The following is a 56,945-nucleotide window of genomic DNA, read 5'->3' as shown; positions in this document are numbered from 1 at the left end:
CTCGCCCTTGCTCTTCAGGAGCTCCAGGGCCTGCACGATGCCGTTGGCGACCGCGTCGCAGGCGGTGATGCCGCCGAAGACGTTGACGAACACCGACTTGACGTCGGGGTCGCCCAGGATGATCTCCAGGCCGTTCGCCATGACCTCGGCGGAGGCGCCGCCGCCGATGTCGAGGAAGTTGGCGGGCTTGACGCCGCCGTGGTTCTCACCGGCGTAGGCGACCACGTCGAGGGTGCTCATCACGAGGCCCGCGCCGTTGCCGATGATGCCGACCTGGCCGTCGAGCTTGACGTAGTTCAGGCCCTTGGCCTTGGCGGCGGCCTCCAGCGGGTTGGCCGCGGCCTTGTCCTCCAGGGCCTCGTGCTCGGGCTGGCGGAACTCGGCGTTCTCGTCCAGCGAGACCTTGCCGTCAAGCGCGATGATCTTGCCCTCGCCGGACTTGATCAGCGGGTTGACCTCGACGAGGAGGGCGTCCTCGGCGATGAAGACCTTCCACAGCTTCTGCAGGACGTCGGCGACCTGGTCGGCGATCTCGGCCGGGAACTTCGCCGCGGCGACGATCTCGGCGGCCTTCTCCGGGGTGCAGCCCTCGTTGGCGTCGACCGGGATCTTGGCGAGCGCGTCGGGGTTCTCCTCGGCGACGACCTCGATCTCCACGCCGCCCTCGACGCTGGCCATCGCCAGGAAGGTGCGGTTGGTGCGGTCCAGCAGGAACGAGACGTAGTACTCGTCCTTGATGTCCGCGGTCTGGGCCAGCATCACCTTGTGGACGGTGTGGCCCTTGATGTCCATGCCGAGGATCGCCTCGGCCTTGGCGACGGCGTCAGCCGGGTCGGAGGCGAGCTTCACGCCACCGGCCTTGCCTCGGCCACCCACCTTCACCTGAGCCTTGACGACGGCGCGGCCGCCGAAGCGCTCCGCGATGGCGGCAGCGTCTGCGGCGGTCTCGATCACATCACCGTCAAGCACGGGCACACCGTGCTTGGCGAAGAGGTCCCTCGCCTGGTACTCGAACAGGTCCACGTGTTTGTCCTTGTTCGTGGTCGCGGATTGTGTCTCTACGAGCGTGCCACGGCAGGATCTTCGCTGCGGGTCGTCGGGGCGGTGCGGGTACGCAGAGGTACGGCCTTGCGGCCCACACAGCCACGGGCGCACACGTCAATCAACACGCGCGTCACGTCCGTCTGGCAGGTTATCCCCGTACGACGGGACTGTTTCGCCCGGGGCCTGCCCGTCCGTGGTGAGAACCGTCACAGACAGCCTACGGGGGCGGTCGGCGCACCCCCCGTCCGCCGGTCGGCCGGTTCGCACGTCCGGGTGAATCCTCACACTCCCTGGTCAGGCACCGGCAGCGGGCGCTTCTCGATCGCCGCGGCCATGATCTCCGGAAAGGCGTCCGGGGTGCAGGCGAAGGCCGGGGCCCCCAGGGCGGCCAGGGCGGCGGCGTGGGCGTGGTCGTAGGCGGGCGCACCTTCGTCGGAGAGCGCCAGCAGGGCGATGAACTGGACGCCGGCCGCCTTCATCGCGGCGACGCGCTTGAGCATGCCGTCCCGGATGCCGCCCTCGTAGAGGTCGCTGATCAGCACGACCACGGTCTCGGACGGCCGGGTGATCCTCGACTGGCAGTAGGCGAGCGCGCGGTTGATGTCGGTGCCGCCGCCGAGCTGGGTGGCGAACAGGACGTCGACCGGGTCGGTGAGCTGTTCGGTGAGGTCGACCACCGAGGTGTCGAAGACAACCAGCCGGGTGTCCAGCGTGCGCATCGAGGCGAGCACCGCGCCGAACACCGCCGAGTGCACCACCGACGGGGCCATCGAGCCGGACTGGTCGATGCAGAGGATGACGTCCTTCTTCACCGCGCGCTGGGCGCGGGCGTAGCCGACCAGCCGCTCGGGCACGACGGTGCCGTGCTCGGGCAGGTAGTTCTTCAGGTTGGCCCGGATGGTGCGGTCCCAGTCGATGTCGCGGTGGCGGGGCCGGTTGACCTTGGCGCTGCGGTCGAGGGCGCCGCCCAGGGTGGCCCTGGTGCGGTCGGCGAGCCGGCGTTCCAGATCGGCGACCACCTTGCCGACCACGGCCCGGGCGGTCTCCCGGGTGGTCTCGGGCAGCGCGTGCTTGAGCGACAGCAGGGTGCCGACCAGGTGCACGTCCGGTTCGACGGCCTCCAGCATCTCGGGCTCCAGCAGCAGCCGCTCCAGACCGAGCCGGGCGATCGCGTCCTGCTGCATCAGCTGGACGACGGTGGACGGGAAGTACTCGCGGATGTCGCCCAGCCAGCGCGCCACCTGCGGGGCCGAGCCGCCCAGCCCGGCGCCGCGCCGGCCGCCGCGGGCCGCCCGGCCGCCCTCCTCGGGCGCGCCGCGGTAGAGCGCGGCCAGGGCGCCGTCCATCGCGGCGTCCCGGCCGCGCAGGGCGCAGCCGGTGCCGTCGGCCTCGCCGCCGAGCACCAGCCGCCAGCGGCGCAGCCGTTCGTCGGTCGTGGTCGCCATCAGGTCCTCCTTCACGGGTGTCAGGTGTTGCGGCCGGCGGCCTGCCGGGGGATCCGGGGGCGGGCGCCGAGCAGCAGGGCCACCACCGGGACGGCGGCGTCGGCCCGGGCCCGGTCGAGGGTGCCGCCCGGGGTCCGGGCCGCCGGGGCCTCGCCGAGCGGGCCGGCCGCGACCCGGCCGCCGATGGTGCTGCGGACGCCCGCCTCCAGCCCGGCGAAGGTGCGGCGCAGCAGCGGCAGGACGTCGGTGAAGACCTCGCCGGGCACGCCGGTCAGCCACTCGTCGAGCAGGGCGAGCAGACGCGGGTCGTGCAGCAGCAGGGCGCCGCCGCCGGTGAGGAAGCCCTCGATCCAGCCGGCCGCGTCCGCCGGGGCGTTGGCGGTGGACAGGACCAGCCGCAGCCGGCCGGCGGCCTCCTCGGAGTCGAGCCGGCCGTCGTCCAGCAGCAGCCGGACGGCGCGCCCGCGCAGCAGGCCGGGGGCTCCGGTGGCCGGGCCGTCGGCTGGCTCGCGGCGGGCCAGCGAACGCAGGGCGGCGGCCCAGCGGTCGGCTAGGCCCTCGGAACCGGCCAGGCCCTCTGAACCGTCCGGGCCCGGGGAGGCTGCCGGGGTGCCCGGGCCCGCTGATTCGTCCGGGGCGTCCGGGCCTTCCGGCTCCGGACGAGCGGCCGGGCCGAGCAGGCCGATCGCGCCGTGCACCTCGTCGAGCCGGCCGCGCATCGCCGCCGCCCCCTCGGCGTCCAACCCGACGCAGGCGGGCGGCAGCCCGACGCAGATCCGGTCGGCCAGGCCGGTGGCGACCTCGCCGAGCGCGCCGTGGTCGGTGCCGCGCACATCGCCGTAGCGCAGCGCCCGGACCAGCGCGGGCAGCGCCCCGGCCAGGTGCGCGACGTCGGTGTCCAGGGCAGCGCAGTCGGCGAGCACCCGCATCACGGCGGGCAGCGCGCCGGCCAGCCCGGCCAGCAGGCAGGTCTCCACCAGCCCGGTCAGCTCGGCGAGTTCGACGGCGGCGCGGGCGGTGCCGACGGCCTTGCCGGTCGCCGCCTCCTCCACCGTGGTGCCCCACTGGGCGGCCTCGGCGATCCGGACCGCGAACTCGGGCTGCCAGCACAGCCGCCAGCTCTCCCGGAACGTCCCGGTCGAGTTGACCGCCGAGCGGGCCGGCACGCCCCAGTCGACGCCCAGCAGCCGCAGCCGGTGCAGCAGCCGCGAGCGGGCCGCGTCGGTGTCCTTGCGCAGGTCGAGGTCGAGGTCCTTCGGCGCGGCCTCGGGCTTGAGCCGCAGCGTGCGCTGCCAGCGGGTGAGGTCCCGCTGGAGCGGCACCGCCGGTGCCGCGTCCGGGACTTCGCCGAGCGCGTCGCCGACCACCAGACGGTCCCGGACGAGCTCCAGGGCGATGTCCGAACCCTCGCAGAGCACCGCGCGGACGGCGTCCAGGGTCTCGGTCAGCCCGGCCAGCGGGCGGCCGCGCAGCACCGCCAGCGTGCGGGCGAGCCGGACCGCCTCGATGACGTGGGCGGAGGAGACCGGGTGGTCCTCGGCGCGCAGCAGTTCGGCGGCCCGGGCGAGCCAGCGCGGCACCGGATCGCCCTCGGTGCTGAACAGGTGGTGGTACCAGCCCGGTGACCGCACGCCCGCGCCGTAGCCGGTGGCCTGGGAGAGCCGGCGGTGCGTCCACGGCACCCAGGTGATGTCCGTCCTCACCTTCCGCGGCAGTCCGGCGAGCAGCGCCCGGTCGTGCGCGACCGTCGGCAGCACCGCCAGCGCGGGCACGTGGAAGGCCCCGCACACCACGGCGATCCGGCGGTGCCCGGCGCGGCGGGCGGCCCGGATCTGCTGGCGCATGTACGCCTCGCGCAGGTCGTCCCGCCGGGACTCGCCGAGGCCCTCCGCGCGCAGCGCCGCCATCGCCTCCGCCACGGCGGCGAACGGCGCCAGTCCGTCCGGGTCGTCCCCGCCGCCGTCCGCACCGGGCGCGGCGGGCGCGCGGTGCTCGACCACGTCCTCCCACCAGCGCTCCGGGTCGTCGTACCCGGCCGCCTCGGCGAGCAGCGCCAGCGGGTCGGCGACCGGCCCGGCGGGCTCCCCCGGCTCCCCCGGCTCCCCGGCCTCCGGGACGGGGCCGAGGCCGTACCCGGCGGGCAGGTCGATGAAGCGGACCGGCAGCTCCCGCTCGACGCCGTAGCGGATCGCCACCCACTCCGGGGAGAACTCGGCGTACGGCCAGAACGCGGCCCTCGCCGGGTCGTCCACCGCGTGGGCCAGCAGCGCGACCGGCGGCACCAGGCCGTTCCCGGCCGCGAGGTGGACGATGCCGTCGGCCTCCGGCGGGCCCTCGATCAGCACCGCGTCCGGCCGCCAGCGCTCCAGCGCGGCGGCCACCGCCCGGGCCGAGCCCGGGCCGTGGTGCCGGATGCCGAGCAGCGCGACGTCCTCGGTCATCGCACCTCCTCGCGGGCGGCCCGGTAGAAGTCCTTCCAACCGTCGCGCTCGCGCACCACCCCTTCGACGTACTCGCGCCACACCGCGTGGTCCGCCACCGGGTCCCGGACGACGGCACCGAGGATGCCGGCCGTCACGTCCCCGGCGCGCAGCACGCCGTCCCCGAAGTGGGTGGCCAGGGCGAGGCCGTTGGCCACCACCGAGATCGCCTCCGCCGTGGAGAGGGTGCCGCTCGGGCTCTTGACCTTCGTCCGCCCGTCCGTCGTGATCCCGGCCCGCAGCTCGCGGAACACGGTGACCACCCGCCTGATCTCCTCGGCGCCGCCGGGCAGTTCGGGCAGTTCCAGGGAGCGGCCGAGCTGGTTCACCCGGCGGGTGACGATGTCGACCTCCTCCTCCAGCGAGCCCGGCAGCGGCAGCACGACGGTGTTGAACCGCCGGCGCAGCGCGCTGGACAGCTCGTTGACGCCGCGGTCGCGGTCGTTCGCGGTGGCGATCACGTTGAAGCCGCGCACCGCCTGCGTCTCGCCGCCCAACTCCGGCACCGGCAGCGTCTTCTCGGACAGGATGGTGATCAGGCTGTCCTGCACGTCGGCCGGGATCCGGGTCAGCTCCTCGATCCGGGCGAGCTTGCCGTCCGCCATCGCCCGCATCAGCGGCGAGGGCACCAGGGCGTCCCGGCTCGGGCCGTCGGTGAGCAGCCGGGCGTAGTTCCAGCCGTACCGGACGGCCTCCTCCGGGGTGCCGGCGGTGCCCTGCACCAGCAGGGTGGAGTCGCCGCTGATCGCGGCGGCCAGGTGCTCGGACACCCAGGTCTTCGCGGTGCCGGGCACGCCGAGCAGCAGCAGCGCGCGGTCCGTCGCCAGGGTCGTGACGGCGACCTCCACCACCCGGCGCGGGCCGATGTACTTGGGGGTGATCGGGGTGCCGTCGGGCAGTTCGCCGCCGAGCAGGTACGTCGCCACGGCCCACGGCGAGAGCTTCCAGCGCTCCGGGCGCGGACGGTCGTCCTGCGCGGCCAGCGCGGCCAGTTCACCGGCGAAGGCGTCCTCGGCATGCTGCCGCAGAACGTCGGTCACGGGGGCTCCTTCGGGTCGGCCGCCGGGCACACGGGTGCCCCGGCGGCAGGGTGATCGGGGGGAGCTGGGGCCGGCGTCCCGGCCTGTGGGAACCACCCTGCACCCCGGCACTGACAAACCCCGGGGCGCTCCCGACGGGCAGTCAGCCGATGTCAGTGGCACCGCCTACCGTCGGTCGCATGGAGGAACGCTGGAGCACCGAACACGTCCTGTCCCTGGCACCTGACGCCGCGTCGCAGAAGGCGGCCGGCAAGCTCTCCTCGCCCGCGTCCTGGTCCGGGGCGGGCACCGACGGCACCGCGCTCTGGGGCGAGTGCAAGGGCAGCGGCAGCACGCCGTACCGCACCGTGATCGAACTCGCCACGCCCGCCTACCAGTGCAGCTGCCCCAGCCGGAAGTTCCCGTGCAAGCACGCGCTCGGGCTCCTCCTGCTGTGGAGCGGCGCCCCGGAGACCGTCCCCGCCGCCGAACCCGCCGCGTGGGCGGCCGACTGGCTCACGTCCCGCGAGGAGCGCGCCGAGAAGCGCGCCGCGCCCCCGGCCGACCCGGTCGCCGCCCGCCGCCGGGCCGAGCGGCGCGGCGCCCGGGTGGCGGCCGGCGCGGCCGAGCTGCGGCTGCGCCTGGCCGACCGGATCCGGCACGGCCTGGCCGACCAGTCCACCGCCGGGCCCTGGGAGGAGGTCGCCGCCCGGATGGTCGACGCCCAGGCCCCCGGCCTGGCCACCCGGGTCCGCGAACTCGACACCGCCCCGCAGGACCGGCTCCTGGAGGAGTACGCGATGCTGCACCTGCTCGCCACCGCCGCCACCCGCGTCGACGAGCTGCCGGCCGAACTGGCCGCCACCGTCCGCACCCGGGTCGGCTACCCCACCGACACCGCCGAGATCCTGGCCGGCCCCACCGTGCGCGACCGCTGGCAGGTGCTCGGCAGCCGCGACTCCGCCGACGAGCGGCTCACCACCCGCCGGGTCTGGCTGCGCGGCGCCAAGACCGGCCGCACCGCCCTGCTGCTCGCCTTCGGCCGCCCCGGCCAGGCCCCCGACCTCGCCCTGCCCACCGGCCACCTGCTGGAGGCCGACCTGGCCTTCCACCCCGGCGCCCGCCCGCTGCGCGCCGCCCTCGGCACCCGCTACGGCGCCCCCGGGCCCGGCCCGGCCGGCCCGCCCGACGGCCTCACCGTCGCCGAGGCGGTGGCCGGCTACGGCACCGCCGTCGCCGACGACCCGTGGCTGGACAGCTGGCCGACCGTCCTCGCCGGCGCCATGCCCGTCCGCACCCCGGACGGCTGGTACCTGACGGACGGCCACCACACCCTGCCCGTCCGCACCTCGGCCCTCCCGGAGGCGGCCCTGTGGCGGCTGGCCGCGGTCTCCACCGGCCGCCCGCTGACGGTCTTCGGCGAGTACGGCCACCAGGGCTTCGCCCCGGTCACGGCCTGGGCCGGCCACGACCGCCCGATCGGCCTCACCACCGTCTAGCGTCCAGCACACCTCAGGAGCATCGAAGATGACGATCACCCAGGACCCGTGGGAGACCCTGCACACCACCGCCCTGCTCGGCACCGACCGCCGCCCGCTCCCGGCCACCACCCTGCCGCTCGCCGACACCGTCGACCAGGCCGACCCGGCCACCGCGCTGCTGGAGCTGGCCGCCCTCGCCACCGTCCGCCGCCGGGCCGGCGCCCTGCCCGTCCCGGCCGCCGGACCGCCCGGCCCGCCCGCCCCCGAGGACGGGCGCCCCGAGCTGCCCGCGACGGCCGCCCGCCGGCTCGCCGTCCTGCTGGCCGGCCGGTCCGGCGGCAGCGGCGGCAGCGGCGGCGCCACCCTGGCCAACCTCGCCGAACTGCTCCCGCAGTGGCTCGCCACCGCCCGCGCCCGGGGCCTGCGCCCGCCCGGCGCACTGATACCCGGCCTGCTCGACGCCGCCCGCGCCCGCAGCGAACTGCGCTCCGACGCCGTCGCGCTGGCCGGACCGCTGGGCCGCTGGCTGGCCGAACAGAACCCCGACTGGCGCTTCGTGCTGCGCACCGCCGCCCCCGATCCGGCCGAGCAGCCCGGCGGGCCCACCGACCACCAGCTGTGGCACGAGGGCCTGTTCGCCGAGCGGGTCACCCACCTCACCCTGCTGCGCCGCCGCGATCCGGCCGCCGGCCTGGAGCTGCTGAGCGGCACCTGGTCCACCGAGCGCGCCGAGGACCGCCTGCTCTTCCTGGACTCCCTCCAGGACGGCCTCTCCGCCGCCGACGAGCCCTTCCTGGAGGCCGCCCTCGGCGACCGCAGCAAGAACGTCCGCGCCACCGCCGCCGAACTGCTCTCCACCCTGCCCGGCTCGGCCCTCGCCCGGCGGATGGCCGAGCGGGCGGGGGCCGCCGTCCGCCTCGCCGCGACCGGGACGCACCTGCTGGTCACCCCGCCCGCCGAGTGCGACGCGGCCATGCAGCGCGACGGCATACCGCTCAAGTCCCCCACCGGGCGCGGCGAACGGGCCTGGTGGTTCGGCGAGGTGATCGCCGCCGCGCCGCTGCGGCTCTGGCCCGAGAGCACCGGCCTGACACCCGAGCAGCTGCTCGCCCTGCGGGTCGGCGACAGCATCGACGAGACCAGCAGCAGCTGGGCCGACGACCTGCGCGAGGCCTGGGCGCGCGCCGCCGTCCGCCAGCACGACGCCGACTGGGCCCGGGCGCTGCTCGGCCCGGCACCCGCACCGCCCGCCCGCGGCGCCGGACGGGCCCGCGCGCCCCGTGTCACCGGCGCCCCCGCCAAGCTGCTGGCCGTCCTCCCACCCGAGGAGCGGGCCGCCCGGACGGCCGCGTTCATCGAGGTGCACGGCCTGGGCGAGGCCTTCCAACTGCTCGGCGCCTGCGGCACGCCGTGGACGCCGCCGCTGTCCACCGCCGTGGTGACGGCCCTGGCCCGCGCCGCCGGCTCCGGCGCGTACCCGTGGAGCCACAGCGGAGTGCTCGGGATGACGGAACGCGCGCTCGCCCCGGAGACGGCGTCCGCCGTGGAGGAGCTGGCCGCCGGGGCCGCGCCCGACTCCGCCTGGTCGGAGACCTTCGCCCGGCTGGCCGGGACGCTGCGCTTCCGGGCCGCGATGCTCGCCGAACTCGACGCCTGACGCCTGACGCCTGACGCCTAGCGAGTGTCCGGCGCCCGCTCCCGAAGCGGCAGAACGACAGGACGACAGGACGACAGGACGGGCCGGCCCCGCCGAAGCCTGGGGCCGGCCCGTCCCGCACCGTCAACCTCAGCCGGCCGCCCGCAGGTTGGCCGCGACCCAGGCCACGACGTCCCGGGTGGACGTGCCCGGGGTGAAGATGTCCGCGACGCCCATCGCCTTGAGCTCGGCGATGTCGTCGTCCGGGATGATCCCGCCGCAGAAGACCTTGATGTCCGCCGCGTCGCGCTCCTTCAACAGCTCCAGCACCCGCGCGCACAGCGTCATGTGGGCACCGGAGAGGATCGACAGCCCGATGCCGTCCGCGTCCTCCTGGATCGCGGTGTCGACGACCTGCTCGGGCGTCTGGTGCAGCCCGGTGTAGATGACCTCCATACCGGCGTCGCGCAGGGCACGCGCAATGACCTTGGCGCCACGGTCGTGACCGTCGAGCCCCGGCTTGGCGACCACCACACGGATCGGCCCCGACACACTCATGACTGCCTCCTGGACCTCGTCGTCCACCATCCGACCGGACCTCGCGGGCCACGGGTGCGGTTAACGGTCGATAACCAACCTGAGGGGAGGTTAGCGCCACCCGGCCCGGTTGGCCGCGCCACCTCCCAAGAGGAGGGCAAAGTCACAGCCCCCGGCCTTGCTACCAGTGGGTATGCCCGTCCACCCGTCCACCGCACAGACCCCCGGCCGACCTCTTGACAACCGGAGGTTTTTCCGGGGCGTCGGCCTTGCGGATACAGTCTCGGCTGTTTTCTCCCCGCTTCCCCGGTACCGCTTCTCCCCACCGCTTCTCCCCACCGCTTCTCCCTGTCGCTTTCCCCGCCGCTCCCCTGCCCGACGACGCGCCCCAGGCCCACCGAGGAGGCAGCCCCCGATGGCTCCCGACGCAGCCGCCCGCCCGACCCGCGCGGAGCTGCGCCTCGCCGCCCGCGAGCAGTCCCGCGCCCAGCGCCGCGGCGCCGCCAAGGCCGCCACCAGAACCGCACTGCTGCGGGTCGCGCTGCCGTCGGTGGCCGCGCTCGGGGTCGCCGCCGCGGCGGCCGTCACCGTGCGGGACGAGGCCGATCAGCACGCCCAGGCGGCCGGACGGACGGCACGGACGGCGGTCGACGCCCCGGGCGCCCAGGACAGCCCGAAGAGCCCGGACAACCCGGCCGACGGCGGCGCCGAAGCCGCCAGGACGGCCGCCCGGCAGGCGGTCGCGGCCGGCGACCCGGCCCAGGCCTCCCGCGGTGACGCCCGCCAGCCGCTGGCCGGCGCCCAGCCCGCCGACGCCCAGGGCACCCCGGACGCGCAGCCGAGCGCCGAGCCCGTCAAGCCCAAGGTGGTCATGCCGGTCGCCCGGCACGGCCTCGGCGAGCTGTTCGGCGAGGCCGGCACCCACTGGGCCAACCGCCACACCGGCATCGACTTCCCGGTGGACGGCGGCTCCGAGGTGATGGCCGTCACCGACGGCACGATCCGCACGCAGTGGAACCCGTCGTACGGCTACATGACGGTGCTGAAGATGTCCGACGGCACCGAGGCCTGGTACTGCCACCTGCGGGCGTACAAGGTCCGCAAGGGGCCGGTGAAGCAGGGCGACGTCATCGCCTTCGTCGGCAGCAGCGGCAACAGCACCGGGCCGCACCTGCACTTCGAGATCCGCCCGGCCGGCAGCGGGCCGGTCGACCCGCTGCCGTGGTTCCTCTCGAACGGGCTCGACCCCCGCTAGGGAAGGCTAGAGCTTCTCCACCGGCGCGTAGCGCAGCAGCAGTTGCTTGCGGCCCTCCGAACCGAAGTCGACCGTGGCCTGCGCCCGGTCGCCGACGCCGGTGACGCCCACCACCGTGCCCAGCCCGAAGGTGTCGTGGGTGACCCGGTCCCCGACCGCGAGCGAGACGGCGTCCCGCTCGACGACCTGGCCGCCGCGCCGCGCCGACTGCCCCCAGCCCGCCTTGGGCTTCGCCGAGGCCGACGAGCCCGAAGAGCCCGACGAGGAGCGCGAACCGCCGCCCCCCGACGAGGACTTGCCCCAGGACGACCCCGAGGAGAAGCCGCGCGCGGCCGGCGCCTGCGCCGCCCCCGTCCGCTTCCACTCCACCAGGTTCTCCGGGATCTCCTCCAGGAACCGCGAGGCCGGGTTGTACGCGGGCTGCCCCCAGGCGCTGCGCAGCACCGAGCGGGTCAGGTATAGCCGCTGCCGCGCCCGGGTGAGCCCCACGTAGGCGAGCCGCCGCTCCTCCTCCAGCTCCTTGACCTGGTTGAGCGCCCGCATGTGCGGGAAGATCCCGTCCTCCATGCCGGTCAGGAAGACCACCGGGAACTCCAGGCCCTTGGCGGTGTGCAGGGTCATCATCGTGATGACGCCCCGGCCCTCCTCGTCGTCCGGGATCTGGTCGGAGTCGGCGACGAGCGCGACCCGCTCCAGGAAGTCGGGGAGCGAGCCGACCGGCGGGGTGCCCTCCTCGTCGGCGTCGGGCCGTTCGCCCGGGTCCTGCTCGTACTCCAGGGCGACGGAGGCGAGTTCCTGGAGGTTCTCCACCCGGGTCTCGTCCTGCGGGTCGGTGGAGGCCTGGAGTTCGGCCAGGTAGCCGGTCTCCTCCAGGACGGCCTCCAGCACCGCGGCCGGGCCCGCGCCCGACTCGACGACCTGCCGCAGCCCGGCCATCAGGACGTTGAACTTCTTCACCGCGTTGGCCGAGCGCGCGGCCATCCCGTACGCCTCGTCGACGCGCAGCAGCGCCTGGGCGAAGGAGATCCGCTCCCGCGCGGCCAGCGCGTCGACCATCGCCTCGGCCCGCTCGCCGATGCCGCGCTTGGGCACGTTGAGGATCCGGCGCAGCGGCACGGTGTCCTCCGGGTTGGAGAGCACCCGCAGGTACGCCAGGACGTCCCGGACCTCCTTGCGCTCGTAGAAGCGCACCCCGCCGACCACCTTGTACGGCAGGCCGACCCGGATGAACACCTCCTCGAACACGCGGGACTGGGCGTTCGTCCGGTAGAAGATCGCGACGTCGCCGGGCTTGGCGTCGCCCGCGTCGGTGAGCCGGTCGATCTCGTCGGCGATGAACTGGGCCTCGCCGTGCTCGTCGTCCGCGACGTAGCCGACGACCTTCTCGCCGTGCTCGCCGGCCGTCCAGAGCTTCTTCTCGCGCCGGTTGGCGTTGCGCTCGATGACGGCGTTGGCGGCGCTCAGGATGGTCTGCGTGGAACGGTAGTTCTGCTCCAGCAGGATCGTGGTCGCGTTCGGGTAGTCCTCCTCGAACTGGAGGATGTTGCGGATCGTCGCGCCGCGGAAGGCGTAGATCGACTGGTCCGCGTCACCGACGACGCACAGCTCGGCCGGCGGCACCTCGGACAGGCGCCCGGCGGCCGGGTTCACGAACTCCCCGTCCACGGTGCGCTTCGGCGCGGCCGCGACGGATCCGCCGCTCAGCTCGCGGACGAGCATGTACTGGGCGTGGTTGGTGTCCTGGTACTCGTCGACCAGGATGTGCCGGAACCGGCGCCGGTAGTGCTCCGCGACGTCGGGGAAGGCCTGGAGCAGGTTCACCGTCGTCATGATGATGTCGTCGAAGTCCAGCGCGTTGGCCTCGCGCAGGCGCCGCTGGTAGAGCGTGTACGCCTCGGCGAGCTTCTTCTCCATCGGGTTGGCGGCCTGGTCGGCGAAGGTCTCCTCGTCGATCAGCTCGTTCTTCAGGTTGCTGATCTTCGCGGTGAAGGACTTCGGCGGGAACTGCTTCGGGTCCAGGTCGAGGTCGCGGCAGACCAGCGACATCAGCCGCTGCGAGTCGGCCGAGTCGTAGATCGAGAAGCTGGAGGTGAAGCCCAGCACCTTGGACTCGCGGCGCAGGATCCGCACGCACGCGCTGTGGAAAGTGGACACCCACATCGCCCGGGCCCGCGGGCCGACCAGCGCCTCGACGCGCTCGCGCATCTCGCCGGCGGCCTTGTTGGTGAAGGTGATCGCCAGGATCTCGCCCGGCTGCACGCCGCGGGCGCCCAGCAGGTGGGCGATCCGGTGGGTCAGCACCCGGGTCTTGCCGGAACCGGCGCCGGCCACGATGAGCAGCGGCGAGCCCGCGTGCAGCACCGCCTCGCGCTGCGGGTCGTTCATGCCCTCCAGCAGCTGCACCGGATCCACCACCGTACGGGCGGCGCCGTTGCGGTACCAGGCGTCCCGCGCGGTCTCGGCGGCGTGGTCGGTCTGGAACAGCCCCTCCGGGATGGCCTCCTCGTAGGCCTCGTACGGGGCGTCGTCCTCGTACGGCGGGGGCTCCTCGTCGAGGGGCACGGCGGGCTGCTTCGACCCGGCGGCGGGTGCCTCGAAACCGGGGAGCGGGAGGTCGTCAAAGAGGCTACTCATGGCACTCCGAGTCTATGGCCACCCACCGACAAGCCCGCCCGGCCCGGAGGAACCGGACCGGGCGGGCTCGCGACCGGGGCTCAGCGGCACGTGGGCTCAGCGAGGCACCGGCTCAGCGGCGCACCGGCTCGGCCGCCCAGGCCGGGGCTCAGACCAGACGGCGGGCGGTGGCCCAGCGGGTCAGTTCGTGCCGGTTGCTCAGCTGGAGCTTGCGCAGGACGGCGGAGACGTGGCTCTCGACCGTCTTCACCGAGATGAAGAGCTGCTTGGCGATCTCCTTGTACGCGTAGCCGCGCGCGATCAGGCGGAGCACCTCGCGCTCGCGCTGGGTGAGGCGGTCCAGGTCCTCGTCGACCGGCGGGGTGTCGGTGGCGGCGAAGGCGTCCAGGACGAAGCCGGCCAGCCGGGGCGAGAACACCGCGTCGCCGTCGGCGATCCGGAAGATCGCGTTGACCAGGTCGGTGCCGGTGATGGTCTTGGTGACGTAGCCGCGCGCGCCGCCGCGGATGACGCCGATCACGTCGTCGGCGGCGTCCGACACCGACAGGGCGAGGAACTTGACCCCGCCCTGCTCGCCCATCACCCCGGCCGAGCGGCGCAGCACCTCGACACCGCCGCCGCCGGGCAGGTGGACGTCCAGCAGCACCACGTCCGGCCGGGTCTCGGCGACGACCCGGACCGCCGACTCGACGTCGTCGGCCTCGCCGACCACGTCGATGCCGGTCGCCTCGGTGCGGCCGATCTCGGCCCGAACCCCGGTGCGGAACATCCGGTGGTCGTCCACCAGGACGACTCTCGCGGTGCGCTCCGGCGCTGCCTCAGTCATTCGTTCTCTCCATCTCCAGCTCGACCTCGGTCCCGCCGTCCGGCGCGGGCCGCACCCGTGCGGTGCCGCCGTTGCGCTTCATGCGGCCGATGATCGACTCCCGTACGCCCATCCGGTCCTCGGGCACCGTGTCGGGGTCGAAGCCGGGACCGTGGTCGCGGACGAACACCGACACCGTCTTCCCCTCCACCTCGGCGTAGACCTGGACCGGTCCCCCGCCACCGTACTTGGCCGCGTTGACGGTCGCCTCCCTCGCGGCCTGCATCTGGGCCGCGATCCGCTCGTCCATCGGGCAGTCGCCGACGATCACCACCTCGACCGGGACGCCGTGCCGGTCCTCGACCTCGGCGACGACGGCGCGCAGGCTCTCCGCCATGGTGTCGGGCGCGGCCTCGGCGGCGGCCTCCGGGCGGTACAGCCACAGCCGCAGCTCGCGCTCCTGGGCACGGGCCAGCCGCAGCACCTCCTTGGGGTCCTCGGCCCGGCGCTGGATCAGGGTCAGGGTGTGCAGCACCGAGTCGTGGACGTGCGCGGCGATCTCGGCGCGCTCCTGGGCGCGGATGCGCGCGGTGCGCTCGGCACCGAGGTCCTGCCACAGGCGCAGCCCGTACGGGCCGAGCAGCACCAGCACCCCCGCGAGTACCGCGAGCGAGGCCTCGACCACCGAGCCGAGCGTCGAGCCGCTGCCCTGCATGGCGAGGAAGGCGATGGTGCCGGCCACCACGAGCAGCACGCCGGCACCGACCCGGGTGTAGGCGCCGCGCCGCTTGTCGCCCTCCTCCAGGCCGAACCAGCGCTGCCAGCGCGAGTCGTCGGCCTGCCGCCAGACCAGCGCGACGCCGACGCCGATCGCCAGCAGCGGCCAGGTGTACGGCTTGGCGGTCTGCAGGCCGAGCGCGTTGAGCAGGGCGGTGATGCCGATCACCATCATCACCAGGGCCGCGAGCTGGCCGAGGCCGCCCTGCCCGGTCTTGCCGCCCGCGCCGTCCTCCCCCTCCGCGGGGGCCGCGGCCGGCTCGCCCTGGAGGGCGTGCTGGAGCAGTTCGCGCAGCCGGCCGAGCCAGCCGCCGCGGCCCTTGCTCAGCGCGCCGCCCGGCTGCTGCCCCGAACCGGTCGGGACGAAGGCGCCGTTGACGTACACCCAGTGGGCGGCGCCGCGCTGCGCGGGCTCGCCGATGCCGATCGGCACCACGAACCAGAACGCCGCGTACAGCAGGGTGCCGATCCCCTGCGCGAAGAACAGCAGCACGAACGCGAGCCGCACCCACCGCACCGGGAGCCCGAGGTGCACCGCGAGCCCCTGCGCGACGCCGCCGAGCATCCGCCGCTGCGGGCTGCGGTAGAGCCGGCGGTACGGCGGCCGTCCGCCGTCGGGCGCGGTCGGGTCGGTGCCGCCCGCCGGCACGGCGTCGGGGGCGAGGGATCGGGGGTCGGAACCGGGTGCTGCCACGCCACCGATGGTTCCACGCCCGCGCACACGGACGCATCAGGGTGTGCCCCTGACCCCTTCTCAGGGACAAGTCAGGGTCCGGGCAGGGCTCGCACCGGTTGGGCCGGACCGGGGCAGCCGGGAGGATGGTGCCCATGACCGACGACCACCGCATCCAGGAGACCGGGCCCGCCGCCCCGCCGGAACCGGACCGCCCCCCGCTGACCAGGACCGAGCACCACCGCGTGGTGGCCGGCGTCTGCGGCGGCCTCGGGCGGCACCTGGACATCGACCCGGTGGTCTTCCGGGTGGTCACCGTGGTGCTCTGCCTCTCCGGCGGCCTCGGGCTGTTCCTGTACGGCCTGGCCTGGCTGATCGTCCCCACCGAGCCGGTGCCGGACGGCCGGGGCGGCACCCGGCACGGGCGCACCGAACTCCAGCGGGTGCTCACCGGCCGGGTGGACGGCCAGTCGGTCGGCGCGGTGCTGCTGGCCGTGATCGGTACCGGGGTGTTCTTCTCCTCGATGGGCCAGGACGACCAGCTGTTCCCGCTGCTGCTGCTCGCCGGCCTGGTCTTCCTGGCGGTGCGCTACGACCCGGACCGCCGCCGCGGCCGGGTGCGCCGGCGCCGCCGCGGCGGCCCGTACGACCGCCACTACCCCGACGGGGACCAGTACGGCCCGTACCCGTGGTCCGGGCCGGAGGACGACGAGGCCGCCCGCGCCCGGCACGCGGCCGAGCGCGCCGCCGGAACGGTGCCCGCCGACTCCCCGGCCCCCGGCCCGACCGGCTACCTGTGGGACCCGCGCCACCCCGAGCGCAACCCGTACGGCGCCGGCCCCACCCCGCCGTTCGGCACCCCGGTGCCGCCGGCGGGCGGCCCGGCCCAGCCCTGGTGGCAGCGCGTCGACCTGCCCGCGGGCGACCCTCTGCGCAAGGACGGCCCGCCCGGCCGGCCCCGGCCCGCCGCCGTCCGGCAACGCCGGGAGCGGTCCGCACTCGGCTTCTTCGGCCTGCTGCTGGCGATCGGCGCGGGTGCCGCGGTCTGGTCCGCCTCGGCCGGCCACACCGACGTCACCGTGCTGAGCGCGACCGTGCTGGCCACCGCGCTGCTGGTGATCGGCCTGACGCTGCTGCTCGGCGCGAAGTTCGGCCGGGCCCGCAAGCTCGCGGTGACGGGCCTGCTGCTCACCCTGGCGCTGGTCTTCGTCGGCCACTCCCCGGACTCCATGCGCAACGCCGTCGGCCGGCGCGACTTCACCGTCGTCGCCTCGGCCGAACTCCAGCCCCGGTACTCCCTGGGGGCCGGCCGGCTCCAGCTGGACCTGAGCGGGCTCGACCCGGCCGGGGCCACCCTCACCAGCAAGGTCGAACTCGGCGCCGGCGAGCTGACCGTCGTCCTGCCGCCGGACGTGACGGTGAACCTGGTGGCCCGGGTGGGCCTCGGCGACGTCTCCACCCCCGGTGAGCGCAACAACGGCACCGGCCGCCACACCTACCTGCTGCCACCCGGCAGCGGCCATCCGTCCAAGGGCACATTCGACCTCGAACTCGCGGTCGGGATCGGCAACATCAAGGTGGTCCAGCAGTGAGGAAGCACCGGCTCGACCTGTTCTCGCTGATCGCGGGGGCGCTGTTCAGCACGATCGCGGTGGTCTACCTGGTCGCGGCGCTCAACGACCAGGCGGTGAACGGCCGGATCGTCATCCCGGTCACCTTCATCGTGCTCGGCCTCGGCGGCCTGGCCGGCGCGGTCGCGGCGGTCGCCCGGCGCGGTCGCACCGACCGCCGGGACTGAACCCGCCCGATCAGGCTCAGCCCTGCAGCGGCCCGAGGTTCAGCTTGTCGCCGTCCTGGGTGACGGTGTACTTCGGCAGCGGCTTGACCGCCGGCCCGTTGACCACCGCGCCGGTCGCGGCGTCGAACCGGGAACCGTGGCAGGGGCAGTACAGCTGGCCGTTCTTCGGGGCGTCGACCGCGCAGCCGGAGTGGGTGCACACCGCGGACAGGCCGCAGTACTGGCCCGCCTTGGGCTGCACGATGTAGACGGCGTCCCCGGTGGCCGGGTCCTTGACCTGGGCCGAGCCGCCGACCGGCACGCTCGCGGCGGCCACCGAGGGGGCCGGTCCGGACTGCGCCGGGGTGGTGGCCGGGGCCGCGGACTGCTTGGGCGCGGAGTGCTTGGCCCGGCCGAAGGTCCGGGTGAGCGAGCCGGTGAGCAGCCCGGCGCCGCCGATCGCGACGGCGGCGATCCCGCCGTCCACCAGCGCCCGGCGCCTGACGCGGTCCTCGCCCAGCCCGCGCACCCGCTCCCGGCCGGCCCGCCGGGCGAGGTAGCCGTCCACCGACAGGTCCGGGGTGCCGGCCAGCAGCAGCGGCGTCCAGGCCATCAGGTAGCCGAGGTCGTTGCCCAGGTAGTAGGGCGAGACGCTCCAGCTGATGGACAGCCAGAGGCTGAGGTTGATCAGCGCGCCGCCGAGCGCCGCGACCCGGCCCCAGAGGCCGAGCAGGGTGCCGAGGCCGACCGCCAGCTCACCGAAGGCGACGGCGAGCGCGAACAGGGTGGGCGCGTCCAGGGCGGCGCCGAGCAGGAAGGAGATCGGGCTGCCGCCCCTGGCCGCCTGGGTCTGCGAGACGAACGACGCCGGGTCGGCCGCCCCGGCCAGGTAGTGCGCGTCGGACAGTTTATCGAGGGCGGCGTACACGAAGGTGACGCCGAGGAAGAGCCGCAGCGGCAGCAGCGCGTACCGGGACGCGGACGCCCGCCACTGCGCCGCCCGGTCGGCCGGCCCGGCCGCTCCCCCGTCGCCCGCTTCCCCGTCACCCGCCACGGAGTTGCCAGCCTCCGACATCGCTCACACCTTCCCTCGCGGCCCGCCACTCCCTGACAGGTCCGGTCCGCATTCTGCCCGCTCCCGATCGCTTTCGGTGGGAGGTCCCCACCCCGGCGGCGACCGCCCCACCGCGAACGGCCGCGCCGTCGTTCCCTGGTACGGGAACGACGGCACGGCCGTTCAGCAGCGGCTCAGCGGCCGGCGGGAGTGCTCACTCCCACTCGATGGTGCCCGGCGGCTTGCTGGTGACGTCGACGACGACTCGGTTCACGTCGCGGACCTCGTTGGTGATCCGGGTGGAGATCTTGGCCAGCACGTCGTACGGCAGGCGCGACCAGTCGGCGGTCATGGCGTCCTCGGACGAGACCGGGCGCAGCACGATCGGGTGACCGTAGGTGCGGCCGTCGCCCTGCACGCCCACGCTGCGCACGTCGGCGAGCAGCACGACCGGGCACTGCCAGATCTCGCGGTCCAGGCCGGCCGCGGTCAGCTCCTCGCGGGCGATCGCGTCGGCGTCGCGGAGCAGGTCCAGCCGCTCCTGGGTGACCTCGCCGACGATCCGGATGCCCAGGCCCGGGCCCGGGAACGGCTGGCGCTGGACGATCTCCTCCGGCAGGCCCAGCTCCTGGCCGACCATCCGGACCTCGTCCTTGAACAGCTTGCGCAGCGGCTCGACCAGCTGGAACTGGAGGTCCTCCGGCAGGCCGCCGACGTTGTGGTGGGACTTGATGTTGGCGGTGCCGGTGCCGCCGCCGGACTCCACCACGTCCGGGTACAGGGTGCCCTGGACCAGGAAGTCGACCGACTCGCCGTGCTCGCCGGCCTCGGCGACGATCTCGGCCTGGGCCTGCTCGAAGACCCGGATGAACTCCCGGCCGATGATCTTGCGCTTCTCCTCGGGGTCGGTGACCCCCTTCAGCGCGTTCAGGAAGCGCTCCGCGGCGTCGACCACCTTCAGCTGCACGCCGGTGGCCGCCACGAAGTCCTTCTCGACCTGCTCGGTCTCGCCCTTGCGCATCAGGCCGTGGTCGACGTACACGCAGGTCAGCTTGGAGCCGATGGCCTTGTTGACCAGGGCCGCCGCGACCGCGGAGTCCACGCCGCCGGAGAGGCCGCAGATCGCGCGCTTCTCGCCGACCTGGGCGCGGATCAGCGCGACCTGCTCCTCGACCACGCTGCCGGTGGTCCAGGTCGGGGCGATGCCGGCGCCGCGGTAGAGGAAGTGCTCCAGGATCTGCTGGCCGTGGTCGGAGTGCAGCACCTCGGGGTGGTACTGGACGCCGTAGAGGCGGGCCTCGTCGTTCTCGAAGGCCGCGACCGGGACCACCGCGGTGGACGCGGTGACGGTGAAGCCCTCCGGGGCGGCGGAGCAGGCGTCGCCGTGCGACATCCACACCGAGTGCTCCGCCGGAACGCCCTCGAACAGGGTGGAGCCGGTGCGGCTGACGGTCAGCGGGGTGCGGCCGTACTCGCGGGCGCCGGTGTTGTCGACCGTGCCGCCGAGGATCTTGGCCATCAGCTGGAAGCCGTAGCACATGCCGAAGACCGGGACCCCGGCCTCGAAGATCGCGCGGTCGAGCTGCGGCGCGCCCTCTTCGTAGACCGACGACGGACCGCCGGAGAGGATGATCGCCTTGGGGTTCTTGGCGAGCATCTCGGCGACCGGCATGCTGCTCGGCACGATCTCGCTGTAGACCCGCGCCTCACGCACCCGACGGGCGATGAGCTGGGCGTACTGGGCGCCGAAGTCGACCACCAGGACGGTGTCGTTGTCCGGCGCGGACTGGACGGGAATTGCAGAGGACACAGACGGCCTTCCGGCAGCGGTACGAGAGGTGTCACACCGAACCGCTTCCCCGGCGGGGGCCGCGGCGGCGACGGGTGGGGGTGTCTGGACACCGATTCTACCGGGCTGTCCGGTTTCACTCGTCTGCCCGTCCAAACGACCGTGACCGGGCGGGGCCGCCTTTCGTTGCTTCAGACGACCGTACGACCGCGCCGCGCCCGCCAGACGCGCCGCCTTCGCCCCGGCCAGGGGCGCCGCCGTACGGACTGCAGGACCACGCGTGGAGCTTCATCCCAGTCCACCGGCGCATGTGGCACCGCCGCCCCGGCCCCGCCGGGAGCGCGGTGCCGTGGGACCGTGCGCGGGTGCCGCGGCCGGACAGCAGGGGACAGCGACCCCGGCCGCGACTGGACCGAGAGGTGGGACGGCCGGTCCCCGGGGACGCCCGGGCCGGTCGTCGCACCCCCCGCCGCGAGCCGGGCACACCCGGGCGCACACCCTTCCCCGTCCCGCGCCGCTACGCGCGTCCCCGTGCGCTGCAGCCACCCACACCACTACGCACCGTGATCATCGACGCCTCGCGTCGGCACCTGCCCGCAACCGCCCGACGGGGCGGGGCGAGGCCCGCACCCGTGCCCGGGCCACACCAGGGAGTCGGCACCCGCACCAAATGCGCTGGGCCGAACTGTGCCGAATCGGTTGCAGAGCAAGCCCTTCGTCCAGCACGATGCTGCGTGGAAGCGGTTCTCCCGGCGGCCGGCAGGCTCACCGCGGAGACCCCGACCGCTGCCGCCGCACTGGGCGACAGCCCCGTACGTCACCTCACGCTCCGTGAGCGAAGGCCCGGCGCAGACCTGCGCGCCGACCCGCCGCACCGCGAGCGTGCGCGCCCCGCGCCACCGGCCACCCACGCCGGCCCGCGACGGCGCGACCCCTGAGCCGACCGACCCGACGGCGCCCCTCCCCCGGCGCCGTCACCCCCAGCACCGGCGCAGCCCTGACGCCGCGTGCTGAGCGACAAAGGGCCCCGTTCCCCCGCGGGGCCCTTTGCCCTGTCCGGGCCGCTCCGCCCACGGACGCTCCGCTCAGGGCTGCTCCGCTCGCGGCTGCCCGGCTCAGGGCTGCTTGCGCCAGACGCTCGGATCGACCGGCTCCTCGGCCGGCGAGCCGGGCGGCGGCACCAGCGGCGCGTCGTCCGAGCCGACCACGTCGCCCACCGCCGCCCCGGAGGCGTACGGCTGCGGCTCAGGCCCGGCCCCGTACGGCGCCCCCGGCGACGGCACCGCGCCGTACGGGGGCGCGCCGTACGGGGGCGCGCCGTAGGCGTCCTCGCGGGCCACCGCGCCCCGGCCGCGGACGGCCGCCAGCAGCGGCGGCACCAGCAGCGCGCCGATCGCCGCCCAGACCAGGTTGGCCACCAGCACGCTGGCGAAGCCCAGGCTGATCGAGGTCTCCCGGGACAGCACCGTCTGGTTCGCGAAGGTGTTCCACCCCGGGGTCGCCGAGGACGTCGAGGTCGTCATCAGCGCACCGCCCACCGCCATCAGCGCGGTGAGCGCCACGGCGTGGACGGCCGCCAGCCGGAGCCGGTCGGCCGCGTCCAGCCGCCGCCGGTACGCCGACCAGCCGAGGACGCCCGCCGTGGCGAGGGCCAGCAGGCCGGTCCAGCGCCAGTCGGCGGTCTGGTCGTGCAGGTCGAAGAAGGAGACCTCCATGCTGTCGGGGGTGTCCTGCCAGTCGCCGCCGATCGCGGCCGCCGCGTCGCTCGCCCCGCCGCTCGCCCCGCTGAACGCCTGCAAAGTCGCCCCCGAGCCCAGGCCGAGCAGGCCCAGGCCGAGGTTGGGCAGGAAGGCCGCCGAGACCGGTGTCTGCCAGCCCTCCTCGCTGTTGACCGCGACCAGCACGAAACCCGTCACCGAGGCCAGGCCCAGCGACAGTGCCAGCGCCCGGCCGCCCGTGAGCGCGGCGACCGCCCAGCCGCGCACCGCCCGGCTGCGCCAGGCGGCCCAGCGCAGCGCGTCGGTGCCGTGGACGGCGAAGGCCGTCAGCGCGGCGAGCAGGGCGGTCCAGCCGGTCGCCTCCAGCCAGCCGGAGTCCACGGTGTACGTCACCCCGAGGGCGCGGCCGACGAGGCCGGTGCGCTGCGGCTGCCAGGACGTCCCGCCGGCCAGCCCGAGCAGCGCGGTCACCGCCGCCAGGACCACCGCGGTACGCAGCGCCTCGCCCGCGGCCTGGGCCCGGGTCAGCTGGAGGCCGGCGGCCCGGCGGCGGCGCGCCCCGGTCCGCAGGCCGAGCCAGAGCGCCAGCGCCCACAGCACGGTGACCGTCAGCGGCACCGCCCGGAACAGCGCGTCCATGCCCTCCGCGTCGCCGCGCCGCAACGCGCTGGTGTACCCGAGCTTGAACGGCGCGCCGAGCGCGCTCAGCGCCATCGACAGGGCGGCGCCGAAGCGCTCGCCGAACCCGGGCGCCCGGACCAGGTAGGCGTACTGGTAGTCGCTCGGGATCGCCACGATCAGCGCCGCCAGCAGCAGCACGGCGGTCGGGGCGGCGGCGACCAGGAGCGCCGGGCGCCAGTCCGCGCCGAGCAGCTGGCTCAGCACGGTCGGCCGCCCGGCCCGCGGGTCGTACGGCTGCCCGGCGCCCCAACTGCCCAGCGTGGGCGGCCCGGCGGGCTGCGGGTGGCCCGGGCCGTAGCCGGGCGGCGGGCCGTACCCGGGCGGCGGAGGCGGCGGCGGGTACCCGGGCGCGGCGGACGGCGGACCGTACGCCGGCAGGGGCGGTACGGCTGGCGGTACGGCAGGCGGTACGGCCAGCGGAACGACGGGAGGTACCGCGGGCATGGCGGCCGTCGGCGGGGGCGGCGTCAGCGGCCGCCCGCACGAGACGCACGCGGACGCCCCTTCCACCGATGCCGCGCCGCACGATGCGCAGATGGCCATGGACCGGTTTCCCCCCGCTCGACGAGTTCCTGGTCCCCCAGAAAGCCCGTTTATCCCATCGGATCCGAACGAATGTCAACCGGGTACCGAGCCGGGCGGGTTGGCCCGTCGAGGCCTGCTCAGCCGCGCTTCTTCGGGACCTCCGGGACGGGCAGCAGCGGCAGTCGGAGCGCGCCGAACGCGTCCTCCGGGACGGCCGGCCGGGACGGCGCCACCGGGGCGACCCGCCGGTAGGCCTCGCCCTGGGCCGGGCGGCGGTCCGCCTCGCCCTTGTTGGGCCACATCGACATGGCGCGCTCGGCCTGCGCGGTGATGGTCAGCGAGGGGTTCACCCCGAGGTTGGCGGAGACGGCCGCGCCGTCGACCACGCTGATCCCGGGGTGGCCGTACAGCCGGTGGTAGGGGTCGACCACGCCGGTCTCGGGGGCGTCGCCGATCGGGCAGCCGCCGAGGAAGTGGGCGGTCATCGGGATGTCGAAGATCTCGCCGGCGCTGCTGCCCGCGAAGCCGTTGATCTGCTCGGCCAGCGCCTGGGCGCCCTGTTCGGCGGCCGGGATCCAGGTCGGGTTGGGGGCGCCGTGGCCCTGGGCGGAGGTGAGCCGGCTCTTGCCGAGCAGGTCCTTCTTCAGCGAGACGGTGATCGAGTTGTCCAGCGACTGCATCACCAGGCCGATGATCGTCTTCTCGGACCAGCGGTGCTGGTTCATCGAGCGGGCGAAGGTCACCGGGTGGCGCACCGACCCGCCCAGGTAGCGCAGCCAGCGCGGGGCCCGTCCGCCGCCCTTGACCTGGGCTATCGACAGCGCGCCCATCGCGTTGGAGCCCTTGCCGTAGCGGACCGGCTCGATGTGGGTGCTGGCGTCCGGGTGGATCGAGGAGGTGATCGCCACGCCCTTGGTGAAGTCCACCCGGCTGCCGTAGCGCCGGTCGGTGGTCTGCGCGCCCACCAGCGCCTCGGAGTTGGTGCGGGTCAGCTCGCCGAGCCGGGCGGAGATCCGGGGCAGGTGCCCCCCGTCACGCATCCGGTGCAGCAGCGACTGGGTGCCGTACGTCCCGGCCGCGACCACCACCCGGGCGGCGGTGATGGTCCGCGCGCCCGCCTTCACCCGGTCGGTGCGGGAGCGGGAGTCGGTCCGGCGCACGTCCACCGCGTAGCCGTGGCTCCCGTCGGCTCCGGGGAGCTCCCGGATCCGGGCCACCGTGGTGAGCGGGTGGATCTCGGCGCCGCCCCGCTCGGCCAGGTGCAGGTAGTTCTCGGTGAGCATGTTCTTGGCCCCGTGCCGGCAGCCCGTCATGCACTCGCCGCACTCCACGCAGGCCTTGCGGGCCGGCCCGGCACCGCCGAAGTACGGGTCGGCGACCTCGTCCCCGGGCGCCGCCTTGGCCCTGCCGCCGGCGTCCCGGCCGTCCCCGAAGAAGACCCCGACCGGCGCCATGTGGAAGGTGTCGCCCACCCCCATCTGCTCGGCGGCGGCCTTGAGGTGCACGTCGGAGGGGGTGACGGTCGGGTTGAGCCGGACCCCGAGCATCCGCTGCGCCTGGTCGTAGAACGGCGCCAACTCCTCCTGCCAGTCGGTGATGTGGCGCCACTGGCGGTCCTCGAAGAAGGCCTTCGGCGGCACGTACAGGGTGTTGGCGTAGTTCAGCGAGCCGCCGCCGACCCCGGCGCCGGCCAGGATCAGCACGTTGGCCAGCAGGTGGATCCGCTGGATGCCGTAGAGGCCGAGCTTCGGCGCCCACAGGTAGTTCGGCAGGTCCCAGGAGTTCCTGGGCAGTTCGTCCCGCTCGAAGCGCCGACCGGCCTCCAGGACGGCGACCCGGTAGCCCTTCTCGGTCAGCCTCAGCGCGGCGACCGAACCACCGAAGCCGGAGCCGACCACGACCACGTCGTAGTCGAACTCCGCCGCACCGCCGGACTCCACCATCTGCCACTGCTCCTTCGGGACACGAACCTGACTACGGGACGGGCGGACCTGACTGCGGGACGGGCGAACCTGACTGCGGGACGGAACCTGGCTGCGGGACGGTCGGATCGGACCACCGGCCGGGCCGACTCCGACCCACGGGGACGAACCGCCGGCCCGGGACGGCTACTTGAACCTTCGGCCCGGGACGGCTACTTGAACCGCAGCGCCTTCAGCACCCGCAGCCCGCCGGTCATCACCGCGGCGAACTGCCGGTCGTCCAGCCCGAACGAGGGCGCGATCGGCATCAGCCGCTGGGTCGCGACGGTCTGTGCCTCGGTGAAGCGCAGGATGCCCTCGGCGCCGTGGCGGCGGCCGAGCCCGGAGTCGCCCATGCCGCCCATCGGCGAGCCGATCGAGCCGTACGCGGCCGCGTAGGCCTCGTTGACGTTGACCGTGCCGGTGCGCAGCCGGGCCCCGACCGCCCGGCCGCGCCGGGTGTCCCTGGTCCAGACGCTGGAGTTCAGGCCGTACGGCGTGGAGTTCGCGGCGGCCACCGCCTCGTCGTCGGTGTCGAAGCGGTAGACGGAGACGACCGGGCCGAAGGTCTCCTCGCCGCAGACCGCCATGTCCGGGGTGACCCCGTCGAGGATGGTCGGCTCGAAGAAGTACGGGCCGAGGTCGGGCCGGGCCCGGCCGCCGGCCAGCACGGTGGCGCCCGCCTTGACCGCCTCCTCCACGTGTCGGGTGGTGGTCTCCAGCTGGCGGACGGAGACCAGCGAGCCCATGTCGGCGCCGTAGGCCAGGCCGCCGCCGAGGCGCAGCGCCCGGGTGCGGGCGGCGAAGCGCTCCAGGAAGTCGTCGGCCACCGAGCGGTGCACCAGCAGCCGCTCGATCGAGATGCACAGCTGCCCGGCGGAGGAGAAGCAGGCCCGCACGGCGCCCGCGGCGGCCCGGTCGAGGTCGGCGTCGGAGAGGACCAGCATGGCGTTCTTGCCGCCGAGTTCGAGCGAGGCGCCGACCAGCCGGGCGGCGGCGCGCTGGGCGACCTCCCGGCCGGTGCGGGTGGAGCCGGTGAACGAGACGTAGTCGGCGTGCTCCACCACGGCGGGACCGATCACCGGGCCGTCGCCGATCACGACCTGCCACAGGTCGGCCGGCAGCCCGGCCTCGATCAGCAGCTCGCGGGCCCACAGCGCGGTCAGCGCGGTCTGCGTGTCCGGCTTGTTGACCACGGCGTTGCCTGCCGCGAAGGCGGGCAGGACGTCGCCGACGGACAGCTCCAGCGGGTAGTTCCAGGGCGAGATGTGGCCGACCACGCCCTTGGGCCGGCGGGCCTCGACCGCGTGGGTGAGCACCGGCAGCGCCCCGCCGCGCCGCTTGTCCCGGAGGTAGCCGTGCGCGGCCCGCCCGTAGTGCCGGGCGGCCATGGCGACGGCCAGCACCTCCTCGAAGGCGTGCAGCCGGGCCTTGCCGGTCTCGGCCTGGACGAGGTCCAGCACCTCGTCCTGCCGCTTGAGCAGCAGGTCGTGGAAGCGCAGCAGGACGGCCGCCCGGCGGCGCACCGGCAGCGCGGCCCAGGCCGTCTGGGCGCGGCGGGCCAGTTCGAAGGCGACCTCGACGTCGGCCGGGGTGGACCGCGGCAGGCTCGCCAGCCGCTCGCCGGTCAGCGGGGCGACGGTCTCCACCAGGCTGGGCTCGCCGGTGGCGGTGACGCCGGCGGCCAGCCGGGCGACCAGGGACGGCGGGACGGCCGCCGCGACGGTCCGGCCCCCGCCGGGGGCGGGCGGGTTCCCGGTCGCGGGGTGTTCGGTGGCCGCTGCGCCTGCTGTGAGGTCCGACATACGGCGCAGCCTAGGCGCTCGGCGGCCGGTCCGGTACCCGTCGGTAACAAGAATCTGCCGCGGCCGGGTGGAGCGGGCTCCCCCCGGTCAGCGGGTCGGCGCGAAGTAGTGCAGCACCGCGTTGAAGCGCTGCTCCGCCTCGTTCCACTCGTTGCCCCGGTCCGGGCTGGACGAGTAGATCGCGTAGCTGGTGCCGTCGTCGTCGATGAACTCGGCCTCGACCGCCCGGCGCCGGCCGCCCTCCTTGGCGAGGTAGCTGAACTCCCAGACGGCCGCCTCGTGGCCGTTCACCGCGACGCCGGTCATCTTGTGCTGCTTGTACTCCTTCAGGTTCTTGGAGACGGTGGCCTCCATCTGCCGCAGGTGGTCCAGCGGCTTGACCGACTGGCCGACGGTGACCGCGAACTGCAGGTAGTGCACCTTGTTGTCGGGGCTGTAGTAGACCTGGTTGTCGGGTGTGGCACTGCGCTGCCAGGCCGGGGTGACCGAGGGCAGCGGGAAGCGGAAGCCGGCCGGGTCGTCGACCCAGTGGTAGCCGTTGGGCGCCGCCGGCCCCGGGCTGGCGCCACTGGTGGGGTCCGGGTTGACGGAGGCGGTCGGGACGGGCTCGTCGGCCGTGGAGGCGGCGACGTGCCCGGTGGTGGTGTTCCGGGTGGCGAGGAAGGTCGCGCCGGCCGCCAGCAGGCCGACGGCCACCGCGATCACGACGATCTTCAGGGTGCTGCGGCGCTTGGCCGGCCCGCGCGCGGGCGTGACGGGGTGCGCCACCGGCGCGACCGCTGCGGTGAGCGCCGCCGCCCCGTCGGCCGCGCCCCCGGTGGTGTCCGGAACGGCCCCCGAGCGCACCCCGGTCGGCTCCTCGGCCTCCTCCACCGTCGTCCCCGGCGCGGCCTCCTCCGCGTGGTCCTCCGCCGCCGCCGGGCGCTCGCTGCGGTCCACCACGGGCACCGACTGGGTGGGCGCGCGCAGCGGCGCGACCGACTTCAGGCCGATCGTGTGCCCGGCCTTCACCTCGGCCAGCATCCGGGCGGCCTCGTCCGCGTTCGGCCGCTCGGCCGGGTCCTTGGCCATCAGCGCGGCCAGCACCGGGCCCAGCGGCCCGGCCCGGAGCGGCTCCGGCAGCGGCTCACCCACCACGGCGGCCAGTGTGGTGATCGGCGAGGTCCGGCGGAACGGCGACTGGCCCTCCACCGCGGCGTACAGCGTCGCCCCGAGGCCCCACAGGTCGGAGGCCGGCCCGGGCCGCTCGCCCTGGGCGAGCTCCGGCGCCAGGTAGTCCGGTGAGCCGACCAGATCGCCCGGCCGGGTCAACTCGGCCGAGCCCTCGTACGTCGCGATGCCGAAGTCCAGCAGCACCACCCGCCCGGTGCCGCGCTCCAGCAGCACGTTGGCCGGCTTCACGTCGCGGTGCAGGACGCCGAGCTGGTGGCCGCGGTGCAGTGCGGCGAGCACCTGGCTGCCGACCTCGGCGACGGCGCGCGGCTGCAGGGTGCCGTCCTGGCTGATCACGTCGGCCAGCGAGCGGCCGTCCACCAGCTCCATGACGATCCACGGCCGGCCGTCCTGCTCCAGCACGTCGTGCACCGTGATCACGCCGGGGTGCTTGATCCGGGCGGCCGCGCTGGCCTCCCGCTTCATCCGGGCGTGCAGGATCTGCAGCTCGTCCTCAGGCAGGTGGTTGACGGTCAGTTCCTTGACCGCGACCTCGCGGTTCAGCATCCGGTCCCAGGCCCGCCAGACGGTCCCCATCCCGCCGCGGCCGAGCCGGTCGCCCAGCTCGTACCGCCCGGCCAGCAGCCGCTCCGTCTCGGCCGTCTCCGGCCGGTCCTGCACGCCCATCGGCGACCACTCCCCCTCACATCCGTCTGCCGTCACAGCGACGGAGGGCCTGGTGCAGACCACTGTTCGAACAAATCCCACGCACACATTAGGCGCACCTTGCCAGCCCCGGTAATCACGCTCACCCGTCGGACCGACGGCCCGGGACACTCCGGGGCCGTCAGCCTGCGAACAGCACCACCGCGGTCACTCCCAGCACCAGCAGCAGGAACACGCCCCCGACCAGCAGCGGGCCGAGCAGCGCCGGAGGTATCCGCGGCGGCCGCACCTCGTCCGGCCGCCCGGCGCCCACCCCGGCGCCCACCCCGACGTTCGTACCCACGACGACCTCCGGCCGCCCCCGTCCACCACCCCGCCCGCGCCGACGCCGCACCAGCGGGGCCTCCGGTCTCAGCACCAGCGCCCGCGCCTCCCACTCCTCGTCGACCGGCTCCGGCGCGCCCGCGAGCAGCGCCGCCAGCTCCCAGCGGGCCTCCTCGGCGGTCGGCCGCAGCGAGGGGTCGGGCTGCAGCAGCCGCTCGACCAGCGGCGCCAGCGGCCCGCAGGCCGCGGCGGGCTCCCGCCGCCCGTCCCGGACCGCCGACACCAGCTCCGGCACGCCGCCGTCCGGGAACGGCGAGCGGCCGGTGACCAGCCGCTGCACCAGCACCCCGAGCGCCCAGCAGTCGCCCGCCGGGCCGCCGTCCAGCGGCCAGCGCTCCGCCACCGGGCCGACCAGGGTGGCCCGCACGTCGTACCGGCGGCGCCCGCCCGGGCCGCCGAGGTCCTCGGCCAGCGCCTCCTGCGCCACCCCGGACAGCAGCCCGCCGAGCATCGCCGCGCCGTCCTCGCAGACCAGCACGGACTCGGGGGTCAGGTTCCCGTGGACGAGTCCGTCCTCGTGCAGCGCCCGCAGCGCACCGGCCAGGTCCGCCGCCAGCTCGGCCGCCCGGTAGGGCGGCACCGGTCCGGCCGCCACCAGGTCCGCCAGCGTCATGGCGCCCGGCCGCTCCTCCACCGTCCACAGCAGTTCGCCCTCGACGAAGGCACCGAGCCCGCGCAGCAGCCGGGGGTGCCCGGTCGGCGCGGACGAGCCGACCGCCGCCACCCGGCGGACCAGCCGGTCGGCGTGCGCGGGCACCTCGCCGTCCAGGTCCTGACCGGTGGTCAGCAGCGCGGGCAGCTCCAGGGCGCGCAGCAGCACGGACTCCCCGGTGCGGTCGTCCACCGCCAGGGCCCGCAGGAGTTCGGGACGGTCCGTCAGCCGGTACCGTCCCGCCAGCAATTGCCCCGGGCCGCCTCGCATGCCAGTTCCTCTCGCTCACCGAGCAGCCTACTGAGCGGCTCCTTTACGCTCGGTCCCATGGACTGGACCGATCTGATCGACACCGCCTTCAAGGTGGCGGGAAACAACAGCCAAGCCCATCAGGCCGAGGCCGTGCGCACCGTGGAGGCGGCCGTCATCGACGGCGAGAATCCGGTCGCCTCGACGGCCGGGCGCCATCCCGACCACTTCCGCAAGGGCGTGCTCGTCCTCACGACCCACCGACTGCTCTTTCTCAAGGACGGTAAACCGCCGGTCCCGGTTCCGCTTACGGCGGTCACGGACGCGGCCGTGACCAGGACCAAGCTCAACGGCGACGTGCTCACCGTCGTCGCGCTGACCGGCTCGCACCGGTTCGAGGACGTGGCCAAGGCCGACGTCTTCGCCGAGCAGCTCCGGGAGGCCGCCCGGCTCGCCCGCAAAGCCGCGTCGGCCGCCCGCCCGGCGGCCGACACCGCCCCCGCCGACCTCAGCGCGGGCGACCAACTCCTCGGCCAGCTGGAGCGGTTGGCCGCCCTGCACGCCTCCGGCGCGCTCACCGACGAGGAGTTCACCCGGGCCAAGGCCCGCCTGATCGGCTAGGCCCTGCCCGGCCGGGGCCATGGCCTACGGCGCGGGCTGGAAGCTGGCGAAGGCCGTGTCCCGGGCCTGGGAGTTGGCCGGGGCACCCCAGTCCGCGTCCGGGGTGATCCAGTAGATCGCGTAGCCGTACTTGGCCGGGTTCCCGGTGACGAAGCCCCGGTTGAGCGAGTGCGTGCGCGGCGTGCCGCTGATCCACTCCCAGTCGGCCGCGTTGCTCCACTGCCGGTAGTTGATCGCGGCCAGGTTGACCCGCTGGTAGTTGGTGACCTTCGAACGCAGGCCCGGCTCGGACTCCTGCCAGTCGGCGACGGCGCTGGGACCGGGGCTGGTGGTCCACTCGATGGTCAGGGTACTGCCGTTGCCCTTGAAGATCCGGCGGACGCCCTCCGAACCGGCCGGCTGGAGCCAGTCCGGCAGGACGACCGAGAAGCCGGTCGGGTCCTTGTACTCGTGGTAACCGGCCGGCACGGCGGTCCCCGGAGGGGTCGGGCTCTGCGCGGGGGTGGTGGCGGGCGAGCCGGCGGCCGGCGGGTTCGCCGCGGAGGGGCCGGGCGTGTCGGCCGGTTTGTCGGGGGCCGGCGTGTCGGTGGCCGGCTTCTCCGGGGCGGGCTTGTCGGTGCCCGGCTCCGGCTCCGCGGGCGGAACGGACGCGGTCTGGGTCCCGCTCGGCCCGGTCTCGGGGCCGGTCGAGACCGACGAGGTGGCGCCCGCACCGTTCGCCGACGAGTCGTCCCCGTTCCCGACGGCCTGGAGCACCGCGACCACCCCGGCGATCAGCAGCAAAACCAGCACCACGGTGACGACGGCCAGCCGCCGCCGTCCGTTGCGCGGGTCGGCACCGGCCGCCTGCGTGGCGCCCAGGGTCCACTCGCTGGTCACCGGCCGGATCGGCTCGGCCCCCGGAGCCGGACCCGACGCCGAGCCCGACGCCACCTCCGAGGACGGCGAAGCGGGCTCGGGCGCCGGCTCCACGACGGGCTCCGCCGCGGCGGCGGGCTCCTCGTCCTTGGCCCGGCTGCCCACCCGGACCGTCCCCAGCAGCCCGCCGATGGACCGCTTGCGGCCCTCCTCGGCCTCCGCCGGGGCCTCCTCCGGCTCCACCGCGGCGGTCGGCCGCTCGACCGGCAGCGCGTGCACGGTGGTCGACTCGGCCTTCGAGGTGGCCTCCGCGACGACCCGCTTCAGCATCGACCGGGTCTGCGAGGCGTCCAGCCGCTCGGCCGGGTCCTTGGCGAGCAGCCCCTCGATCACCGGCTGCAGCGCCCCGGCGTTCACCGGAGCGGTCAGCTCCTCCGTCATCACCGCCGTCAGGGTGGCCAGCGCCGAGCCCCGGTCGTACGGCGGCCGGCCCTCGACCATCGCGTACAGCGTGCCGCCCAGCGACCACAGGTCGGCCGGCGGCCCGGGCTTCTGCCCGCGGGCCCGTTCCGGGGATATGTACGAGGGCGCGCCGACCAGCATGCCGGTGGAGGTGACCGAGGCGTCGCCCTCCACGCTGGCGATGCCGAAGTCGGTGAGCACGACCCGGCCGTCGTCGCCGATCAGCACGTTGGACGGCTTGACGTCCCGGTGCAGGATGCCCAGCGCGTGCGCGGCGCTCAGCACGCCGAGCACGTCGAGCGCGATCTCGGCGGCCCGGGCGGGGGCCAGCGGCCCGTCCTCCCGGATGACGTCGGCCAGCGAGCGGGACTCGACCAGCTCCATGACGATCCACGGCCGGTCGTCCTCGTCGACCACGTCGAAGACGGTGACCGCCGAGTTGTGCCGGATCCGGGCGGTGGCCTTGGCCTCGCGCAGCGTCCGGACGATCAGCCGGTGCTTCTCCTCCTCCTCGACGCTGGCGTTCATCCGCAGTTCCTTGACCGCGACGGTCCGCCCCAGCATCTCGTCCTCGGCGCGCCAGACGGTGCCCATGCCGCCGCGCCCGAGCACGCCGTTCAGCCGGTAGCGGCCGGCCAGGAGGCGGCCGGTGGAACCCTGCGCCTGGGTCATTCGGAACGTTCCCCCATGTGCTGCTGGCGGTCGTGGTGACGGCGTGTCGGCCCGGCCTCAGGCCCGAACGCCCAAGTCTCCATCATCCCCTGTCCCCGGGGGCCGGGACCACCCGGCCCCCGCACCCGATCCGGGGCGTGCCGGATCGGGCTCGGCGCTCCGTGCCCGATCTGTGATCGAAAACTCGCCAAGATCTGGCCGGGGCGCTGCTACCGTTCGGCAGCTCATCGTCTTTCCGGGGGGATCCGACGCCCATGACCGCACCCGCACCGGGCGCTGACGGCCAGTCGGGCCGGCCGCGCACCGCCCAGCACTACTCGGTCACACCCACCCTGGATTCCCCCGAGGGCTACGTCGCGCCCGGTATGCCCGGTGTCCCGGTGGCCGGATACCTCCCCGCCGTCCGCTCCCACCGGACGGGCCCGCACCGCCGCACCGCCCTGGCGGTCACCCTCGCCCTCCTCGCCATGCTGCTCGGCGGCCTGGCCTACGGCTGCGCGCCGGCCCGGGCCGCGGACAGCCTCGGCTGGCTGGCCATCGCCCTCGCCGCCCTGGTCGCCTTACCGCTCGGCCGGCTCGGCGGCCGCAGCCGGGTGCTGCCGCTGCTCGGCGCGCTGCTCGCGGCCTGCGCGCTGCTGCTCGGCCAGCTGACCGGCCAGCTCCGCCGGGTGCACGCGGCCGGCCCCGGCCCGCGCGGCCTGCCGCACGACGCCCTGGCGCACTGGCGCGCCGAGCTGCGCGCGCTCGACCTCGCCTTCTACGGCATCGCCCTGGTCGGCGGCTTCCTCCTCACCCGCCGCACCGCCAACCGCGGCTGACTCCGGTCCGGACAGCCCGAGGCCCCCGCCGGCGGAACCGACGGGGGCCTTCACCACGACGCGTCTCAGCGGTGGTTGAGCGCCGGGTTGACGGTCACCTCGACCCGCTGGAACTCCTTGAGCTCGGTGTAGCCGGTGGTGGCCATCGCGCGGCGCAGCGCGCCGAACAGGTTCATGGTGCCGTCGGGGGTGTGCGAGGGACCGGTCAGGATCTCCTCGGTGGTGCCGACCGTGCCGAGGTCCACCCGCTTGCCGCGCGGCAGCTCCTCGTGGACGGCCTCCATGCCCCAGTGGAAGCCCTTGCCGGGCGCGTCGGTGGCGCGGGCCAGCGCGGCACCGATCATCACCGCGTCGGCGCCGCAGGCGACGGCCTTCGGGATGTCGCCGCTGTAGCCGACGCCGCCGTCCGCGATCACGTGCACGTAGCGACCGCCGGACTCGTCCATGTAGTCCCGGCGGGCGGCGGCCACGTCGGCGACGGCGGTGGCCATCGGCACCTGGATGCCGAGGACGCCCCGGGTGGTGTGGGCGGCGCCGCCGCCGAAGCCGACCAGCACGCCGGCCGCGCCGGTGCGCATCAGGTGCAGGGCCGCGGTGTACGTGGCGCAGCCGCCGACGATCACCGGGACGTCCAGCTCGTAGATGAACTGCTTGAGGTTGAGCGGCTCCGCGCCGCTGGACACGTGCTCGGCCGAGACGGTGGTGCCGCGGATGACGAAGACGTCGACGCCGGCGTCCACGACGGCCTTGGAGAACTCGGCGGTGCGCTGCGGCGAGAGCGCGGCGGCGGTGACCACACCGGAGTCGCGGACCTCCTGGATCCGCTGCTTGATCAGCTCAGCGCGGATCGGCGCGGCGTAGATCTCCTGGAGGCGGCGGGTCGCGGCGGCCTCGTCGGTGATCGTGGCGATCTCGTCGAGCAGCGGCTGCGGGTCCTCGTAGCGGGTCCAGAGGCCTTCCAGGTTCAGCACGCCGAGGCCGCCGAGGCGGCCGATGGCGATGGCCTGCTGCGGCGAGACCACGCTGTCCATCGGGGCGGCCAGGAACGGCAGCTCGAAGCGGTAGGCGTCGATCTGCCAGGCGATCGAGACCTCCTTCGGGTCCCGGGTACGGCGGCTGGGGACGACGGCGATGTCGTCGAAGGAGTACGCCCGTCGGCCGCGCTTGCCTCGCCCGATCTCGATCTCAGTCACTTCGAGCCCTTCTGGTTTGTTGCTCATGCCCGCCGGGTCACCCCGGCCGCCCCCAGTATCCCGCACCCCGGTTGCCTCGCGCGCTCGCCTCCGGGGCGCGGGGCCCACCCCGGCGGCCCGCCCCCGCTCCCGGGCGCGCCGAAGGGCCCGGCGCCGGGGTGCGGCGACGGGCCCTCGATGTCCGCGGACTCAGCGGTTGGAGTAGTTCGGCGCCTCGACGGTCATCTGGATGTCGTGCGGGTGGCTCTCCTTGAGGCCCGCCGAGGTGATCCGGACGAAGCGGCCCTTGCTCTCCATCTCGGCGATGGTGGCGGCGCCGACGTAGCCCATGGTCTGGCGCAGGCCGCCGACCAGCTGGTGCAGCACGGCCGACAGCGGGCCGCGGTAGGGCACCTGGCCCTCGATGCCCTCGGGGACGAGCTTGTCGTCCGAGGCCACCTCGGCCTGGAAGTAGCGGTCCTTGGAGTACGAGCGCCCCTGGCCGCGGGACTGCATCGCGCCCAGCGAGCCCATGCCGCGGTAGGACTTGAACTGCTTGCCGTTGATGAACATCAGCTCACCCGGGGACTCCTCGCAGCCGGCCAGCAGCGAGCCCAGCATCACGGTGTCGGCGCCGGCGGCCAGCGCCTTGCCGATGTCGCCGGAGTACTGGAGACCGCCGTCGCCGATGACCGGCACGCCGGCCGCCTGACAGGCCACCGCGGCCTCGTAGATGGCGGTGATCTGCGGGACGCCGATGCCGGCGACCACGCGGGTGGTGCAGATGGAGCCGGGGCCGACGCCGACCTTGACGCCGTCCACGCCGGCGTCGATCAGCGCCTGGGCGCCGTCACGGGTGGCCACGTTGCCGCCGACCACGTCGATCCCGACGGCCGACTTGATCTTGCCGATCCAGGCCAGCGCGTTGTGGCTGTGGCCGTGCGAGGTGTCCACGACCAGGAAGTCCGCACCGGCCTCGACCAGGGCCTGGGCCCGGTCGAACGCCTCGGCGCTGGCACCGACGGCGGCACCGACCAGCAGACGGCCCTCGGCGTCCTTGGCGGCGTTCGGGTACTGCTCGGCCTTGACGAAGTCCTTGACGGTGATCAGGCCCTTGATCCGGCCCTCGTCGTCGACCAGCGGCAGCTTCTCGATCTTGTGGCGGCGCAGCAGCGCCATCGCGTCCACCCCGGAGATGCCGACCTTGCCGGTGATCAGCGGCATCGGGGTCATGATCTCGCGGACCTGGCGGCTGCGGTCCGACTCGAAGGCCATGTCACGGTTGGTGACGATGCCGAGCAGCTTGCCGGCCTCGTCCGCGATCGGCACGCCGGAGATGCGGAACTTGGCGCACAGCGCGTCGGCCTCGGCCAGCGTGGTGTTCGGGCCGACCGTGATCGGGTCGGTGACCATGCCGGACTCGGAGCGCTTCACCAGGTCGACCTGGTTGGCCTGGTCCTCGACCGACAGGTTGCGGTGCAGCACGCCGACGCCGCCCTGGCGGGCCATCGAGATCGCCATCCGCGCCTCGGTGACCTTGTCCATCGCGGCGGAGAGCAGCGGGATGTTGACGCGCACGTTCCGGGAGACCCGCGAGGAGGTGTCGACCTGGTTCGGCAGCACCGCGGAGGCCCCGGGCAGCAGCAGGACGTCATCGAACGTGAGCCCGAGCATGGCGAACTTCTCGGGTACGCCTGCGGCGTTGTAAGACATTTGGGGGGTACCTTCCGTGGCCGGCCTATTCCGCTCACGCCCTGAGGGTGGGGCGCGTTCATCGCTCACTCGCAGCAGACCGCCGAAGCCGGGTGGTTTTGGAGGAACCTCCAGGGGAACCCCGCGCGCACCCGCGAAACTTTGGCAACCCGCCCAGGCGCCGATACCCCATGGTACTGGCACCGCGAATGTGTCCTCGTGTGCCCTTGACAACACCGGCCCCCCGTGGCTCATTCCGGCCGGTCAGGGCTTCAGGAGGACTCCTCCGCCAGCGCCCGCAGCCGGCTGAGCGCCCGGTGCTGCGCCACCCGGACGGCGCCCGGGGACATCCCCAGCACCTCGCCGGTCTCCTCCGCCGACAGCCCGGCGGCCACCCGCAGCAGCACCAGTTCGCGCTGACGGGCCGGCAGGTTGGAGAGCAGTTCCTTGGCCCAGGCCGCGTCGCTGCTCAGCAGCGCCTGCTCCTCCGGGCCGAGCGCCTCGTCCGGCACCTCCGGCAGGTCGTCCTGCGGAACGACCGTCGAGCCGGGCCCGCGCATCGCGGCCCGCTGCAGATCGGCGATCTTGTGCGCGGCGATGCCGTAGACGAAGGCCTCGAACGGCCGCCCCTGGTCCTTGTACCGGGGCAGCGCGCACAGCACCGCGACGCAGACCTCCTGCGCGACGTCGTCCACGTGGTGCCGGGCGCCGCCGGGCAGCCGGACCAGCCGGCCGCGGCAGTAGCGCAGCGCCAGCGGATGGACGTAGGCGAGCAGGGCGTCGATGGCCGGGCCCTCACCGCGGACGGCGGCCGCGACGAGCTCGCCCACCAGCGGGGAACCGCCCGCGCCGAGCACCGGCGGTCGACCGGGGCCGGGCACCGCGCCGGGGCCGCCGGGGTCGGCGTACGACGGATCGCCACCCGGGCCGGAGGGCTCGGCCTCCACCGGGTCCGCCTGGCCGGCCGCACCGGCGACGTCGTCACGCATCGGTCCATGGTGCCTGGTCGAGCGGGAAAACGCGGCACCGCGTCCGGAGTTGTGCACCGGAACGTTATGCGCTGCGGCGCCGTACGGCGTGCCGCCGCGCACCACCGGCCCCTCCTGCACCGTGCCGCCTCCCGCCCCGCCGCCGTCGGTGGTCCCGTCCTTCGCGCCGTCCGCCGCATGTCCCGCGGCCGTGTGGTTCGCCGCAGTGCCTGTCCGCTGGTCCCCGAGGTGCTCCACTCCTCCATGGTGCAACCTCGGGACCGTAACGTCACACGCCCGGACGGCGTCCGTCCCGGGAACCGCCGGCGGCGCGCCGCAGCCGGCGGCGCCACCGGCGGTCAGCGGACCAGGCCCCAGCGGAAACCCAGCGCCACCGCGTGCGCGCGGTCGGAGGCCCCGAGCTTCTTGAACAGCCGTCGGGCGTGGGTCTTGACGGTGTCCTCGGACAGGAACAGCTCGCGGCCGATCTCGGCGTTGCTGCGGCCGTGGCTCATGCCCTCCAGCACCTGGATCTCACGCGCCGTCAACGTGGGCGCCGCGCCCATGTCGGGGCTGCGCAGCCGGCGCGGGGCGAGCCGCCAGGTCGGGTCGGCGAGGGCCTGGGTGACGGTGGCCCGCAGCTCGGCGCGCGAGGCGTCCTTGTGCAGGTACCCGCGGGCGCCCGCGGCCACCGCGAGCGCGACCCCGTCGAGGTCCTCGGCGACGGTGAGCATGATGATCCGCGCGCCCGGATCGGCGGACAGCAGCCGCCGGACCGTCTCGACCCCGCCGAGGCCGGGCATCCGGACGTCCATCAGAACGAGATCGGAGCGGTCGGCCACCCAGCGGCGGAGGACCTCCTCCCCGTTCGTCGCGGTGGTGACCCGGTCCACACCGGGTACGGTCGCGACCGCGCGGCGAAGCGCCTCGCGGGCGAGCGGGGAATCGTCGCAAACGAGAACGGAAGTCATGACCGTCGTCCTCCGCAGCTGATCCGCGTCACGTTGAGCCTCCTGGCTGGTACGAACCTCTCCGACACGGCCGATCGGCGACAGAGTCCGTGCTGATCGCCTCAAATTCCGCGCGATCGTTCCCGACGTCCGGCGCCCGCTAACCGCCTCCGCACTTCCAACGACCGTCACTCGAATGAGTTACGGCCTTCGGGGCCATCTCCACCACTGTACGTGGCCAACCCATTACCGATCAGCCGCATCGCGGTGCACACGCCGCACTTTTCCCCAGCTCGCGCGCGGTGGGCGCACGACCCGCACACCGGTGCGGAGTGTCGCGCGCCCGTCGGCCACCCGAATGCCACGCCCGCGCCCGCCGAACCCCTTGCCCACTTTGCCCGTTTTTATAGCTTTCGTATGGTCATTGACTGTTGTGCCACTCTGTGGGTGACTTGTCCATGGAGTTGCCGTAAGTCATATTTCCAGGTGTCCACACCAGTGCATCGACGCCCGCCGTGCCGCCCAGCAGCAGCCCGCTGAGCGCCGGCCCACGGCCGACGAGCCTCTGAAGGGAATGAGCCATGGCAGATTTCTCCCGCCTCCCAGGTCCCAACGCGGACCTCTGGGACTGGCAGCTCTCCGCAGCCTGCCGTGGCGTGGACAGTTCGCTCTTCTTCCACCCCGAGGGCGAACGCGGGGCCGCGCGGAGTTCGCGCGAGGCCAGTGCCAAGGAGGTCTGCATGCGCTGCCCGGTGATCACCGAGTGCGCGGCGCACGCGCTGGCGGTCCGCGAGCCGTACGGCGTCTGGGGTGGGATGACCGAGGACGAGCGCGAGGAGATGCTGGGGCGTTCGCGGCACCGGCTGGTGGAGGTCCCGCTGACCCCGCCGGCGATCGCCCGGCGCTAGCCCCGCCTCCACGGCGCGCCGTGAAGAAACGTTTCCTCTCGGCGTCCCGGGCTGTTCAAGCCCAGTCCAGAACGCTCAGGCCCCAGAGGTCAGCGCCCGGCCGACCCCGCCAGCCGCTCCAGCATCAGCGCCACGGCCGGCACCTCGGCCAGATCCGGCAGGGTCAGCGCGACCACCTGCCGCACCGCCGGCGCCCCCGCGGCCGTCCGCACCGGCACCGTCGACACCCCGTCCGGGCGCACCGACTCCAGCGCCAGCCGGGGCAGCACCGCCACCCCCAGCCCGGCCGCCACCAGGCCGACCACTGCCGGATAGTCGTCGGTCGCGAAGTCGATCCGGGGCTCGAAGCCCGCCCCCGCGCACAGCTCCACCAGGTGCCCCCGGCACTGCGGGCAGCCCGCGATCCACTGCTCCCCCGCCAGCTCGGCCAGCTCCACCGGCCTGCCGCGCCCCGCCAGCCGGTGCGCGGCGGGCAGCAGGCCCACCAGCGGGTCGTCCAGCAGCGGGGTGACCACCAGATCGGACCAGTCGGAGCCGGCGCTCAGCTGCTGCGCCTCCAGGTTGGCCTCGGCCCGCGCCTCGCGCGGCGTCCCGTGCGCGGGCGCCGGCAGCGCGGCGCCGCCGTCGGACTGCGGGTAGCGGAAGGCCAGCGCGATCTCGCACTCGCCGCCGCGCAGCATCGCCAGCGACTCCGGCGGCTCCGCCTCGACCAGCGACACGCGCACCCCCGGATGGCTGTCCCGCAGCCGGGCGACCGCGGGCGGCACCAGGGTGGAGCTCGCGGTCGGGAAGGAGACCAGCCGCACCCGCCCGGCCCGCAGCCCGGCGATCGCGGCGATCTCCTCCTCGGCCGCGGAGAGCCCGGCCAGGATCCCGGTGGCGTGCTTGAGCAACACCCGCCCCGCCTCGCTGAGCTGCATGCCCCGGCCGGAGCGGACCACCAGCGGGGTGTCCACCGACTTCTCCAGGGCCTTCATCTGCTGGCTGATGGCGGGCTGCGTACAGCCCAGCTCGCGGGCGGCGGCGGAGAAGGAGCCGGTGCGGGCGACGGCACGCAGAACGCGCAGGTGACGGGCCTCGATCATGCCTCAGTTATAAGGCAATCTTTGCCAATGGCAAAATTCTGCTGATGATTGAAGCCTCAAACGCCAAACACGCCGGAGGCCCGGCCGCACCCCGAGGGGCGCGGACCGGGCCTCCGGTCGACCGTCAGGCGTCAGTGCGAGTGGCCGTGACCGTGGCCGTGGCCCGCCTCGGCCTCCTCTTCCTTCTTCTCCACCACGAGGGTCTCGGTGGTGAGCAGCAGGGAGGCGATCGAGGCCGCGTTCTCCAGGGCGGAGCGGGTGACCTTGACCGGGTCGATGACGCCGGCCTTCACCAGGTCGCCGTACTCGCCGGTGGCCGCGTTGTAGCCCTGGCCGATCTCCAGCTCGGCGACCTTGGAGGTGATGACGTAGCCCTCCAGGCCGGCGTTCTGGGCGATCCAGCGCAGCGGCTCGTGCAGCGCCTTGCGGACCACCGCGACACCGGTCGCCTCGTCACCCGACAGGCCCAGGCCGCCGTCCAGCACCTTGGCGGCGTGCACCAGGGAGGCGCCGCCACCGGCGACGATGCCCTCCTCGACCGCGGCACGGGTCGCCGAGATGGCGTCCTCCAGGCGGTGCTTGCGCTCCTTCAGCTCCACCTCGGTGGCGGCGCCGACCTTGATGACGCAGACGCCGCCGGCCAGCTTGGCCAGGCGCTCCTGCAGCTTCTCGCGGTCCCAGTCGGAGTCGGTGGCGGCGATCTCACCCTTGATCTGGGCGACGCGGCCGGCCACGGCCTCGGTGTCACCGGCACCGTCGACGACGGTGGTCTCGTCCTTGGTGATGGTCACGCGGCGGGCGGTGCCCAGCACGTCCACGCCGACCTGGTCGAGCTTGAGGCCGACCTCCTCGGAGATGACCGTGCCGCCGGTCAGGGTGGCCAGGTCGCCGAGGATCGCCTTGCGGCGGTCGCCGAAGCCCGGGGCCTTGACGGCGACCGCGTTGAAGGTGCCGCGGATCTTGTTCACCACGAGGGTGGACAGCGCCTCGCCGTCGACGTCCTCGGCGATGATCAGCAGCGGCCGGGAGGCACCGCCCTGGAGGATCTTCTCCAGCAGCGGCAGCAGCTCCTGGATGGAGGAGATCTTGCCCTGGTTGATCAGGATGTACGGGTCCTCCAGGACCGCCTCCTGCCGCTCCGCGTCGGTGACGAAGTACGGCGACAGGTAGCCCTTGTCGAACTGCATGCCCTCGGTGAAGTCCAGCTCCACGCCGAAGGTGTTCGACTCCTCGACGGTGATGACACCGTCCTTGCCGACCTTGTCGATCGCCTCGGCGATCAGCTCGCCGACCTGGGTGTCCTGGGCGGAGAGGGACGCGACGGCGGCGACGTCGTCCTTGCCCTCGATCTCGCGGGCCACCGAGAGCAGGTGCTCGGAGACGGCGGCGACGGCCTTGTCGATGCCCTTCTTCAGGGCGGCCGGGCCGGCACCGGCGGCGACGTTGCGCAGACCCTCGTTGACCAGGGCCTGGGCCAGCACGGTGGCGGTGGTGGTGCCGTCACCCGCGACGTCGTTGGTCTTGGTGGCGACCTCCTTGACGAGCTGCGCGCCAAGGTTCTCGTACGGGTCATCCAGCTCGACCTCACGGGCGATGGTGACACCGTCGTTGGTGATGGTCGGGGCGCCGAACTTCTTGTCGATGACGACGTTGCGGCCCTTGGGGCCGATGGTCACCTTGACGGTGTCGGCCAGCTTGTTGACACCGCGCTCCAGCGAGCGGCGGGCGTCCTCGTTGAACTGCAGGATCTTCGCCATGTTCCCTATTCCCTCGGGGCTTCGGCCGGCCCACCGGCCGCCGGACTACGTGAACCAACAACCACGCCCCGGGCCCCTGTCACTTGGGACACGGATCCGGGGCGGGTCGGAACGACTTACTTCTCGATGATGGCGAGAACGTCGCGGGCGGAAAGAACCAGGTACTCCTCGCCCTGGTACTTCACCTCGGTGCCGCCGTACTTCGAGTACAGGACGATGTCACCGACGGCGACGTCGAGCGGCAGACGCTGGCCGTCCTCGAAGCGGCCCGGGCCGACGGCCAGGACGACGCCCTCCTGGGGCTTCTCCTTGGCGGTGTCCGGGATAACCAGGCCGGAGGCCGTGGTGGTCTCGGCGTCGAGCGGCTGGACCACGATGCGGTCCTCAAGCGGCTTGATGGCAACCTTGCTGCTGGTGGTCACGTCCGAGCTCCCCTTCGGAGATTACGGGGTTTCTAACGGGTAGGAGCGAACCTGTGGGCCTGCCGTCGCGGGGGTCAGGCACACGTCTTCGCGTTAGCACTCCCCCAGTGGGGAGTGCCAAGGACGACCATAGGCCGGTGTTAGCACTCAGTCAACCAGAGTGCCAACGGCGCGCCCGGGCATCCCGAACCGCGGGCGCGGAGCCGTACTCCTGTGCGACCACCCCGCCCCGGGCGGACTCCCGCCGCGAACCGCGACCCCGCCCACCGCGCCGGCCGTCGGAGCCGGTGGGGCCGCCAACCCGCCAGAATGGCCCCGTGGACACCGAGAACCTCCAGCCCCTACTGGCCCCCGAGGGCCAGGCCCTGCTCGCCGAACTGCGCGAGTTCACGCCCGAGGAGGAGCTGGCGCTGGCCACCAGGCTGCGGCGGGAGCACCCGGCCGAGCTGGTGTCGGCGGCCTTCGGGCAGGCCCGGCTGCGGCAGCGGGCGCGGGCGAAGTTCGGGGCGGACGCCGACCTGATGTACTTCACGCCCAACGGCGTCGAGCAGTCCACCCGGCGCAGCGTGGCCGAGTGGCGGGCGCGCCGCTTCGCCGAGCTGGGCGTCCGCCGGCTGGCCGACCTGTGCTGCGGCATCGGCGGGGACGTGCTGGCGCTGGCCAGGGCCGGGATCGAGGTGCTGGCCGTCGACAAGGACCCGGCGGCCTGTGCCGCCACCGCCGCCAACGCGGCCGCGCTGGGCCTGGCCGACCTGGTCCAGGTGCGCTGCGCGGACGTCGCCGAGGTGGACGTCACCGGCTACGACGCGGTGTTCACCGACCCGGCGCGGCGGACGGCGCGCGGCCGGGTGTTCGACCCGGAGGCGTACGCCCCGCCGCTCTCCTGGGCGATCGAGGCCGGCCGCCGGACCCCGATCGGCGCGCTGAAGGTGGCCCCGGGCATCCCGCACGAGGCCGTCCCGGCCGACGCCGAGGCGGAGTGGGTCTCCGACCACGGCGACGTGAAGGAGGCGGTGCTCTGGTTCGGCACCGGGGCCGCCCGCCCGCACCGCGCCACCCTGCTGCCGCAGGCCGCCAGCCTCACCGGCGGCGACCTGCCCGACCCGCCGGCCGGCCCGGTCGGGCGCTACCTGTACGAGCCGGACGGCGCGGTGATCCGGGCCCACCTGGTGGCCGAGGTGGCCGAGCAGGTGGGCGGTCGGCTGATCGACCCGAAGATCGCCTACCTGACCTCGGACCAGCTGGTGGCCACCCCGTACGCGCACGCCTTCGAGCTCACCGACGTGCTGCCGTTCCACATCAAGCGGCTGAAGGCGCTGCTGCGCGAGCGCGGGGTCGGCACGGTGGTGATCAAGAAGCGCGGGATGGCGATCACCCCGGAGGAGCTGCGCCGCCAGCTCAAGCCCTCCGGGCCGAACGCCGTCACGGTGATCCTCAGCCGCACCGACAACGGGCCGCTGATGATGCTCGGCCGACCCGCCTGAGGCGGCTGCGCGGCGGGCGCCCGGACTACGAGGCGGGCGCCTGGATGTAGTCCTCCAGCCGGGCCACCGAGAAGCCCTGCTCCTGGATCCGGGCCAGCAGGTCGCCGAACATCTGGGTCATCGTGGCGCCCTTGAGCTCCTTCGGGCCGCGGAAGTGCGCCAGGATGATGTCGCCGGACTTCAGCTTCTTGTCCGCCGCCTGGTACTGCATGTCGTGGATCTGCATCGACTCGCGCCAGAGCACCATCGCGCGCGGGCCGCACTGCTGGACCGAGTTGTTCAGCGTGGGGGTGTTGGCACCGTCCCCGAACGGCGGGCGGAACAGCAGCGGGGCGGTGCCGTACTGCTGGGTGAGCGCGGACTGCGCGTCGCAGATCTCGGACTTCTGCTTCTCCGCCGGGATCTTGCTCATCACCGGGTGGTCCACGGTGTGGTTCTGGATGTGGTTGCCGAGCGCCTGGAGCGGCTTGAAGTAGCCGTAGTCGTTCTTGACGATGTCCCGGGTCAGGAACATCGAGATCGGCACCTTGAGCTCGGTCAGCATCTCGACGAACTTCGGGTCCTTCTCGGCGCCGTCGTCGATGGTGATGAAGACGACCTTGTCGCTCGTCTTCACCTCGCTGAACACCGGTACGGGGCCGGTCCGTTCGAGCTTGATGGGCTTGTCCGCGGGCGGTGCGGGGGCCGGCGCCAGCGGCTTGAGGTTCCACTTCGCCCAGGCCGCCGGGTCCCCGCCGGCCGGGGCCGGGGTGGTGGGCGTGCCGGCCGGGCTGGTCGGCACGGCGCCTCCGCCGGTGGGCTGGGGCGTGGCCGCCGAGCTGCCGCCGGCCGCCGCCGGGGCGGCGGCGCCCCCGTTGTCGCCGCATCCGGTGGCCAGGGCCAGCAGGGCCAGCGCCCCCACCGCGTACGTCCTGGTCCTGCTCCGACCGTCCCTGTTCACCGCAGCGCGCTCCCGGTTCCCGTCCAGCTTCTTCTCAGCTATGCACGGTAGCGGTCGGGGCGGCGGTTCCCGGACGGGGCCTATTCGACGTGCTCGCTGGTGAAGGACCAGCGGTGCACCGGGCGGCCGAGCAGGTCGGCCGGCGGGTCGGCGACCGGCACCGGCTCGCCGGTCCACCAGGTGATCAGCAGCACGCGTTCGCCGGGCGCGCCGAGCAGCTCGGTGCGGACCAGCCCGGCCGAGCCGCGCACCGACGGCAGCACCACCTCCCGTACCCAGGAGGCGAGTTCGGCCCCACGGCCGGCGGCGGCGCGGGCCTCCCACATCGCGGCGACGGTCACTTGGCGCCACCGGTGAGGGCCTGGTACGCCTGGCCGTGGACGTCGCCGTGCCGGACGTCCGCGGCTGGCACGTGCGCCTCGGTCACCGGCAGCGAGGAGTCGGCGGACAGGTCGAGCGCGGACGGCGTGCGGTCGCGCCACACCATCTCGGAGCCCAGCGCGGCCACCATCGCGCCGTTGTCGGTGCACAGGCCCGGCCGGGGCACCCGCAGCCGGATGCCGGCCCGGTCGCAGCGCTGCTGGGCCATCTCGCGCAGCCGCGAGTTGGCGGCCACCCCGCCGCCGATCATCAGGTGGTCGACGCCGTTGTCCCGGCACGCCTTGACGGCCTTGCGGGTGAGTACGTCGGTGACGGCCTCCTGGAAGGACGCCGCCACGTCGGCGATCGGCACCTCCTCGCCGGCCCGGCGCTTGGCCTCCACCCAGCGGGCGACGGCGGTCTTCAGGCCGGAGAAGGAGAAGTCGTACGCGGGGTCGTTGCGGCCGCTCAGGCCGCGCGGGAAGGCGATCGCCTTGGGGTCGCCCTCGCGGGCGGTGCGGTCGACCACCGGGCCGCCCGGGAAGCCCAGGCCGAGCACCCGGGCGACCTTGTCGAAGGCCTCGCCGGCCGCGTCGTCGATGGTCGCGCCGAGCGGGCGGACGTCGCTGGTGATGTCCTCGCTGAGCAGCAGCGAGGAGTGCCCGCCGGAGACCAGCAGCGCCATCGTCGGCGACGGCAGCCGGCCGTGCTCCAGCTGGTCGACGCAGATGTGCGAGGCGAGGTGGTTGACCCCGTACAGCGGCTTGTCCAGCGCCCAGGCGTACGCCTTGGCAGCGCTGACACCGACCAGCAGCGCCCCGGCCAGGCCGGGGCCTGCGGTGACCGCGATGCCGTCCAGGTCGCTCGCCTTGACGCCGGCGGTGTCCAGGGCGCGCTGGATGGTCGGGACCATCGCCTCCAGGTGGGCGCGGCTGGCGATCTCCGGGACGACGCCGCCGAAGCGGGCGTGGTCGTTGACGCTGGAGGCGACCGCGTCGGCCAGCAGCGTGGTGCCGCGCACGATGCCGACGCCGGTCTCGTCGCAGGAGGTCTCGATGCCGAGGACGAGCGGTTCGTCAGCCATGGCGGGTGTCCTTAAGGTCCTTCGGGTCAGTGCTGGGGTGGTCGAGGCGCATCACCAGCGCGTCGACGTTGGCGGGCTGGTAGTAGCCGCGCCGGATGCCCACCGGTTGGAAGCCGAAGCGCTCGTACAGCTGCTGGGCGCGCGGGTTGTCCACCCGCACCTCCAGCAGCAGTTCGGCGCAGCCGCGGCGGGCGGCCTCCCGGATCAGGTCGGTGAGCAGCGCCGCGCCGAGGCCGGCGCCCTGGTGGCGCTGGTCGACGGCGATGGTCTGGACGTCGCCCTCGCCGGCGATCGCCATCAGCCCGGCGTAGCCGACGACGGCGCCGTCCGCGTTGGTGGCGACGGTGTAGTGGCGGGTGCCGCCGGGGTGGGTCTCGGCCAGCTCGGACCAGTACATCCCGGTGGACCAGGCGTCCTCGGGGAAGAGTCGCAGCTCCAGCTCCATCACCGGCGCGATGTCCCACCAGCGCATCGGGCGCAGGGTGGTGCCGTGTTTCACGCCGGGAGCACCGCCTTGCCCCCTAGAACGTTCTTGAAGGCGGCCGGCACCTGGGCGTCCGGGCGGCGCAGGTACAGCGGGACGTTCGGCAGCAGCTCGCGGCCGGCCGCCAGCTCGGCGGCGGCGAAGCCCGCCAGGGCGCCGGCCGACACGTGCTCGGGGCCGTGCGCGCCGGGGAAGGTCTCGGGGTAGAGCAGCGCGCCGGCGCCGACCGACCGCGGGCGCGGGGCCAGCTCGGCGGGGCGGTCCACGCCGGGGCCCTCGGTGCGGTGGCCGTCGGCGTCGTAGGAGGCCCAGTAGACCTCCTTGCGGCGCGCGTCGGTGGCCACCGTGAACGGCTGCCCGGCCAGGCCCTCGGCGCGGGCCTGGTGGGCGATCGCGTCCAGGGTGCAGACGCCGTGCACCGGCAGCCCGAGGGCGTGGCCGAGCGCGGCGGCGGTCACCAGGCCGACCCGCAGGCCGGTGTACGGGCCCGGGCCGACTCCCACCGCGATGCCGGTGAGCCGGTGCTTGTCGACGCCGGCCGCCCGCAGGACCTGGTCGATCGCGGGCAGGAGCAGTTCGCCGTGGCGCCGGGCGTCGACCTGGTGGGTCTCGGCGAGGACGGCCGTGCCGTCGTGGACGGCGGCGGTGACGGCGGGGGTAGCGGTGTCGAACGCGAGCAGCAGCACGGGTCAAGGTTAGACCGACGTTGGTCCGACCGGCTGATCGACCGGGCGTGCCGCCCGGGAACACACATCCGGGGCGCCGCGCCCCGGCTGGACGGACCTGGCACGATGGGGCGGTACGTAAAGGGACGGCGGCGGGAGCGGCACGTGGCGAAGATGGGTCCTGGTGTGGTGGTCACGGGGCTGACCCTGGGGGCCCTGGCGGTGGTGAGCCTGCTGGCCTTCCAGGCCAACGGTGCTCAGGACCGGGCGGCCGGCGCCAAGCCGACCGCCAGCACCACGACGTCCGGCGGGCCGGCCGCCTCCCCGACGCCGAGCGCCTCGGCCACCCCGACGGCCCCACCGCTGCCGACCATCTCGGGCAGCGGCACCAGGGTGGTCTACTCGATCAGCAGCCACTACGTCTGGCTGGTCGACCCGAAGAAGAACCCGCAGGTCACACCCGGCTTCCCGGTCACCCCGGGCTCGGTCGAGCCGGCTCCGGGCAGCTACTCGGTCTACAGCCGCACCCCGACGACCACCGGGACGGACGGCAAGCAGATCGAGCACGTGGTGCGCTTCGCGCAGCAGAACGGCGTGGTGTTCGGCTTCAGCGCCGCCGTGGACGGCGCGACCCCGACCGCCGAGCCGAACGCCAAGACCGGCGGCATCCGCAGCGGCCGCCCGGACGGCCAGCTGCTCTGGGACTTCGCGCCGAACGGCACCAAGGTGGTCGTGGTCGCCTGAGCTCGGCCCAGGTGAGTCAGGCCGCGCGGGGCGTGCCCGTCTCCGGCTCCTCGGCCCGCCGGGGCTCCGGCTCGGGCGGGGTGGACACCGCCTCGGCGGCCGCACAGGCGGCCAACAGCGCCCGCATCGGCGCCCCCTGGACGCGGCGGGCGGACTCTCCGGCCCCGGCGCCGTGCCCGGCGCGCTTCGGGGCGGGGGTGGTGCTCGACATGGCGCCTCCCTAGTTAGGCAGACCTAACCGCAGCACCCATCCCACCACGCCCGGCACCCCGCCCGCAACACTTCCCGACAGCCCGTCGGCAAAACGGCGCACACCCGGGTGCGGGCCTCAGCCGAGCGCCTCCAGCGCGACGCCCGCCCAGCGCGGACCGAGGCCGGTCAGCACCACCCGGCGCGGGTCCAGGTCGTCCTCGTCGACGGTGTCGCCGAGGGCCCGCTCGATCCGCACCTCCAGCCGGTCCTCGGACAGCCGCTCGACCTTGCCCTCGCCCCACTCGACCACGACCACCGACTCCGGCAGCGAGACGTCCAGGTCGAGGTCCTCCATCTCGTCCAGGTCCCCGCCGAGCCGGTACGCGTCCACGTGCACCAGCGCCGGGCCGCCGACCAGCGACGGGTGCACCCGGGCGATCACGAAGGTCGGCGAGGTCACCGCCCCGCGGACCCCCAGCCCCTCCCCCAGGCCCCTGGTCAGCGTGGTCTTCCCCGCTCCCAGTTCACCGGAGAGCAGCACCAGGTCCCCGGGCCGCAGCAGCGCGGCCAGCTCCCGGCCGAGCCGGCCCATCCGCTCCGGGGTGGGGACGGTGAGAGTGGCGTGCGAGCCCATGCGCGTGTCTTGCCCTTCGGTCCGTACCGGCGTGCCGACCGCCGGCCGCCACCGCTACCGTGCCACATCGCCGGCCCGGCGCGCGCCGGGAAGGGGTCAGGAGCCGTCCAGGGCCGCCGGGGGCGGCGCGGCGGCGGCGAAGTCGGCGGCCCGGCGCAGCAGCGCCACCAGCTCGTGGTCGACCAGCTCCGGGCGCTCCAGCATCACCAGGTGCCCGGCGCCCTCCACCAGGACCAGCTCCGCGCCGGGCAGCCGCGCGACCATCGCCTCGCTGTGCGCCGACGGCGTCAGCAGGTCCTTCGTACCGGCCAGCACCAGCGTCGGCAGGCCGCTCAGGGCGGCGAGCGCCGCGTACTTCTCGTGCGTGCCGAACACCGGGTAGAACTCGGCGACCACGTCGATCGGGGTGGCGTCCAGCAGTTGCTCGGCGAACCGCACCACGCCCGGGTCGACGTCCCGCCCCCCGAAGGAGAACCTCCGGTAGAAGACGGCGGCGACGTCCGCGCCCAGCCGCCGGCTCGCCTCCACCAGCTCGACCTGTCGGCCCAGCAGCCGCATCATCCCGGGCGCGACCTTCTTGAACAGCTTCGCGCCGGCCGACGGCAGCCCGAGGCTGACCTCGTTCCAGTCCCCCGCCAGCGTGCCGATCAGCGCCACCCCGGCGACCCTCTCCCGGAACAGCTCCGGGTGCTGGTCGGCCAGCGCCATCACCGTCATGCCGCCCATCGAGTGGCCCACCAGCACCAGCGGCCCGGTCGGCGCGACGGCGTCGATCACCGCCTTGAGGTCGCCGCCCAGCTGGTCGATGCTGGCCGGCTCGCCGGCCAGGTAGGAGCGGGAGCGCTCGGAGCGGCCGTGGCTGCGCTGGTCCCAGAAGACCAGCCGCAGTCCCTCGCGCAGCGCGGCCCGCTGGAAGTGCCAGCTGTCCTGGTTGAGGCAGTAGCCGTGGCAGAACACCACGGTCAGCGGCTCGGGGCCGGAGGTGTCGCCGTCCGGCTCGGGGCCGGTGCCGTCCAGCTCGACGTACAGCTCGGTGCCGTCCGGCGCGGCCACCGTCCGCGGGCGCCCGCGCAGCGAGCCGTACGGGGCTTCGGCGTCCAGCTCGGCCCGGGCCCGGCGGCGGGTCGCCCGGCCGACGGTCAGCCGCTCGATCGCCACCCCGGCGGCCGCCCCGGCCGCCAGCACGCCGACCGAGATCCCGATCACACCGGCCCGGCTCACCCCGGAGGCCGCGCCGGCCGCCTTGGCCACCGCCGCGACCGGGCCGCTCTCGGCCGGTCCCTCCGTCATGCGCCCGGGCCCTCGGTGCGGCAGCCGCCCAGGTAGCGGCGCGGGACCCGGGCGCCGATCCGGGTCACGATCTCGTACGAGATGGTGCCGCAGGCCCGGCCCCAGTCCTCGGCGGTCGGTTCGCCCTGCTCGCCGTTGCCGAACAGCAGCACCTCGTCGCCGATCGCGGGGGTGTCCCCGCCGAGGTCCACGACGAACTGGTCCATCGCGACCCGGCCGGCGATCGTGCGCCACTTGCCGCCGATCTGCACCGGGCCGGTGCCGCTGGCGTGCCGCGGGATGCCGTCGCCGTAGCCGACCGGGACCAGGCCCAGCGTGGTCGGGCCCGGCGTCACGTAGTGGTGGCCGTAGCTGACCCCGTGCCCGCCCGGAACGTGCTTGACCAGCGCCAGCCGCGCGGTCAGCGCCATCACCGGACGCAGCCCGAAGTCGGCCGGCGACCCGACCTCCGGCACCGGCGACAGCCCGTACGCGGCCAGGCCGGTGCGGACCAGGTCGAAGTGCGACTGCGGGAGCAGCAGGGTGGCCGGCGAGTTCGCCAGGTGCCGCACCTCCGGGCGCAGCCCGGCGGCCTCGGCCCGGGCCAGCGCCGCGTGGAAGGAGTCCAGCTGGGCCTGGATCGACGGGTGGCCCGGCTCGTCGGCGGCGGCGAAGTGCGACCAGACGCCGACCACGGTCAGCAGCCCCTCCGCCTCGGCGCGGCGGGCGGCGGCCACCAGGTGCGGCCAGTCGTGCGGCTGGCAGCCGTTGCGGCCCAGACCGGTGTCCGCCTTCAGGTGCACCCGGGCCGGGATGCCGGTCTCCCGGACGGCCGACAGCAGCTCGTCCAGCGCCCACTGGCCGCTCACCGAGATGTCGATGTCCGCGCGCAGCGCCTCCCGCCACGGCCCGCCCGGCGTCCACAGCCAGCACAGGACGCGGGCCTGCTCCGGGCGGATGCCCGCGGCCCGCAGTGCCAGCGCCTCCTCGGGCGTCGCGCAGCCGAGCCAGCCGACCCCGTTCGCGACCGCCTCGCGGGCGCACTCGACGGCGCCGTGGCCGTAGGCGTCCGCTTTGACCGCGAGCATCACCGCCGAGCTGCCGACGCGCTCGCGCAGCGCGGCGAGGTTGCCGCGCAGGGCGGCCAGATCGATGGTCGCCTCGGCCCGTACGCCGTCGGTCAGGGTCGCCGTGCCGGTCGTGTTCGCAGTTGTCATCAGGGTCAGTCTCCCAGACATCCCGGAGTCCTCGCCGAACGGCCCGTCCGTGCGGCGGCCGGTGCCAGGACCCCCGGCACCGCGCCGACCTGCGGCGCACCGCTCGTCACCCTGTTCCGGACGCCCACGGAGGACCGATCGGTTCCGCACCGCCCGCACCGCCCGCCCCGGGCCTACGCCTCCCGCACCGCCCGCCCGCCCTCGACCGACGCCCCCGGCTACGCCTCCCGCACCGCCCGCCACACCGCGGGCAGCGCCTGCGCCACCGCGGGCGCCGTCACCGGCGCGCCCGGGTCGCCCGCCGCGTGGCGGCCCGCCAGGCCGTGCAGGTAGGCGCCCACCGACGCGGCGTCCAGCGGCGACAGGCCGGCCGCCAGCAGGGAGCCCGCCAGGCCGGCCAGGACGTCGCCGCTGCCTGCGGTGGCCAGCCAGGACGTGCCGGTCGGGTTGACCCGGACGGCGCCGCCCGGGTCGGCGATCACCGTGGTGGAGCCCTTGAGCAGGACCGTCGCCCGGTAGGCGGCCGCCAGTCGGCGGGCGGTGGCCAGCCGGGCGGCGGCCAGCGAGTCGGCGGGCGGCGGCGCGGTGCCGTCTGCGCCCGCGAGCAGCCGGGCGGCCTCGCCGGTGTGCGGGGTGAGCAGGGTGGGGGCCGTCCGGCCGGCCAGCGCGTCCGGGCCGAGCCGGGCCAGCTCGGTCAGCCCGTCCGCGTCCACCAGGACCGGGACGTCGCTCGACAGTGCCTCGGCCAGCGCCTGCCGCGCCCCCTCGCCGCCGCCCGGCCCGACCACCCAGGCCTGCACCCGCCCGGCCCCGGCCGGCCCGCCCTCGGTGACCAGCACCTCCGGGAAGCGCCGCACCACCTCCTCGGCCGCCGTGCCGACGTACCGGACGGCGCCCGCGCCGCCGTGCAGCGCCCCGGCGACCGCCAGCAGCGCCGCGCCCGGGTACGTCGCCGAACCGGCCGCCACCCCGACCACGCCCCGCCGGTACTTGTCGCTCTCGGCGCCCGGCAGCGGCAGCAGCGCCGCCACGTCCGCGTGCTGCAGGGCCGTCACCTCCGGCGCGGGCGGCTCCAGTCCGATCCCGACCAGCTGGACGGCGCCCGCGTAGGAGGCGCCCGGGTCGACCAGCAGGCCCGGCTTGTACGTTCCGAAGCAGACCGTGACGTCCGCGCGCAGCGCCTCGCCCGGCACCTCGCCGGTGTCGGCGTCGACCCCGCTGGGCAGGTCCACGGCCACCACGACCCCGCGCCGCCCGGCCCGCGCGTACGGCCGGGCCCCGGCCCGCAGCCCGCCCCGGCCGCCGATGCCGACGATGCCGTCCAGCACCAGGTCGGCGCGCGAGAAGTCGGCCAGGCCGACTTCCTGATCCAGCACCACCCGCCCGCCGGAAGCCCGCAGCGCGGCCAGCCCGCCCGCGTGCGCACGCTCCGGCGCGAGCAGCACCGCCGTCACCCGCGCGCCCCGCCGGGCCAGCGCCGCCCCGGCGTACAGGGCGTCACCCCCGTTGTCCCCGCTGCCGGCCAGCACCACCACCCGACTGCCGTACACCCGCCCCCGACGCCCCGCCAGCAGCCGGGCACAGGTCGCCGCCAGCCCGGCGGCCGCCCGCTGCATCAGCGTCCCCTCCGGCAGCCGCGCCATCAGCGCGGCCTCGGCGGCCCGGACGACTTCCACCCGATGGGCATGACGCATGAGAGGGCTCCTTCAGCGGTCGACGTACCGCCGACGCTAGCCCGCGCCACCGCCCCACGGCAGGCCGAGCTGCGGGACACTTTCGAGTGACAACCACTTCGATCCCCCACCGGTGTCGGTCCGCGCGCCTACCTTGTGGCTCGGCACGGACCCACAGGAGGGAGAAGGGCCATGGTCGCCATGCCAGCTGTCGAGGGCCCGCGAGGCCGGGACGACCTCGTCCAGGCGTTCCTGGAGTTGGACACCCCGCCCGGCTACAAGGCAGAGCTCGTCGAAGGGGAAATCGTCGTGACGCCACCACCGGACGGGGCCCACGAAACCGCGTTCTCGCTACTCAACCGGCAGTTCATGCGCAAGGTCGAGATCGAGCTGGACATCTCCGGCAACAAGGGACTGATCACACCCAAGGGTCGGTTCATCCCCGACGGAACCCTGAGCCCGGTCGGCCATTTCGAGCACGCCGACTCCTGGGCCTCCGCCACGGGAGTCCTGCTGGTCTTCGAGATCACCTCGACCAACCCGCACAAGGACCGCGAACCCAAGCGCCGCGGCTACGCCGCCGCCGGCATCCCGTGCTACCTGCTGATCGACCGCAGCGAGGGCATGGTCACGCTGTTCACCAAACCCGAGGGCGAGGACTACATCACCCGCACGCAGGTCGAGTTCGGCAAGCCGATCGACCTGCCCGCCCCCTTCTCCTTCACGCTCGACACGGCGCCCCTGCGGTAGGGCACAGCCACCGCAGGGACGCCGCGAGCGCTACTACTCGACGGTGACCGACTTGGCCAGGTTGCGAGGCTGGTCGACCTCGTGGCCCTTGGCCGTCGCCAGCTCGCACGCGAAGACCTGGAGCGGCACGGTGGAGACCAGCGGCTGGAGCAGGGTCGGGGTGACCGGGATGCGGATCAGGTGGTCCGCGTACGGGACGACCGCCTCGTCGCCCTCCTCCGCGATCACGATGGTGCGGGCGCCACGGGCCCGGATCTCCTGGATGTTGGAGACGATCTTGTCGTGCAGGATCGACCGCCCGCGCGGCGAGGGGACGACCACGACGACCGGCAGGCCCTCCTCGATCAGCGCGATCGGGCCGTGCTTGAGCTCGCCCGCCGCGAAGCCCTCGGCGTGCATGTACGCCAGCTCCTTGAGCTTGAGCGCGCCCTCCAGGGCCACCGGGAAGCCGACGTGACGGCCGAGGAACAGCACCGAGCGCGCGTCGGCGAGCGAGCGGGCCAGCTCGCGTACCGGCTCCATGGTCTCCAGGACCTGCTCGACCTGCTTGGGCGCGTCGCCGAGCTCCTTGATGACGGCGAAGATCTCGTCGCCCCACTTGGTGCCGCGCACCTGGCCCAGGTAGAGGGCGACCAGGTAGCAGGCGACCAGCTGGGTCAGGAACGCCTTGGTGGAGGCGACGGCGACCTCGGGGCCGGCGTGGGTGTACAGCACCGCGTCCGACTCGCGCGGGATGGTGGAGCCGTTGGTGTTGCAGATCGCCAGCACCTTGGCGCCCTGCTCCCGGGCGTGCCGCAGGGCCATCAGGGTGTCCATGGTCTCGCCGGACTGGGAGATGGCGATGACCAGCGTGCCCGGGCCCATGATCGGGTCGCGGTAGCGGAACTCGGAGGCGACCTCGACCTCGCAGGGGATGCGGGTCCAGTGCTCGATCGCGTACTTGGCGATCATGCCGGCGTGGAAGGCGGTGCCGCAGGCGACGATGACGACCTTGTCGACCGAGCGCAGGTCCGCGTCGGAGATGCGCAGCTCGTCGAGGATGAGCCGGCCGTCGGTGCCGATCCGGCCGAGGAGGGTGTCGGCGACGGCCTTCGGCTGCTCGGCGATCTCCTTGAGCATGAAGTAGTCGTAGCCGCCCTTCTCGGCGGCCGAGGCGTCCCAGTCGACGTGGTACTCGCGCACGTCGGCCGGGGTGCCGTCGAAGTTGGTCACCGTGACGCCGTCCCGGCGCAGCTCGACGACCTGGTCCTGACCCAGCTCGACGGCCTCGCGGGTGTGCGCGATGAACGCGGCGACGTCGGAGGCGAGGAAGTTCTCGCCCTCGCCGCGCCCGACCACCAGCGGCGAGTTGCGGCGGGCGCCGACCACCACGTCCGGCGCGTCGGCGTGCACGGCGACGAGGGTGAAGGCGCCGTCGAGGCGGCGGCAGACCACTCGCATGGCCTCCGCGAGGTCGCCGTCGTAGGCCTCGCCGAGCAGGTGCGCGACGACCTCGGTGTCGGTCTCGGAGCGGAGGGTGTGGCCGCGCTCGGCGATCTCGGCCCGCAGCTGGGCGAAGTTCTCGATGATGCCGTTGTGCACCACGGCCACCCGGAGGTGGTCGTCCAGGTGAGGGTGGGCGTTGGCGTCCGTCGGGCCGCCGTGGGTGGCCCAGCGGGTGTGGCCGATGCCGGTGGTGCCGCCGGGCAGAGGGGTCTCGGCGAGCGACTTCTCCAGGTTGGCGAGCTTGCCGGCCCGCTTGTCGGTGACCAGACTCCACTGCCCGTCGGAGTCCTGCGCCTGCACCGCGACACCGGCCGAGTCGTAGCCCCGGTACTCCAGTCGCTGCAGGCCTGCGATTACTACGTCGAGGGCGGACTGCGCGCCCACGTATCCAACAATTCCGCACATGCGTGCCAGCATAAGGGCGGTTCTGGGGCCCTTTTCCCGATTCCCGCGAACAGTGCGTGACCGACACCACAACCACGGTGAACGCCGCCACGGCTCACAATGGAGCATGTGCTGACCGAACTCTGTACGCGGGGCGCCGCCACGCCCGGCCCGTCGCCGTCCCCCTACGTGGACCTCAGTCGGGCCGAGTGGAGCGCACTGCGCGAGCGTACGCCGCTGCCGCTGACCGCCGAGGAGGTGGAACGGCTACGCGGCCTCGGTACCGCCCTCGACCTGGACGAGGTCCGCGACGTCTACCTGCCGCTGTCCCGGCTGCTGAACCTGTACATCCACGCCACGCACGAGCTGCGCGGCACGCTGGGCACCTTCCTGGACACGCCGGACACCGAACGCACCCGCACCCCGTTCATCATCGGGGTGGCCGGCTCGGTCGCGGTCGGCAAGTCGACGACGGCCCGCCTGCTCCAGGCCCTGCTCGCCCGCTGGCCCGAGCACCCGCGGGTCGAGCTGGTGACCACGGACGGCTTCCTGCTGCCCAACGCCGAGCTGCGCCGCCGCGGCCTGATGGCCCGCAAGGGCTTCCCGGAGTCGTACGACCGCCGGGCGCTGATGCGCTTCGTCGCGGACGTGAAGGCGGGCAAGGAGCGCGTCACCGCGCCGGTGTACTCGCACCTGGTGTACGACATCGTGCAGGGCGAGCGGCTCACCGTGGAGCGCCCGGACATCCTGATCGTCGAGGGCCTGAACGTGCTCCAGCCGGCCCTGCCCGGCAGCGACGGGCGCACCCGGCTGGCGGTGGCCGACTACTTCGACTTCTCGATCTACGTCGACGCCCGCACCGACGACATCGAGCACTGGTACCTGGACCGCTTCCGCAAGCTCCGGCAGACCGCCTTCCAGGACCCGAACTCCTACTTCCGCCGCTTCACCGAGGTGCCGGAGGAGGAGGCGATGGAGTACGGCCGGCAGGTCTGG

46 protein-coding genes (2 of these 46 only partly in view) are annotated in these 56,945 nt (G+C 74.3%); 12 read left to right on the top strand and 34 right to left on the bottom strand.

Features of this window, described 5'->3' with window-relative positions:
- The 4 genes from sucC to AC07BF_RS15435 form a co-directional block, all read right to left on the bottom strand.
- Positions 1-1,023, bottom strand: partial view of an ADP-forming succinate--CoA ligase subunit beta gene (gene sucC / locus AC07BF_RS15450; protein ID WP_363625906.1) — the 5' portion only. 150 nt of this gene lie to the left of the window's left edge; only the first 1,023 of its 1,173 coding nucleotides appear in the window; the start codon lies at positions 1,021-1,023; its stop codon lies beyond the left edge, outside the window.
- A gap of 302 nt (positions 1,024-1,325) precedes the next feature.
- Positions 1,326-2,489, bottom strand: a complete 1,164-nt coding sequence (locus tag AC07BF_RS15445; RefSeq protein ID WP_363625908.1) for a VWA domain-containing protein — start codon at positions 2,487-2,489, stop codon at positions 1,326-1,328.
- Between the two features lie 20 nt (positions 2,490-2,509).
- A complete protein-coding gene (locus AC07BF_RS15440) occupies positions 2,510-4,930 on the bottom strand; it encodes a DUF5682 family protein (RefSeq protein WP_478333455.1) in 2,421 nt (806 codons plus the stop codon).
- Positions 4,927-6,039, bottom strand: a complete 1,113-nt coding sequence (locus AC07BF_RS15435; RefSeq protein ID WP_063349017.1) for an ATP-binding protein — start codon at positions 6,037-6,039, stop codon at positions 4,927-4,929. Before AC07BF_RS15435 ends, AC07BF_RS15440 begins: the two co-directional genes overlap by 4 nt.
- Positions 6,040-6,188: 149 nt before the next feature.
- On the opposite strand from AC07BF_RS15435, the gene AC07BF_RS15430 reads away from it, so the two are divergent.
- Complete coding sequence (locus tag AC07BF_RS15430) at positions 6,189-7,487, top strand: SWIM zinc finger family protein (protein ID WP_478333454.1); 1,299 nt, start codon at positions 6,189-6,191, stop codon at positions 7,485-7,487.
- Between the two features lie 28 nt (positions 7,488-7,515).
- Positions 7,516-9,126 (top strand): DUF5691 domain-containing protein, encoded by a 1,611-nt coding sequence (locus AC07BF_RS15425; RefSeq protein ID WP_478333453.1) that lies wholly within the window; start codon positions 7,516-7,518, stop codon positions 9,124-9,126.
- A gap of 129 nt (positions 9,127-9,255) precedes the next feature.
- On the opposite strand, the gene AC07BF_RS15420 is transcribed toward AC07BF_RS15425, so the two are convergent.
- The gene (locus AC07BF_RS15420) at positions 9,256-9,663 is read right to left on the bottom strand and encodes a coenzyme B12-dependent isobutyryl CoA mutase small subunit (protein ID WP_063351339.1); all 408 of its coding nucleotides are present in this window, start codon (positions 9,661-9,663) and stop codon (positions 9,256-9,258) included.
- A 394-nt stretch (positions 9,664-10,057) separates the two neighbouring features.
- Between AC07BF_RS15420 and AC07BF_RS15415 the strand changes: the two genes are divergently transcribed.
- Positions 10,058-10,897, top strand: coding sequence for a M23 family metallopeptidase (locus tag AC07BF_RS15415; protein WP_478333452.1), 840 nt, complete (start codon positions 10,058-10,060; stop codon positions 10,895-10,897).
- Positions 10,898-10,903: 6 nt separating this feature from the next.
- On the opposite strand, the gene pcrA is transcribed toward AC07BF_RS15415, so the two are convergent.
- From pcrA to AC07BF_RS15400, 3 genes are all read right to left on the bottom strand, one after another.
- Complete coding sequence (pcrA, locus tag AC07BF_RS15410; protein WP_400809133.1) at positions 10,904-13,531, bottom strand: DNA helicase PcrA; 2,628 nt, start codon at positions 13,529-13,531, stop codon at positions 10,904-10,906.
- 148 nt (positions 13,532-13,679) lie between these two features.
- The gene (locus AC07BF_RS15405; protein WP_350877187.1) at positions 13,680-14,357 is read right to left on the bottom strand and encodes a response regulator transcription factor; all 678 of its coding nucleotides are present in this window, start codon (positions 14,355-14,357) and stop codon (positions 13,680-13,682) included.
- Positions 14,350-15,807, bottom strand: coding sequence for a PspC domain-containing protein (locus tag AC07BF_RS15400; RefSeq protein ID WP_400809129.1), 1,458 nt, complete (start codon positions 15,805-15,807; stop codon positions 14,350-14,352). The genes AC07BF_RS15405 and AC07BF_RS15400 overlap by 8 nt, the downstream gene beginning before the upstream one ends.
- A gap of 134 nt (positions 15,808-15,941) precedes the next feature.
- Between AC07BF_RS15400 and AC07BF_RS15395 the strand changes: the two genes are divergently transcribed.
- Complete coding sequence (locus tag AC07BF_RS15395; RefSeq protein WP_363580172.1) at positions 15,942-17,378, top strand: PspC domain-containing protein; 1,437 nt, start codon at positions 15,942-15,944, stop codon at positions 17,376-17,378.
- A complete protein-coding gene (locus tag AC07BF_RS15390; RefSeq protein WP_363580170.1) occupies positions 17,375-17,584 on the top strand; it encodes a hypothetical protein in 210 nt (69 codons plus the stop codon). Before AC07BF_RS15395 ends, AC07BF_RS15390 begins: the two co-directional genes overlap by 4 nt.
- Before the next feature lie 16 nt (positions 17,585-17,600).
- Here AC07BF_RS15390 and AC07BF_RS15385 read toward each other — a convergent pair whose 3' ends face one another.
- From AC07BF_RS15385 to AC07BF_RS15355, 7 genes are all read right to left on the bottom strand, one after another.
- A complete protein-coding gene (locus tag AC07BF_RS15385) occupies positions 17,601-18,638 on the bottom strand; it encodes a Rieske 2Fe-2S domain-containing protein (RefSeq protein WP_478316796.1) in 1,038 nt (345 codons plus the stop codon).
- Positions 18,639-18,831: 193 nt separating this feature from the next.
- Complete coding sequence (gene guaA / locus AC07BF_RS15380) at positions 18,832-20,427, bottom strand: glutamine-hydrolyzing GMP synthase (RefSeq protein WP_363580166.1); 1,596 nt, start codon at positions 20,425-20,427, stop codon at positions 18,832-18,834.
- A 1,094-nt stretch (positions 20,428-21,521) separates the two neighbouring features.
- Positions 21,522-23,249, bottom strand: a complete 1,728-nt coding sequence (locus AC07BF_RS15375; RefSeq protein ID WP_478333451.1) for a hypothetical protein — start codon at positions 23,247-23,249, stop codon at positions 21,522-21,524.
- Positions 23,250-23,467: 218 nt separating this feature from the next.
- Positions 23,468-25,273 (bottom strand): GMC family oxidoreductase, encoded by a 1,806-nt coding sequence (locus tag AC07BF_RS15370; protein WP_363580162.1) that lies wholly within the window; start codon positions 25,271-25,273, stop codon positions 23,468-23,470.
- 191 nt (positions 25,274-25,464) lie between these two features.
- Complete coding sequence (locus tag AC07BF_RS15365) at positions 25,465-27,096, bottom strand: succinic semialdehyde dehydrogenase (protein ID WP_363580160.1); 1,632 nt, start codon at positions 27,094-27,096, stop codon at positions 25,465-25,467.
- A gap of 87 nt (positions 27,097-27,183) precedes the next feature.
- Positions 27,184-28,935 (bottom strand): serine/threonine-protein kinase, encoded by a 1,752-nt coding sequence (locus tag AC07BF_RS15360; RefSeq protein ID WP_478333450.1) that lies wholly within the window; start codon positions 28,933-28,935, stop codon positions 27,184-27,186.
- A gap of 160 nt (positions 28,936-29,095) precedes the next feature.
- Positions 29,096-30,220 (bottom strand): protein kinase domain-containing protein, encoded by a 1,125-nt coding sequence (locus AC07BF_RS15355; protein WP_363630704.1) that lies wholly within the window; start codon positions 30,218-30,220, stop codon positions 29,096-29,098.
- Positions 30,221-30,277: 57 nt separating this feature from the next.
- Here AC07BF_RS15355 and AC07BF_RS15350 point away from each other — a divergent pair, with 57 nt between their 5' ends.
- Positions 30,278-30,820 carry an SHOCT domain-containing protein gene (locus AC07BF_RS15350; protein WP_363630702.1) on the top strand — a complete coding sequence of 181 codons (543 nt, stop codon included), beginning with the start codon at positions 30,278-30,280 and terminating at the stop codon, positions 30,818-30,820.
- A gap of 24 nt (positions 30,821-30,844) precedes the next feature.
- Here AC07BF_RS15350 and AC07BF_RS15345 read toward each other — a convergent pair whose 3' ends face one another.
- Positions 30,845-32,812 carry a serine/threonine-protein kinase gene (locus AC07BF_RS15345; protein ID WP_400809113.1) on the bottom strand — a complete coding sequence of 656 codons (1,968 nt, stop codon included), beginning with the start codon at positions 32,810-32,812 and terminating at the stop codon, positions 30,845-30,847.
- A 254-nt stretch (positions 32,813-33,066) separates the two neighbouring features.
- Between AC07BF_RS15345 and AC07BF_RS15340 the strand changes: the two genes are divergently transcribed.
- Entirely contained in the window at positions 33,067-33,630 is a 564-nt protein-coding gene (locus AC07BF_RS15340; RefSeq protein WP_478333449.1) for a hypothetical protein, read from the top strand.
- Positions 33,631-33,695: 65 nt separating this feature from the next.
- Here AC07BF_RS15340 and AC07BF_RS15335 read toward each other — a convergent pair whose 3' ends face one another.
- The 4 genes from AC07BF_RS15335 to AC07BF_RS15320 all read right to left on the bottom strand — a co-directional run bounded on the left by AC07BF_RS15335 (position 33,696) and on the right by AC07BF_RS15320 (position 38,433).
- Entirely contained in the window at positions 33,696-34,823 is a 1,128-nt protein-coding gene (locus tag AC07BF_RS15335) for a GuaB3 family IMP dehydrogenase-related protein (protein ID WP_063348999.1), read from the bottom strand.
- Positions 34,824-35,012: 189 nt separating this feature from the next.
- Positions 35,013-36,515, bottom strand: a complete 1,503-nt coding sequence (gene guaB / locus AC07BF_RS15330) for an IMP dehydrogenase (protein WP_063348998.1) — start codon at positions 36,513-36,515, stop codon at positions 35,013-35,015.
- A gap of 251 nt (positions 36,516-36,766) precedes the next feature.
- Positions 36,767-37,483 (bottom strand): RNA polymerase sigma factor ShbA, encoded by a 717-nt coding sequence (shbA, locus tag AC07BF_RS15325; protein ID WP_079135824.1) that lies wholly within the window; start codon positions 37,481-37,483, stop codon positions 36,767-36,769.
- A gap of 338 nt (positions 37,484-37,821) precedes the next feature.
- On the bottom strand, positions 37,822-38,433 hold the full coding sequence (locus tag AC07BF_RS15320) for a response regulator transcription factor (RefSeq protein WP_014136228.1): 612 nt from the start codon (positions 38,431-38,433) through the stop codon (positions 37,822-37,824).
- Positions 38,434-38,993: 560 nt separating this feature from the next.
- Between AC07BF_RS15320 and AC07BF_RS15315 the strand changes: the two genes are divergently transcribed.
- Positions 38,994-39,320 carry a WhiB family transcriptional regulator gene (locus AC07BF_RS15315; RefSeq protein ID WP_063348997.1) on the top strand — a complete coding sequence of 109 codons (327 nt, stop codon included), beginning with the start codon at positions 38,994-38,996 and terminating at the stop codon, positions 39,318-39,320.
- An 89-nt stretch (positions 39,321-39,409) separates the two neighbouring features.
- Here AC07BF_RS15315 and AC07BF_RS15310 read toward each other — a convergent pair whose 3' ends face one another.
- The 3 genes from AC07BF_RS15310 to groES all read right to left on the bottom strand — a co-directional run bounded on the left by AC07BF_RS15310 (position 39,410) and on the right by groES (position 42,584).
- A complete protein-coding gene (locus tag AC07BF_RS15310; RefSeq protein WP_363580148.1) occupies positions 39,410-40,405 on the bottom strand; it encodes a LysR family transcriptional regulator in 996 nt (331 codons plus the stop codon).
- A gap of 131 nt (positions 40,406-40,536) precedes the next feature.
- Positions 40,537-42,162: a chaperonin GroEL gene (gene groL / locus AC07BF_RS15305; RefSeq protein ID WP_063348995.1), complete on the bottom strand. Its 1,626-nt coding sequence runs from the start codon at positions 42,160-42,162 to the stop codon at positions 40,537-40,539.
- 116 nt (positions 42,163-42,278) lie between these two features.
- A complete protein-coding gene (gene groES, locus AC07BF_RS15300; RefSeq protein ID WP_014136232.1) occupies positions 42,279-42,584 on the bottom strand; it encodes a co-chaperone GroES in 306 nt (101 codons plus the stop codon).
- 317 nt (positions 42,585-42,901) lie between these two features.
- On the opposite strand from groES, the gene AC07BF_RS15295 reads away from it, so the two are divergent.
- Complete coding sequence (locus AC07BF_RS15295; protein ID WP_363580146.1) at positions 42,902-44,068, top strand: THUMP-like domain-containing protein; 1,167 nt, start codon at positions 42,902-42,904, stop codon at positions 44,066-44,068.
- A gap of 25 nt (positions 44,069-44,093) precedes the next feature.
- On the opposite strand, the gene AC07BF_RS15290 is transcribed toward AC07BF_RS15295, so the two are convergent.
- The 5 genes from AC07BF_RS15290 to tsaB all read right to left on the bottom strand — a co-directional run bounded on the left by AC07BF_RS15290 (position 44,094) and on the right by tsaB (position 47,622).
- Positions 44,094-45,008, bottom strand: coding sequence for a polysaccharide deacetylase family protein (locus AC07BF_RS15290; protein WP_363580144.1), 915 nt, complete (start codon positions 45,006-45,008; stop codon positions 44,094-44,096).
- Between the two features lie 80 nt (positions 45,009-45,088).
- The gene (locus tag AC07BF_RS15285) at positions 45,089-45,349 is read right to left on the bottom strand and encodes a hypothetical protein (protein WP_363580142.1); all 261 of its coding nucleotides are present in this window, start codon (positions 45,347-45,349) and stop codon (positions 45,089-45,091) included.
- Complete coding sequence (tsaD, locus tag AC07BF_RS15280) at positions 45,346-46,452, bottom strand: tRNA (adenosine(37)-N6)-threonylcarbamoyltransferase complex transferase subunit TsaD (protein WP_363580140.1); 1,107 nt, start codon at positions 46,450-46,452, stop codon at positions 45,346-45,348. Before tsaD ends, AC07BF_RS15285 begins: the two co-directional genes overlap by 4 nt.
- Entirely contained in the window at positions 46,445-46,924 is a 480-nt protein-coding gene (rimI, locus tag AC07BF_RS15275) for a ribosomal protein S18-alanine N-acetyltransferase (RefSeq protein WP_363580297.1), read from the bottom strand. Before rimI ends, tsaD begins: the two co-directional genes overlap by 8 nt.
- 23 nt (positions 46,925-46,947) lie before the next feature.
- On the bottom strand, positions 46,948-47,622 hold the full coding sequence (gene tsaB / locus AC07BF_RS15270) for a tRNA (adenosine(37)-N6)-threonylcarbamoyltransferase complex dimerization subunit type 1 TsaB (RefSeq protein ID WP_350877147.1): 675 nt from the start codon (positions 47,620-47,622) through the stop codon (positions 46,948-46,950).
- A 153-nt stretch (positions 47,623-47,775) separates the two neighbouring features.
- Between tsaB and AC07BF_RS15265 the strand changes: the two genes are divergently transcribed.
- A complete protein-coding gene (locus AC07BF_RS15265) occupies positions 47,776-48,345 on the top strand; it encodes a hypothetical protein (protein ID WP_363580295.1) in 570 nt (189 codons plus the stop codon).
- A 16-nt stretch (positions 48,346-48,361) separates the two neighbouring features.
- On the opposite strand, the gene AC07BF_RS15260 is transcribed toward AC07BF_RS15265, so the two are convergent.
- The 5 genes from AC07BF_RS15260 to AC07BF_RS15240 all read right to left on the bottom strand — a co-directional run bounded on the left by AC07BF_RS15260 (position 48,362) and on the right by AC07BF_RS15240 (position 53,351).
- Entirely contained in the window at positions 48,362-48,556 is a 195-nt protein-coding gene (locus AC07BF_RS15260; protein ID WP_063348989.1) for a hypothetical protein, read from the bottom strand.
- Between the two features lie 117 nt (positions 48,557-48,673).
- Positions 48,674-49,171, bottom strand: a complete 498-nt coding sequence (gene tsaE / locus AC07BF_RS15255; RefSeq protein WP_363580138.1) for a tRNA (adenosine(37)-N6)-threonylcarbamoyltransferase complex ATPase subunit type 1 TsaE — start codon at positions 49,169-49,171, stop codon at positions 48,674-48,676.
- 96 nt (positions 49,172-49,267) lie between these two features.
- Entirely contained in the window at positions 49,268-50,461 is a 1,194-nt protein-coding gene (locus AC07BF_RS15250) for an alpha/beta fold hydrolase (protein WP_363580136.1), read from the bottom strand.
- A complete protein-coding gene (alr, locus tag AC07BF_RS15245; protein WP_400809103.1) occupies positions 50,458-51,657 on the bottom strand; it encodes an alanine racemase in 1,200 nt (399 codons plus the stop codon). Before alr ends, AC07BF_RS15250 begins: the two co-directional genes overlap by 4 nt.
- A 218-nt stretch (positions 51,658-51,875) precedes the next feature.
- Positions 51,876-53,351 (bottom strand): NAD(P)H-hydrate dehydratase, encoded by a 1,476-nt coding sequence (locus AC07BF_RS15240; RefSeq protein ID WP_400809100.1) that lies wholly within the window; start codon positions 53,349-53,351, stop codon positions 51,876-51,878.
- A 171-nt stretch (positions 53,352-53,522) separates the two neighbouring features.
- Here AC07BF_RS15240 and AC07BF_RS15235 point away from each other — a divergent pair, with 171 nt between their 5' ends.
- Positions 53,523-54,080, top strand: a complete 558-nt coding sequence (locus AC07BF_RS15235) for a Uma2 family endonuclease (protein ID WP_363629383.1) — start codon at positions 53,523-53,525, stop codon at positions 54,078-54,080.
- A gap of 33 nt (positions 54,081-54,113) precedes the next feature.
- Here AC07BF_RS15235 and glmS read toward each other — a convergent pair whose 3' ends face one another.
- Complete coding sequence (gene glmS, locus AC07BF_RS15230; protein WP_363580128.1) at positions 54,114-55,970, bottom strand: glutamine--fructose-6-phosphate transaminase (isomerizing); 1,857 nt, start codon at positions 55,968-55,970, stop codon at positions 54,114-54,116.
- Positions 55,971-56,069: 99 nt separating this feature from the next.
- On the opposite strand from glmS, the gene coaA reads away from it, so the two are divergent.
- Positions 56,070-56,945: the 5' portion of a type I pantothenate kinase gene (gene coaA, locus AC07BF_RS15225; protein ID WP_063348983.1), read on the top strand. 120 nt of this gene lie beyond the right edge of the window; 876 of the gene's 996 nt are visible here — the first part of the coding sequence; the start codon lies at positions 56,070-56,072; its stop codon lies off the right edge, out of view.

The organism is Kitasatospora sp. NPDC043950 (genome assembly GCF_056435345.1).
The sequence above is the reverse complement of the archived record's forward strand: the minus strand, read 5'-3'. Positions and strand labels throughout refer to the sequence as shown.

What these genes read in the sequence shown, in the direction of transcription:
- AC07BF_RS15350 (WP_363630702.1), top strand. Translation starts at nt 30,278, where the DNA reads ATGGACTGGACCGATCTGATCGACACCGCCTTCAAGGTGGCGGGAAAC.
- AC07BF_RS15405 (WP_350877187.1), bottom strand. Translation starts at nt 14,357, where the DNA reads ATGACTGAGGCAGCGCCGGAGCGCACCGCGAGAGTCGTCCTGGTGGAC.
- AC07BF_RS15420 (WP_063351339.1), bottom strand. Translation starts at nt 9,663, where the DNA reads ATGAGTGTGTCGGGGCCGATCCGTGTGGTGGTCGCCAAGCCGGGGCTC.
- AC07BF_RS15430 (WP_478333454.1), top strand. Translation starts at nt 6,189, where the DNA reads ATGGAGGAACGCTGGAGCACCGAACACGTCCTGTCCCTGGCACCTGAC.
- AC07BF_RS15425 (WP_478333453.1), top strand. Translation starts at nt 7,516, where the DNA reads ATGACGATCACCCAGGACCCGTGGGAGACCCTGCACACCACCGCCCTG.
- AC07BF_RS15415 (WP_478333452.1), top strand. Translation starts at nt 10,058, where the DNA reads ATGGCTCCCGACGCAGCCGCCCGCCCGACCCGCGCGGAGCTGCGCCTC.
- AC07BF_RS15385 (WP_478316796.1), bottom strand. Translation starts at nt 18,638, where the DNA reads ATGTCGGAGGCTGGCAACTCCGTGGCGGGTGACGGGGAAGCGGGCGAC.
- AC07BF_RS15235 (WP_363629383.1), top strand. Translation starts at nt 53,523, where the DNA reads ATGGTCGCCATGCCAGCTGTCGAGGGCCCGCGAGGCCGGGACGACCTC.
- shbA (WP_079135824.1), bottom strand. Translation starts at nt 37,483, where the DNA reads ATGCGTGACGACGTCGCCGGTGCGGCCGGCCAGGCGGACCCGGTGGAG.
- AC07BF_RS15445 (WP_363625908.1), bottom strand. Translation starts at nt 2,489, where the DNA reads ATGGCGACCACGACCGACGAACGGCTGCGCCGCTGGCGGCTGGTGCTC.
- AC07BF_RS15370 (WP_363580162.1), bottom strand. Translation starts at nt 25,273, where the DNA reads ATGGTGGAGTCCGGCGGTGCGGCGGAGTTCGACTACGACGTGGTCGTG.
- AC07BF_RS15340 (WP_478333449.1), top strand. Translation starts at nt 33,067, where the DNA reads ATGACCGCACCCGCACCGGGCGCTGACGGCCAGTCGGGCCGGCCGCGC.
- tsaD (WP_363580140.1), bottom strand. Translation starts at nt 46,452, where the DNA reads ATGGCTGACGAACCGCTCGTCCTCGGCATCGAGACCTCCTGCGACGAG.
- AC07BF_RS15440 (WP_478333455.1), bottom strand. Translation starts at nt 4,930, where the DNA reads ATGACCGAGGACGTCGCGCTGCTCGGCATCCGGCACCACGGCCCGGGC.
- pcrA (WP_400809133.1), bottom strand. Translation starts at nt 13,531, where the DNA reads ATGAGTAGCCTCTTTGACGACCTCCCGCTCCCCGGTTTCGAGGCACCC.
- AC07BF_RS15355 (WP_363630704.1), bottom strand. Translation starts at nt 30,220, where the DNA reads ATGCGAGGCGGCCCGGGGCAATTGCTGGCGGGACGGTACCGGCTGACG.
- AC07BF_RS15365 (WP_363580160.1), bottom strand. Translation starts at nt 27,096, where the DNA reads ATGTCGGACCTCACAGCAGGCGCAGCGGCCACCGAACACCCCGCGACC.
- AC07BF_RS15250 (WP_363580136.1), bottom strand. Translation starts at nt 50,461, where the DNA reads ATGACGGAGGGACCGGCCGAGAGCGGCCCGGTCGCGGCGGTGGCCAAG.
- AC07BF_RS15260 (WP_063348989.1), bottom strand. Translation starts at nt 48,556, where the DNA reads ATGTCGAGCACCACCCCCGCCCCGAAGCGCGCCGGGCACGGCGCCGGG.
- guaB (WP_063348998.1), bottom strand. Translation starts at nt 36,515, where the DNA reads ATGTCTTACAACGCCGCAGGCGTACCCGAGAAGTTCGCCATGCTCGGG.
- AC07BF_RS15265 (WP_363580295.1), top strand. Translation starts at nt 47,776, where the DNA reads ATGGGTCCTGGTGTGGTGGTCACGGGGCTGACCCTGGGGGCCCTGGCG.
- AC07BF_RS15320 (WP_014136228.1), bottom strand. Translation starts at nt 38,433, where the DNA reads ATGACTTCCGTTCTCGTTTGCGACGATTCCCCGCTCGCCCGCGAGGCG.
- AC07BF_RS15375 (WP_478333451.1), bottom strand. Translation starts at nt 23,249, where the DNA reads ATGCCCGCGGTACCTCCCGTCGTTCCGCTGGCCGTACCGCCTGCCGTA.
- AC07BF_RS15395 (WP_363580172.1), top strand. Translation starts at nt 15,942, where the DNA reads ATGACCGACGACCACCGCATCCAGGAGACCGGGCCCGCCGCCCCGCCG.
- AC07BF_RS15310 (WP_363580148.1), bottom strand. Translation starts at nt 40,405, where the DNA reads ATGATCGAGGCCCGTCACCTGCGCGTTCTGCGTGCCGTCGCCCGCACC.
- tsaE (WP_363580138.1), bottom strand. Translation starts at nt 49,171, where the DNA reads ATGGGCTCGCACGCCACTCTCACCGTCCCCACCCCGGAGCGGATGGGC.
- rimI (WP_363580297.1), bottom strand. Translation starts at nt 46,924, where the DNA reads ATGCGCTGGTGGGACATCGCGCCGGTGATGGAGCTGGAGCTGCGACTC.
- AC07BF_RS15345 (WP_400809113.1), bottom strand. Translation starts at nt 32,812, where the DNA reads ATGACCCAGGCGCAGGGTTCCACCGGCCGCCTCCTGGCCGGCCGCTAC.
- groL (WP_063348995.1), bottom strand. Translation starts at nt 42,162, where the DNA reads ATGGCGAAGATCCTGCAGTTCAACGAGGACGCCCGCCGCTCGCTGGAG.
- glmS (WP_363580128.1), bottom strand. Translation starts at nt 55,970, where the DNA reads ATGTGCGGAATTGTTGGATACGTGGGCGCGCAGTCCGCCCTCGACGTA.
- AC07BF_RS15240 (WP_400809100.1), bottom strand. Translation starts at nt 53,351, where the DNA reads ATGCGTCATGCCCATCGGGTGGAAGTCGTCCGGGCCGCCGAGGCCGCG.
- alr (WP_400809103.1), bottom strand. Translation starts at nt 51,657, where the DNA reads ATGACAACTGCGAACACGACCGGCACGGCGACCCTGACCGACGGCGTA.
- AC07BF_RS15360 (WP_478333450.1), bottom strand. Translation starts at nt 28,935, where the DNA reads ATGGGCGTGCAGGACCGGCCGGAGACGGCCGAGACGGAGCGGCTGCTG.
- AC07BF_RS15315 (WP_063348997.1), top strand. Translation starts at nt 38,994, where the DNA reads ATGGCAGATTTCTCCCGCCTCCCAGGTCCCAACGCGGACCTCTGGGAC.